Raw genomic sequence first — 57,671 nt, 5'->3', positions numbered from 1 at the left:
GTTTTTCTATGTTAAGCTAGTGACAAATCAAATAAATGGATGTCAGCAATGCTAAAATAAACATTCCAAAAGCCATAAGGTCTTTAAAATCGAAATGTTTCATAGACATCACCTCCATCCTATGTAGAATGAAGGCCAACGCCACCCTGCAACACGATTGATCCCTAATTGCTTCTTGTAAACTGGCCTAAGAAGATGTGCAAATACCATATCGGTGCGGCCTGAACAGCGATATAAGCTGATCACACGGGACAAGTTATTGTTAGAAAAAGGAATCGTTATACTTTTTTGAGAATATCGACAATTAACAAAGATTTTCTGTTTTATTCAAAGATTTATCAGAAAATTTATTCAAAATGTAGAAAATGCACAAAAAAGTGGCGGCGTATTGACATCCAGTTGTCTATTGTGATAGACTCAAAGTGTCAGAAGATGATACAACTAAATAGACGTATAAGTATTCAAAACTTATATATGCTCAAAATAGGTTGAGCGTTTCTACCAACTACCGTAATAGTTGACTATAAGTTTTCACATCTGGTACTGCCCGGGGCACTGGGGACAGACAGTTGTGAAACCTTAGGCACAGCGGTGGTTTTTTTGTATGTACAAAATCATATAAAAGCCCGGGCCTGCCGCTGGTCAGGTGGATACAAGTATGTGTGCGGACAGCAAAACCGCACGCAATCCAGAACAGGAGGAGCATATGGCAGAGAATTTTGTATTAAAAGGCAATATCTGCTACAGCCAGGATGCCCAGACCCTTAAGATAGCAGAGCAGGGGTATGCGGTATGTATGGATGGCAGGTCAGCCGGAGTGTACAGAGAACTTCCTGAGATGTATGCAGCATTACCCCTGACAGATTATGGAGACCGGCTGATCGTGCCGGGACTTGTGGACCTGCATCTCCATGCGCCACAGTATTCATTCAGGGGATTGGGCATGGATCTTGAACTGCTGGAATGGCTGAACACACGGACATTCCCGGAGGAAGCTAAGTACAAAGACAATGAATATGCAAAAAAAGCATATTCCATATTTGCGGATAACATGAAGCGCAGCGCGACAACAAGGGCATGTATATTTGCCACCCTTCACAGGGATGCCACGGAAATACTCATGGACCTGATGGAAGAAACAGGATTAAAGACCATGGTGGGAAAGGTGAATATGGACCGCAACAGCCCGGATTTCCTGGTGGAAGAAGGGCCGGAGGCATCAGCGGAAGAAACGCTCAGATGGCTGGAGGACATTGAGGGCAGGTATAAGAACACAATGCCCATCCTCACACCCCGCTTTATTCCCACCTGTTCAGATGAACTCATGGAACGCCTGAAAGAGATCCAGGCCAGGTACGACCTGCCCATGCAGTCCCATCTGTCCGAGAACCGGGGGGAGATTTCATGGGTTCAGGAACTTTGCCCATGGTCTGAGTTTTACGGTGATGCATATGACCATTTCGGACTCTTTGGAAATGGGGTAAGAACCATTATGGCCCACTGTGTGTGGCCGTCCCATGAGGAAGTGAGCCGGATGCGGGATAACGGCGTGTTTGTTGCCCATTGTCCCCAGTCCAACACCAACCTGTCATCGGGGATTGCGCCGGTCAGGACTTATCTGGATCAGGGGATCAGGGTGGGACTTGGCACGGATGTGGCCGGAGGCGTAGGGGAATCCATATTCCGGGCCATGGCAGATGCCGTCCAGGTGTCAAAACTTCGCTGGAGGCTGGTGGATGAAAGCCTGAAGCCGCTTACGGTGGAGGAGGCGTTCTACCTGGGAACCGTGGGAGGCGGAGCCTTCTTTGGAAAGGTGGGAAGCTTTGAGGAAGGATATGAGTTCGATGCAGTGGTTCTTAATGACCAGAGCCTTAAGCATCCCCAGCCATTAGGTGTTAAGGAACGGCTGGAGCGTTTTATCTATCTTTCAGATGAGCGCCATATTGACGCAAAGTATGTGTCGGGAAGCAATGTTTTCTAGGCACGATCTAACACTGTACCGTTCCATTAAAACTGAATATGTGTAAAAAGAACGAATAGGGGAAAACGTTCTTTATTTATAGAAGTGAAACTATAGGTATTCAAATCAAGGAGGTATGAAGTATGGAGAACAAGGCAGAGCAGGGTTTCTTAGAACGAGTATTTCACCTAAAAGAAAATCACACCGATGTAAAGACAGAGATTATCGCAGGAATCACCACTTTCATGACAATGGCTTACATACTGGCAGTTAATCCAAACATCTTAAGTGCGACCGGAATGGACCGGGGCGCGGTCTTTACCGCAACCGCCCTGGCGTCCCTGATTGCAACCTTGTTAATGGCAGCTTTTGCAAACTATCCATTTGTACTTGCACCAGGTATGGGACTTAACGCATACTTTGCATACACCGTAGTGCTTCAGATGGGGTATTCATGGGAAATGGCCCTGGCAGCCGTATTTGTTGAAGGCCTTATCTTTATCGCCCTGTCATTGACCAGTGTCCGTGAAGCAATCTTTAACGCAATACCAATGAACTTAAAACATGCGGTTTCCGCAGGTATCGGACTCTTTATCGCTTTCATCGGTCTGCAGAACGCAAAGATCGTAGTGGAGAGCGCAACCCTTGTTTCCGTGTTCTCCTTCAAGGGTTCCCTGGAATCCGGAACATTCAGTTCTGTGGGGATTACGGTCCTCCTGGCACTGATCGGCGTGCTGATCACAGGTATACTGGTAGTTAAGAATGTAAAGGGAAATATCCTTTGGGGAATCCTGATTACCTGGCTGTTGGGGATCATCTGTGAGGTTACGGGACTGTACCAGCCAAACGCAGATCTGGGAATGTTCAGCGTACTGCCGGACTTCTCCAGCGGATTCGGTATCCAGAGCATGGCGCCAACCTTCTTTAAGATGGATTTCTCAGGAATCCTGTCCTTTAACTTTATCACCATCATGTTCGCGTTCCTGTTTGTGGATATGTTCGATACGCTGGGAACCCTGATCGGCGTGGCTTCCAAGGCAGATATGCTGGATAAAGAGGGAAAGCTTCCGAAGATCAAAGGCGCCCTGATGGCGGATGCGGTTGGTACATCCTTAGGCGCGGTATTCGGCACATCCACCACCACCACCTTTGTGGAGAGCGCATCCGGTGTTGCTGAAGGCGGAAGGACCGGTCTTACATCCGTGGTAGCAGCCCTGTTCTTTGGACTGTCCCTGTTCCTGTCACCTATCTTCCTAGCCATTCCGTCCTTTGCAACGGCTCCGGCTCTGATCATAGTAGGTTTCCTGATGGTGTCATCCATACTGAAAATTGATTTTAATGACTTTACAGAGGCAATCCCAAGCTATATTGCAATCATCGCAATGCCGTTTATGTACAGTATTTCCGAAGGTATTGCAATGGGCGTTATCTCTTACGTAGTGATCAACCTGGCTACCGGCCATGCAAAAGAGAAGAAGATCAGCCTGCTGATGTACGTTCTGGCCGTGCTGTTTGTTCTGAAATATGTACTGATTTAATGTTACGCAAAGTATGGCGAAGTGCTTTCGCACATAAGCGCCTATAATACAGGCGCCAAGTGCAGCAAAGGAAACTTCAGCCATACTAAGCTTGAAGAGACCTCGCAAAGTATGGCGAAGTGCTTTCGCACATAAGCGCCCAAAATACAGGCGCTAAGTGCTCAATGCAAGGAGGAGGATGGAATGGGAATTGGTAATAACATGACCCGCGTTGATGCAAAGGATAAGGTTACCGGTAATGCCAGGTATACGGCTGACTTAGAGCCGAAGGGGCTTCTGGTGGCCAAGGTGGTGCACAGCACCATTGCCAACGGCGTGGTAAAAAGCTTTGACCTGAAGGAAGCGCTTGCAGTTCCGGGGGTGGTGAAGATCGTCACATGCTTTGATGTGCCGGATATCCAATTCCCGACCCCGGGCCATCCGTGGTCCGTGGAAACAGCCCATCAGGATATTGCTGACAGGAAGCTTCTGAACACCCGGGTAAGGGTGTACGGGGATGATATTGCCGCTGTCATAGCAGAGGATGAGATAGCGGCCGCCAGGGCAGCGCGCAAGGTAAAGGTGGAGTATGAGGAGTATGAGCCCCTGCTCACAGTGGAAGCAGCCATGGCAGAGGGAGCCGCCCGCCTTCATGATGAAAAGCCGGGAAATGTGATCGCCCATTCCGCGTTTAAGGTGGGAGAGGGGACCTACGAGGAGGCTGTAAAAGAGGAAGGGCTGGTGGTCATTGATAAGGACTACAGGACCCAGAGCGTGCAGCACTGCCATATTGAGACCCCGGTTTCATTTGCTTACATGGAGAATGACAGGATCATTGTCACAACCTCCACCCAGATCCCCCATATCGTGCGCCGGGTGATCAGCCAGGCGCTGGGGCTGCCCATGGGCAGGATCCGTGTTATCAAGCCGTACATCGGCGGCGGATTTGGTAATAAGCAGGATGTGCTCTATGAGCCGCTGAATGCATTTCTCACCACACAGGTGGGAGGCAGGGGCGTAAGGCTGGAACTGTCCAGGGAGGAAACCCTGGGATGTACCCGTGTGCGCCATGCCATTGAACTTAAGGTAAAGGCAGCGGCCAGAAAGGACGGGACACTGGTGGCCAGGAAACTGGAAGCTTATTCCAACCAGGGAGGATATGCATCCCACGCCCATGCGATCGTGGCCAACTCATCCAATGAATTTAAGCAGATATACAGGGATGAAAAAGTGCTGGAGTCCGATGCCTACACTGTTTACACCAACATTACCACGGGCGGCGCCATGAGAGGATACGGCATTCCCCAGGCGGCGTTTGCAGCAGAGTGCATGGCGGATGACCTGGCCCTGGCCCTGCACATGGACCCGTTGGAGTTCAGGAAAAAGAACTGCATGCAGGCGGGATACGAGGATCCCCATACCCATGTAAAATGTAATTCATACGGCCTGGAAGCTTGTATGGAAAAGGGCCGGGAGTTTATCCGCTGGGATGAGAAACGCAAAGAATATGAAAACCAGACAGGTCCTGTGAGAAAAGGAATCGGAATGGCAATCTTCTGTTATAAGACAGGAGTCTACCCCATTTCCCTGGAAACAGCGGCATGCCGTATGATACTGAATCAGGACGGTTCCATGCAGCTTCAGATGGGAGCCACGGAGATCGGCCAGGGAGCCGACACTGTGTTTACCCAGATGGCGGCGGAGGTGACCGGTATCACAGAGGATAAGGTCAATATCATGTCCACCCAGGACACGGATGTAACACCCTTTGACACAGGAGCCTATGCCTCCAGACAGACCTATGTAAGCGGCATGGCAGTGAAAAAGACCGGCGCGGTCCTGAAGGAAAAGATCCTGGACTACGGCGCCTACATGCTGGGCAGACCTCAGGACACACTGGATATAGAGGCAAACTATGTGGTGGATCAGGAGACAAGGCAGCAGCTTCTTTCCATGGAAGAACTGGCAACCACGGCGTTTTACAGCCTGGACCGTTCCGTGCACATCACGGCGGAGGCCACCAGCCACTGCAAGATCAACACCTTTGCCACAGGTGTGTGCTTTGCCGAGGTGGAGGTAGATATGCCGTTAGGCAAAGTAAAAGTGACCAACATTGTTAATGTCCACGACAGCGGGACGCTCATTAACCCCAAGCTGGCAGCTGCCCAGGTACACGGCGGCATGAGCATGGGCCTGGGATACGGGCTCAGCGAACAGCTGCTCTTTGATGCAAAGGGAAGGCCGTTAAATGACAACCTGCTGGATTATAAACTGCCCACCTCCATGGACACCCCGGATCTGAATGCCCTGTTTGTGGAGCTGGACGATCCCACAGGCCCCTTTGGCAACAAGGCGCTGGGAGAGCCGCCGGCCATTCCGGTTGCCCCGGCCGTGCGCAATGCGGTGCTTCATGCCACCGGAGTAGCAGTGGACTCTCTGCCCCTTGATCCCCAGAAAATGGTGGAGCATTTTAAGGTAGCAGGATTAATATAGAAAGGGCGGTGTAAGGCATGTATGATATTGAAAAATATTACCAGGCAAAGGATATAGATGATGCAGTGCGCGCTCTCTCTGCTGACCCGGATGCGGTTGTGATCTCAGGAGGCAGCGATGTACTGATCAAGATCAGGGAAGGAAAGCTGGCAGGCTGTTCCCTGGTGAGCATACATGGGATCAGGGAACTGGAAGGCATTTCCATGGAGGAGGACGGTACCATTGTCATCGGCCCGGCCACTACCTTTTCCCATATTACAAACAATAAGATCATCCAGGAGTATATTCCGATCCTGGGGGATGCAGTGGATATGGCAGGAGGACCCCAGCTGCGCAACATCGGAACCGTGGGCGGAAATGTGTGCAACGGAGTGACCAGCGCCGACAGCGCAAGCAGCCTTTGCTGCCTGGATGCCATTCTGGTCCTTACGGGACCGGCAGGCGTCAGGGAAGTGCCTATCAGTGAATGGTATACCGGACCCGGCAGAACGGTGAGGGCGCATGATGAGCTTCTGACCTCAATTAAAATAAAGAAGGAAAACTATGAAGGCTACGGCGGCCACTATATTAAATATGGAAAGAGGGGGGCAATGGAGATCGCTACCCTGGGCTGTGCCGTGACCGTAAAGCTGGGTGAGGACAAAAAGCACATTGAGGATCTGCGCCTGGGATATGGCGTGGCAGCTCCCACACCCATCCGGTGCCGTGAGACGGAGCAATCCGTGATCGGTATGGAGACGGGGGAGGCCCTGGCTGAGAAGGTGGGAAAAGGAGCTCTCAGTGAAGTAAGTCCGCGTTCCAGCTGGAGGGCTTCCAAGGAATTCCGCCTGCAGCTGGTGGAGGAACTGGGAAAAAGGGCTGTGAAGCAGGCCGTGATCAATGCAGGAGGTGAATGGGATGCTTAATATTGTGCAGATGACCGTCAATGGGAAAGAAGTGGAGTTGGCAGTGGATCCAAGGGAATCCCTTCTGGACACATTGAGGAACCGCCTGGGCCTGACCAGTGTAAAAAAGGGCTGCGAGGTGGGGGAGTGCGGTGCCTGTACCGTGTTGGTTGACGGTGAGGCCATAGACAGCTGCATTTACCTGACCATGTGGGCGCAGGGACGGCGCATTATGACCGTGGAGGGCCTAAAGGGGCCTAACGGGGAGCTGAGCCCCATACAGAAGGCATTTATAGAGGAAGCAGCCGTGCAGTGCGGGTTCTGTACGCCCGGGCTGATCATGTCGGCTGTGGAGATAGTAGGGACCGGAAAGCGGTATAACCGTGAGGAACTGCGAAAACTCATATCCGGGCACCTGTGCAGATGTACGGGGTATGAAAATATCCTCAATGCCATGGAGCGGATTGTTGAAGAAACCTACAAGGTAGTTGGAAAATAGAAAAGAAGATTTAATTGGATCAGATCGATGGATGCGGTTAACGGACAAAGCCCTGAGGAAGCTTGGACGGCATCTTGAGATATAAGAGTTTAGGATTCACCATAGTGAAAAAGAGGGCGCCGTGCCAAATACGGCGCCCTCTTTTTCACTATAAAATCCCAGTAAATGGAAGCTAACGGAACTTTTTGAGAAAGTACATAAAAATGTTGAAAAATTATAATTTATATGTAAAATAAGGAGGGGGAAATTTCCGGGATTTAGGGTTATATTACTGGAATTAGCTGGTCGTTTATGTTAACATATAGGTAGGGGCCAGGGAGGCCCTGCGAGGAGATAAAGGGACGCTTGGTCCCTAAGACGTGGGATAAAAGGTGAGTATGCATCATGTTTGATATTAATATGGACAAAGTATATGTAAAAACCTTTGGCGGCTTTGATCTGTATTATAGGGGAGAGCTGATATACTTTTCCAGCAGTAAGGCCAAGGAGCTACTGGCAGTGCTTGTGGACTGGAGAGGTAAAGCGGTTACGCTGGCCCATCTGGCAGGAGTTCTATCAGAAGGAGAGCGGGATGAGGCAGCGGCCAAACAGGCTGTCCATCTGGCATGGCACAGACTGAAGCAAACTCTTAAGAAGTACGGAATTGAGAAGATCGTCATAAAGGGAAGAGGTACATATGCCGTTAATAAGGAGCAGATTGTCTGCGACAGTTATGATATGGTGCGACAGGTAGAAGGCGCATCTAATTACTTTGCAGGTGAATATATGCCGGAGTACAGCTGGGCGGAGGTAACTCTGTCAAGTCTTATGAGGGATTATTTTGAGGAGGAATTTTAGGAAAATTCTGAATCAAATGTTTAGAAAGGTAAATAATAATAAAATATTAGGTTTTCCGGAAAGAAAGAAGAAGCAGTCTGAAAAGATAGCTTCTTTTTTTATATGTGTGTAATTAACAAATTATACCCAATATTTCCAGAAAACTACAAAAAATTACATGCCGCGTATAATTGAAACGGTTCTGTAACGAAACTGAAAGCAATTAGGTGGTATATCCTTACAGAGAACAGTACTATGCGGCTGGAAATAACGGGAGTAATAACGCTGATGTCGGTGGTGAAAAATGAGAGGATATTTGTCAAGACCTTTGACGGCTTTGATGTTTATGTAAATGGCAAACTGATTTATTTTCCCAGCAGCAAGGCAAAGGAGATGCTGGCGGTTTTGGTGGAAAAGCGTGGAAGCAGCGTATCCTTATCCCAGATGACGTATTTACTGTATGAAAATGTGGAAGAAAAAACAGCCAAGAATAATCTGAGGGTTATCTACCACCGTTTACGCCGGAGCTTGGAAGAGTACGGGATCGAGAAGATACTGATCAAGAAGAGGGGGAGCTATGCGGTGGACACGGAGTTATTTGTCTGTGACTTTTATGAGTTTATAGAGGGAAATCCCGATTATGGAACCCTATTTTCAGGAAGCTACATGCCTGAATATTCCTGGGCAGAGGACACATTGCCTTATCTGAAGAATCTGTACCGAAAATACAACGGAGTGTTGAAGTGACATGACAGGAATCATTGACATACACACCCATATCCTGCCGGGAATCGATGATGGATCAAGGGATTGGGACGAGAGCAGGAGGATGCTGGAGGCGGCTTATCAACAGGGAACGCGCTGTATCATAGCCACGCCCCACTATTCCAGAAGGGGGCTGCCGCCCCAGATATATGAGCTGGCTGAAAGGCTGTCAGAGGAGGCAGGCAGGATCGCGCCGGATTTTAAGACAGGTTTGGGACAGGAAACATATTTCCATGAAGGTCTGGTGGAAAACCTAAAGCAGGGAAAGGCCCTGACCTTGGAGAACACCAGGTATGTGTTGGTGGAGTTTGATCCCCAGGTGTCCTACCACAGCCTGTACCAGGCGGTCAGGAAAATGACCATGGCCAGATACATACCCGTGATCGCCCACGTGGAGCGCTATTTCTGCCTGAGGGAAGGGGACGGGGTGGAAGAGTTGATCCAATGCGGCTGCAGGCTTCAGATGAATTACAGCAGCCTGGAGGGAAACGGCATATGGAACCGGGATGTGCGGTGGTGCCGCAGACAGGTGGCGGAGGGCAGAATCCATATGCTTGGCACAGACATGCACCGAATGGATTACAGGAAGCCGGACATGGAGGAATCCCTCCGGTGGCTGGAAAAACATATGGGCGAACATGAGGTAAGAGCCCTGGTTAGCAGCAATGCGGACAAAATACTACAAAAAAGAAAAACAGGAGAATAGGGATAGGTATGGAAAAGAATTTTGATGATGACGAGATAGAGATCGACCTCTTGGAACTGCTGAGGGAGTTCCGGCGCCGGATATGGATCATATTGGGCGTTATCGTGCTGTTTGGAGGCGTTGCAGGGGCGTTCAGCAAGTTTGTCCTTACACCGCAGTTCAAATCCACAGCCATGGTCTACATCCTTTCCAAGGAGACCACGCTGACTTCACTGGCAGATCTGCAGATCGGCAGCCAGCTGACCAAGGATTATAAGATAATCGTCACCAGCCGCAGGGTGTTAAACCAGGTGATCGATGAGATGGAACTGGGCCTTACATACAAAGATTTGAAAGAAAAGGTCACCATTGACAATCCCCAGGATACGCGTATCCTTTCCATTTCCGTGGAAGACCCGGATCCCAACATGGCAAAGATGATCGCGGACAAGATCGCAACCGTGTCGTCAGACTACATTGGAGATATCATGGAAATGGTTCCGCCCAAACTCATTGAGGAGGGCGAGGTGCCTGTCCTTAAATCCAGCCCCAGCAATGCCAAGAATGCATTGATCGGCGGCTTGCTGGGTGCGGTGCTGATCTGCGGCCTGATCACGGTCCAGGTAGTGATGAACGACACCATCCGTACCGAGGAGGACGTAACCAAGTATCTGGGACTCTCCGTCCTGGCTTCCGTGCCTGAGAGAGAAGGGGAAAAGCCTGAGGACAAGGAAGCCATGATCTCGGGAAAGTCAAAGCCCAAGACGGGAACTGGAAAATCAAGGAAAAAGAAGGGCGGTAGAGCGTCATGAAACAGATCATAACATTAAACAGGGATATGAAGGACGATTATCACTACAATGAGGCGATCAAGACCCTGAGGACCAATATACAGTTTTGCGGAAACGGTATCAGGACCATTATGCTGACCAGCTCCCTTCCCGATGAGGGAAAGAGCGACATCACATTTGCAATGGCCGCCTCCCTTGCCCAGATCGGGAAAAAGGTAGTGATGATTGATGCGGATATAAGAAAATCCGTACTGGTATCCAGGTACCAGCTGGAGACGGAGGTTTATGGACTGTCCCAGTATCTAAGCGGCCAGAAAACGCTGGCGGACGTGCTCTATGATACAAATGTGGAGAACCTGAGCATGGTATTCGCGGGACCGTATTCACCTAATCCGGCGGAGCTTCTGGAGGAGGATCTGTTTGAACAGATGGTCCAGGAACTGAAAAAGACATACGATTACGTGATCATAGATACCCCGCCCATGGCAAACCTGATCGATGGGGCCATTGTGGCCAGACAGTGCGATGGTGCCGTGATGGTGGTGGAAAGCGGCTGCATCAGCTACCGTTTGGAGCAAAGGGTAAAAGGACAGCTGGAAAAGAGCGGCTGCCGTATCCTGGGAGTTGTGCTCAACAAAGTGAGCATGGAGCGGAACGGTTATTACAGCAAATACTACAGCCGTTACGGTAAATATGGAAAATACTCCAAGTACGGCAAATATGGAAAATACGGGAAATATGAAAAATACGAGAAGGCAGAGGCATGAGTTGGCTGAGAAACCATAGAACTACCGTTTACCGCATTGGAATCGGGATCGCGGCACTGGCTATTGTGGCTTTTATCTGGGCAGGCATCGGACTGTACCGGCAGAGAAAAGCCATAGAAGCAGAGATTGCGGCCAGGAACTACGCTGCCCAGTCTGCAAACCAGTCCGGGGGACAGTCAGGGGATCAGAACGACACATACCTGTTCAGCGGCGATATCGTTACATACAACGGCAGGAAATACAGGCGCAACAGCTATGTAAAAGCCATTCTGTGCATGGGTGTGGACCGGGCCGGCGAGATGACAGAAAAGACCACCACCGGATTCGGAGGACAGGCCGATGGACTGTTCCTCATTGCCCAGGACACGGTGCGCAACACACTGAAAATACTTATGATCCCCAGGGACACCATGACAGATATTACCCTGACAGATCTAAGCGGCAATGAGCTGGGCAAGGACCTGCAGCACCTGAACCTGGCCTACGCATACGGCGATGGCAGGGAAAAAAGCTGTGAATACATGGTGGAGGCGGTATCAGGGCTTCTTGGAGGCCTGAAAATAGAGTGGTACCTGGCAGCTGATACCAGCGCCATTTCAATGCTCAATGACGAGGTGGGGGGCGTTTCCGTGACCATAGAGACAGATGGGATGGAGAAACGGGATCCGGCCCTGATCAAAGGGGAAACAGTAACCCTTAAAGGAAAGCAGGCGGAGATATTTGTCCGGTTCAGGGATATCCATGTGGACCATTCGGCATTGTTCCGCATGGACCAGCAGCAGCAGTATATCAAAAGCTTTTTTGAAACCGTACAAAAGGGGGCTTCCCACGACAACGGACTGGTGGTCAGGCTGTTCGACAAGGTCCAGGACTACATGGTGACCAATATGGCCAAAGACCAGTATCTCAAGATTGCAATGGATGCAGTGGGGAATGGAAAGCTAAGTGATGAAGATTTCTACACGGTTCCGGGTGAGGGGGTAGTAACCCCAAGATATGATGAGTTCTATGCGGACAAAGATGCATTGACCCCGGTTATATTGGAACTGTTTTACCGCGAGCTTGAGTAAGTTGCGGGAAGCAAGAATCAGGCAAGTGATAAGCGGGAAACACAAAGGCGCAATATCCAGTGTGGAAACATGCTGTTTATTGAATATAAAAAACTCTTTAGGAGAGAAGAAAGGAGAGGTGAAGGATATGAAAAAGAAATACGTAGCAGCGTTGGTTCTGGCAGCAGCCCTGGCTTCACAGCCGGTATGGGCATTTGCAGCAGGAAGTTCATCCAGTGACGGCAGCATCGGACTTGATTCCGGTTCTGTTGCAACAACTACAACCAACACTACAACCAACAGTTCCAACACCACAGTAACTGTATCACCCTCTGGCGTCAAGACCACAGGAGCAACCACCAGTGCAAGCCCAGCAGGCAGCACGATCGGTGTTGCAGTAGACACTGTGACCACAACAGGCCAGCAGGTAACAACCAACTCCAAGGGACAGGCCGTAATCGGCGACACAGCAGTTGGATTTGCTGCAAGCACAGCAGCAACAGTAGGTCTTCCTGAGAATGTAGTATCTGCAATCAACAATATCAATGCAGGTAAGCCATTAACAGAAGCTGTACAGAACCTTGACCTGACCGGATACAACGCACTGACAGGCACCCATGCCATCGTTACCATGGATGCAAACACAGGCGCTGTTAAGACAGGTGCAGTAGAAGTATCCCTATATGTTCCAAACCTGGTTGATAACCTGGCTAACGTACAGGTACTGTTCTACGACAACGCTACCGGCCAGTGGCAGCTGATTCCAGCCCTTAAGGTGGACCCGGTTACCAAGACCGTAGCTGTTAATGTTCCAGGATCTGGCACATTATCCGTAGTTTACAAGAACTAAAAGCATGAAGAAATGCAGGCCGGGGTACATGACTGATAAAGCCGTGTACCCGGTTCTACAGGGATAGGACAGGGAGCAGGGGTTTGAGGAAAAGAGTGGTGGGAAAAAATGTATCGAAAAGCGGATAAGGGCTGGATGAAGCATCTGGATTTTACTTTGATAGATGCGTTGTGTCTGCAGCTTGCATATGTTGCAGCGTATTTTGTGCGTCATGGGCTTCACTGGCCATACGAAAGCCAGTTGTACCGCAACATGGTGTTTGTATTTCTGTTCATTCAGATATTTGTTACATTTTTTGGCGAGAGCTTTAAGAATGTGCTGAAACGAGGATATTTTAAGGAACTGATTTCGGCTGTCAAGCATGTATGCCTGGTGGTACTTATTGCCGCCTTTTATCTGTTTGCGACTCAGCAAGGGGAGGAATATTCCAGAATTATGTTGGTAATGACCGGCATTTTCTATGTCGTGTTATCCTACGGAGCAAGGATTCTTTGGAAGAAATACCTTTTTATAAGAGGAAATGAAGGAAAGGGAAAGCGTTCCCTTCTGATCCTTACATCCAAGGATATGGTGGAGGAAGTGGTTGAGAATATCCGCCAGAACAATTATGAGTGTTTCCGTATTGTGGGCGTCACGTTATTGGATGCGGATTGGGCCGGACAGAGGATTAATGGTGTGGAAGTTGTTGCTAACAGCGATTCCGTTGCCGAGTATGTGTGCCGGGAGTGGGTGGATGAGGTATTTGTCAATCTTCCCAAGAAGATGCCGCTGCCCCAGGAGTTGATGGACTGCTTTATAGACATGGGAGTTACCGTTCATTTGAAGCTGATCGAGATGGGAAGGCTGAAGGGCCAGATCCAGCACGTGGAGCGCTTGGGAACCTATACGGTGTTGACCAGCAACATCAACATGGCTTCATGGAGACAGGCGTTTTTCAAACGGGCCATGGATATCGCGGGAGGGATCGTGGGATGTGTATTAACAGGCATGCTGTTTGTTATAGTGGCGCCCTGCATCTACGTCCAGTCGCCGGGACCAATATTTTTTTCCCAAGTCCGGATCGGAAAGAACGGAAAAAAGTTTAAGTTATATAAATTCCGAAGCATGTATATGGATGCTGAGGAGCGCAAAAAGGAATTAATGAGTCAGAACCGCGTACAGGGCGGGATGATGTTTAAAATAGAGAACGATCCCCGGATCATCGGCGGAGCAAAGGGAATCGGGAACTTTATCAGAAAATACTCTATTGATGAGTTCCCCCAGTTCTGGAATGTGCTAAAGGGTGATATGAGCCTGGTAGGCACCAGGCCTCCCACCGTGGATGAATGGGAGAAGTACGACCTGCATCACCGAGCCAGGCTGAGTATCAAGCCAGGGATCACCGGAATGTGGCAGGTGAGCGGAAGAAGCGAGATAACGGACTTTGAGGAAGTCGTCCAGCTGGACAGGGACTATATTACGGATTGGAGTATTGGGCTGGATATAAGGACCTTGTTTAAGACGGTTTGGGTGGTTTTTGATAAGAAGGGGTCTATGTAGGAGTGGTTGGGGCAAATAAGAACAATTATTTGAGGGGGAATAGGAGCACTGTAAAATGTGGTTTAGTATTCTATGAATCTGATTGCTTATTAACGATAGCAATAAAAAATACTATGAGGACACTTAATGAGATAAAAAGTTCAAGACTTCGTTCGGGGTTATTTTGATGAACATCAATGATGTGTTCGCGATTGGAATTAGATACATAGAGTAATGCAATTTACACGATAATGGGTGCTTTAAGTACATTTGAAGAAGGCTATGATCCTTCATTCAAAAGAGAATGTAATGTCGCAGGTATGAGAAATAGAGTGTACTTATTAATCGTTGTTATACTAATGTCTACGCGATATTTTTAGTGCTTGTTTTTGGTGCATGTCGACAAAAAATATCATGCCGATAATTAGAGACAATTGTCTATTAGTATGAAATGCGTGGTAGAGATATCTTTGCGTAGCTATCATGATAGGTTTTTATAACGCGAAATTTTGTCCAGATTCTCCTTAATGATAACATCATGAGCTGTTAGGGATGCAAAATGTATTGTGCAGACTTAGGTTTTTATTGTTATCTGAAGTAATGGCGTTAGAGAGTGCAGTCATCATAAAACTCGAATGATAAGGATAAAAAACGTCTTATTTATGCGCTTTCCTGAGATTTTGCTATTGATAATATCACATAGGCTTATGAATGAGCACAGATGAGAATTATCTGACACTGAGGGAAAACGGTTAATTGACGTAGACTATGGTTAATATTGTAATTAAATTATCCTCCCCTTGTCAAGTCTATGGATGATGTGTTCGTTAAGAAGGGTCTATACGAAATTTTAAGTTTTGGCTTTTCGGATGCAGAGGATTGTTCGCAGAAAAGTTAGATTCGGTTGTCTACGCCGAATGTGAAAATATCAGAGGGAAGACAGGTCTATGCAGAATGGGAAGTTAATTGTGACAAAGGATAGATAGAACGAATATCAGAAACAGACAGAGGATTTTAAAAAATCAAGACGAACAAAAAGGCAGAGAACTGAGGATGAAATTATGCAGCACGTTTTCCTGGTAGGAGCAAAGTCGTTAGGCGCATATGGTGGATATGAGACTTTCATCAACAAGCTCACAGAATATCACCAAAATAATAAAAATATAAAATATCATGTGGCTTGTAAGGCCAATGGTGATGGCTGTATGGATGAGCGGTCTTTATCTGGTGTTACGGATAAAGTGGAATGTATGGATAAAGACGGGCAGACGACTGGTCAGGTGGTAGAGTTTACCTATAACAATGCCCATTGTTTCAAGATCAACATTCCGCAAAAGCTGGGGCCTGCACAGGCCGTTTATTATGATGTGGTGGCTCTGAAACAGTGCTGTGAGATTATAAAGGAACAGCAGATTAAGCATCCAATTGTATATATCATGGCTTGCCGCATCGGACCGTTCATGAAGCACTACTATCAGGAAATCCACAAACTTGGCGGGAAGGTATACCTAAATCCCGATGGTCATGAATGGAAGAGAGCTAAGTGGAGCGCACTGGTACGAAAATACTGGAAAGAGTCTGAGGCCATGATGGTGAAATGGTCTGATCTTGTTATCTGTGATTCTGTGACAATTGAGAAGTATATACATAAGTGTTATGACGGTAAATGCGGCAATGGAATAGAGGGAAAAGATCCCAAAACTACATTTATTGCTTACGGAGCAGAGACTCGCAAAAGTAAGCTGATGGATGACAGTGAGCAACTCTTAGACTGGTATGAGAGAACAGGCTTGACAGCTAAAGACTATTATCTTGTCGTTGGGAGGTTTGTGCCAGAAAATAACTATGAAACGATGATAGCAGAGTTTATGAAGAGTAAGAGTATGCGGAACTTTGTAATCATAACGAATATTAATCAGAAGTTCCTCAATGAATTGGAGAGTAAACTGCATTTCAGAGTCGATAAAAGAATTAAATTCGTTGGTACTGTTTATGATCAAGAACTTCTCATGAAGATTCGAGAGAATGCCTACGGATATTTACACGGACACGAGGTCGGTGGCACAAATCCATCGCTGCTCGAAGCTCTGGGAAGCACTGATTTGAACCTGCTATTGAACGTTGGTTTCAATAAAGAGGTGGCTGAAAACAGTGCGCTGTACTGGAGTAAGAGTAACGGGAACCTGGCGAATCTGATTGATAAGGCTGATGGGATGAGTAGAGAGAGTATAGAAGAGCTTGGAGCGAAAGCCAAGAAGAGGATAAGAGAAGCGTACAGCTGGGAGTATATTTGCAAACGGTACGAGGAAAAATTTTGCAAGTAGTAAAATTTGAAAAGAATAGGATTTGGATAAGGTATGAAGATACTTGCGATACATAACTATCACCGAAAAGGTTCATCAAGCGGAGATGATCAGGTGTATAAAAGTGAGACGGCATTGCTGGAACAACATGAAAATACAGTAATTCGTTATACGGTCTCTAATGATGAGTTTGATTCTGTAGGTATAATTGGAAAGATAAAATTAACCTTTGGGATGTTGTGGTCTTTCAAAAATTATAATGTTGTACAGGAGTTAATAAAAAAAGAAAAGCCTGACATTGTACATGTTCATACATTCTTCCCGTTACTTTCTCCGTCTATTCTGTATGCTGCTAAACGCTGCGGAGTACCGGTTGTTGCAACACTCCATGATACACGTTTTATATGCCCGTGTTCGACATCCTTGCGTGGAACGCAACTTTGCAATGCGTGCGGAGATGGGCATTATTTGAGAATGTGTAAATATGGCTGTTTTAAGGGAAGCCGCGTTCAGAGTTTAATTGTGGCCTGCATTTTTAAGTATCATCGTATCCGGAAAAGCTTTTATAAGCAAATTGACAGATACATTTGTCTGAATGAAAACCAGATAAGTCTGCTTGAAAAGATCGGCTTTGATGAACGGAAAATTGCTCTAAAATACAACTTTGTCCCAGATATTGAAGTGAATTCGAAAACTGTTGAGGTAGGTGGTCTGCCAGAAAGATACGCGGTTTTCTATGGTCGTATTGGAGAGGAAAAAGGCGTTCGTGTTCTGATTGAAATTTGGGAACAGTTGCCGGACATTCCGCTTGTGGTTATGGGGGGAGGCCCGCTTGAAGAAGAATTTAAGGCATTAGCAGATGAAAAGAAGAATATCTATTTCCTTGGCTATACACAGCATGATAAATGCTTAAGTATTGTTAAGGGCGGAGAATTTGTGGTTTTTCCGTCCATTTGGTATGAAGGCTGCTCAATGGTAGAAATCGAGACGGAGAGCCTTGGCAAAGCATTAATTGCTACTGATTTAGGTTTTTCTGTTGAGGCAATAAAAAATGGTGTCAATGGATTCAAGGTGGGACTTGGTGACACGCAGGGATTTGTCCAAACAATAAAAATGATGTGGGAGAATCCCGAGATGTGTAAGACAATGGGAATGAATGCAAGAGTAGATTATGAAGCGAAATATCTACCGGAAGATAACTATAAGCAACTGGTTGGGATATATGAATCCTTATTTGATGCGAGGAGATTATAAAAAGTGGTTGTTCAAATATGCATAAAGAATAAAATTAGAATTTATTGTCGTACAGCTGTAAAATCGTGTGGGGAAGGAGGCACTTCTTCAAGTGAGTAGAAGGAGTGTTTTTTATAGGAAAGGTGTACAGATTTTGCATGGTAAGATATCACTTGCAAGCAGAATATGAAAAATAAAGATTTCTTTGTGATCGGTAATTATGACAAGGCCAGCCGCTGAGTTATGATTCACTTGTCTAGCCACTATGGAAAAGGATTTGGTTAAAGAACTTCTTGGGATGGTTGAATATTCGTATATCGATCATACGGATATGTCGGATGTTCTGGAAGGATAACGATTGGCAAGAATGTTATGTTCAGCCCAAAGTGTAACTGGTTTGTAGAGAATCACAATTTCTCCGATACAGAGAGTTGCATCAAGAACCAAGGAGTCAACCAGAAAGGCATTGCTATAGAAAGCGACTGCTGAAATGGTAGTAATGTCGTAATTTTTGACGGTGTTACCATTGGTGAATGTTCAGTCAGAAGAGCTAGAACACTGGTGACGAAAGATGTTCCAGTGGGGAGGAGTGTGATGGACAAAAGAGTTATAAATATAAAAGTGCGGTGATTAGAAATGACTATTTTTTGGCAGGGTAGAAGATAATGTAAGTTGAAGATTCTTATTGAAATTGAGTTTGAACGTGAATGGCATATTTGATGACAAGTGCGGAGGAAGAATGAAGAACAAGTTAATTCAATTTATAAAAAATAATAGGGAAGAGGATGGAATGCTTTGGAGATTTGCATGCTTTATTACAAAAACCTTTTGTTCTCGTGTCTCTAAGGATTCAAGGTGTCCGTCAAGTATTATATCAAAATCAGTTATTAAATCTGGGTCTATATCTAATACAATATCCATTGGGAAAAAAAGTGTTATTCGGAATTGTCATATAATAGTGATTGGAAATAATAGCCATATCAAAATAGGGGAAAAGTGCATTTTGACTTGTGCTCACATCATCATAATTGGAGATAATGCAAATTGCTATATAGGTGATAAAGTGACGATTAATGCAAATAAAGTGAACATGACAGGGATAAATGTTGGTGACAATACAACATTTATTATTGGAGATGAGTCGTTACTTTCGAAGGGGATAGGTATATATACGACAGATTTTCATAGAATTTATGACTGTAATGAAAAACTTATTAATAAAAATCAAAATGTGACAATAGGAGGACATGTTTGGATAGGTATGCACACGGTTGTTTTGAAGGGGGCAATAATTCCTGATGGATGTGTTATAGGTGCTGGTTCACTTGTCTCAACACCAATTAGAGAAAAGAATTCCGTGTCTGTTGGAAGGCCTGCTAAAGTGATAAAAAAAGATATCCAGTGGGTAAAATAAGCGATAGCAGTAGCCGACAGTCGTTGATTATAAATTAATTTAACGATGCTTCTAAGTGACGACATAGATAAACGATGCTAGGAGGATCATATATGAAAAAAGTTTTAGTGTTAGATAGATTGGATTATAAAAACAAAGAAGATGAATTTTTAAAAATAGTCCATGCCAAATCTGATGATGATTTTTCTTTTGTTTATACCACATATGAAGATGAATTAATACGGAAAGTAAGAAATATACGTATTGTTGGATCTTTGCTTCAGCATTTTTTATATTGGATGAAATCATTTAATTACACTATAAGTATACTAAAATCTGATGCAGATGAAATATATTGCCTTAATCCAATTGTTTCCATTTTCTTGGGGGTGTTTAACAAAAAAAGGAAAATAGTTATGGGTGGGTTTCTTTTTGAAAAGAAAAAAAACAAAGTATACTATTGGCTACGAAAAGTTTTTACTAAGTTGTCTTTAAAAGGAATATCATCTGTAGCCGTATATGGATCCCATGAAGTAAACTATTATGAATCAATTTTTCAGTGTAATAAATTTGTTTATGTTCCATATGGAATTGATTATGATAATGATTCAGTATATGGTGGAAATCTTCCGGAAAAGTTTTTTTTTTCAGGGGGAGGGAGCAATCGAGATTATAAGACTTTAACGGAAGCTTATAACAAAATGAAAAGGAATAGATATCCGCTTGTTATTGCAACACAATCCTGGAGGTTGAGCGATTGTGAAGTATCTGAAATTAGTGTTTTGGCTGATGTTGTAGTAGAAAATTTTGGCGATGTCCTAAAGCATTCAAGTCTGCTTGTTTTATCGCTTAAGCAAACGGATATTTCAGTGGGACATATGGTGATGTTTCAGGCTATGTCGCTTGGTGTACCTTTACTTGTAAACGACATTCCTGCAATAAGGGATTATGTAGATGACCAAATGGTAACTTTCTATCAAAGTGGAAATATTGATGACCTTCGTGTAAAACTAGAAACATTTGCAGAAAATAAATCAGAATATATGCTTAAAAGTAATGTGGCTAAAAGAAAGTATCACAAAGAATTGTGCTTGGAGGCATTTATCAAAAGATTTTTAAACTTGTAAGGAGCGGGTGACTAAGTGAAAATAGGAGTTTTAACACACCACTATGTAGGAAATTTTGGCGCAGTAATGCAAGCAGATGCTTTGGTAAACATTATTCGTGACTTTATTCCTGATGCACAGATAGAAATTGTAAATTTTCGAGTTTTGAAGCACCATGTAATGTCCAACTCAAGATTCTTTCACTATAAGAATACCGATTCAATAAGATCCTTTTTAGAGAAAGTGGCGTTGTATTTTGAATTTAATACTTTTAGAAAGAAGCTGCCTATAGGTAAGAGAGTAAAAAATGCATGTGAAATAAATGATTGTGGCTATGATTTAATTATTGTTGGTAGCGATGAGGTATGGAATTATGAGGATATGGCGTATTCATTGATTAAGTTTGGTGTTGGATTAGAATGTATGCATATTACATATTCAGCTAGTATAGGAGATAGTTCAATCGAATTGAATAAAATACCAGAGGAAATTAAGGCTGGCATAAAGAGTTTTCAAGAAATAGCTGTTAGAGATACGAAAACAGAACGGCTAGCAAAAATGCTGACTAATGTTCCAGTTATAAGAACACTGGATCCTGTATATTTATACAGTTATCCATTGGAAGCAAGGAAAAAGATAAAAAATATAGTGTTACGAAAGCCATACATATTAGTATATGAGTGCAATTTGGCTTCAGAACAGATTGATTTAGTTGTTTCTTACGCAAAAGAAAATGGTTATGAAATTTACGGAGCGGGTGAATATAAAAAATGGTATACGATGGTTGATACAGTAAGAATTTCCCCCTATGAATGGGCATATTTATTTAAAAATGCTCAAGCAGTAATAACGGGTACATTTCATGGAACTTCATTTGCTATTAAGTATAATCATCGATTCGCAGCATACTTAACAGAACAGAACAGAATCAATAAGGTTAGCTCCCTTCTTGAAGAATTTGGTTTGACAAAACAGATTGTAGGAGATCATGGAGATATAATAAAGACTATGACGCAATGGATTGATTATGAAATAGTCAACAAGATTATATCAGAGCGGAAAACAGAATCTCTTGACTATCTTTTTAGAAATATTAAAAAGGTAGATTTAAAAGTTAACCAGGATTAATATACTATAAAATCGGGAAAATGTTATGGAAAATGTATGTAAAGAAAGCCAATGTACTGGCTGCATGGCCTGCTTAGAGGTTTGTACGAAAAACGCAATAGAAATCAGAGATACCTTAAGAAATTATAATGCGGTGATTGATCCAGCAAAATGTATAAAATGTGGGGCTTGTCAACGCATTTGTCAAAATAACAATATAATTAATGCAGAAAAGCCAATTGCATGGTTCCAGGGCTGGGCGAAATCTGCCAAACAAAGAGCAGTCTCCTCATCAGGCGGTTTTGCAGTAACATTAGCTAAACATTTTGTGAACCGAGGTGGCCTGGTATGTAGTTGTGTCTTCTCTGAAGGAAGCTTCCACTTTGAATTTGCAGAAAATGAAAATGAAGTTGAACGTTTTACGGGGTCAAAATATGTAAAGAGTAATCCGCAGGGGATTTACAAAAAAATAAAGTGGTGTCTTCAGGAAGACAGAGAGGTTCTGTTTATTGGTCTGCCGTGCCAGGTAGCGGCAGTTAAAATATTTGCAGGCGAGAGATTGTTAAAAAAGCTGTACCTTGTAGATCTGATATGTCATGGTAGCCCCTCACCAAAAAATATTGAGCAGTTTTTGTCTGAAGCTGGATATCATCTGGCAGAACTGATACAGGTCGGTTTCCGGAAGAAGGATGTGTTTCGGGTAACAGGAAATGAACATTATGTGGATTCACCTGGAGTATATGATTGTTATTCACTGGCCTTTTTGAATTGTATCAATTATACAGAAAACTGTTATAGTTGCTGCTTTGCAAAATCTGAACGCGTAAGCGATATAACAATTGGCGATTCTTGGGGAAGCAATCTCTCACAGGAAGAACAAGACAAAGGGATTTCGCTAGCCTTGTGCCAGACCGACAAAGGGAAACGTCTATTGCAGGATGCGGAAGTTGAATTATTCCCGGTCGATCTTGAAAATGCAATAGAATATAATCACCAGTTGGAAAGACCGTCTGTTAAGCCTGATTCATATGATGAATTCTTTGATGCACTTCAAACTGGCACGAGTTATTGCAAAGCAGTTAAGAAAGGGCTTCCCCGTACATACAGGAATCAGCAAATCAAGAAAATTTTGCTAAAGCTGAGATTTATACGTGGGGGGGGGGGTGGGTATATCGTAACAGTTACGAAGTGAGAGTAAAAACGCAGACAGAACGAATAAGGAGAATTCGATGATCTCTTTTTCAATAATTACAGCTTTTTATAAGGGAAATCAATATATACCGTCATTAGTAAAGATCGCGGAAAGAAACGCGGAGACTCTGAAGAATGCAGCTATAGATGCGGCTGTTGAATTAGTAATCGTAAATGATAGCCCAGAGATAACTGCGAATATACCAGAGGTTAAATCTTCAGTTTCATATAAAGTGGTCAATCATAAAGAAAATGCAGGAATACATCAAGCCCGAGTAACAGGTTTGAAAAATTGTTCCGGGAACTATGTTGTGTTTTTGGATCAAGATGATGAGTTGAAAGATGATTGTCTCCTTGAAGAATATAAAATAATTGGAGATGCGGATGTTGTTGTAGCAAACGCTTATATAGAGAACGCAGAGGGCACATTTAGGAAGCATTTCAAGAGCAAAGGGCAATACATTAATGCCTTTGACGTTAATACATACATAAAAGGGCATAATCAGATTGTATCGCCAGGGCATTGTCTGATTAGAAAATCGGCAATTCCGCGTGAATGGCTTGTGTATATTATGAAAACAAACGGATCAGACGATTTATTTTTGTGGATATTAATGCTTTATAGCAAATGTAAGTTTGCGATGTGTGAAAAGGTTGTTTATACGCACAAACACACTGGAAATAATTTGTCTGCAGACGAGACAAAAATGGCAGCTTCAAGCATTGAAATTGTAGATTTTTTAAAACAAATTGATTATATTCCTAATGATCATATTGATGTATTTCTAAGAAATAGAAAAGAAAAGATTGAATTGGCGAACGCTAATGGGTTGTGTCGCAGTATGATTTATTTGCGTAATCTTGATATTTTCTGGCCAAGAATATGGTGGAAAATTAGATATTGGATTTATAAGTAGTTTTATTGATGATTCGATAGAGAGTAATATTGCTTAGTGTCCTTCAAATTTAATGTTGGACAGCATATTACACAGGGCGATAATATAAGAATAACATTTCAGATACTTCGAGGAAATCTAGAATGAAAATAAAAATATTGTGGGTTTCTACAACCCCTCCATTGAAAAAAATAGCTCATGCAGGGGCACAAACTTTTAGATATTATTTCGAACATTTTAAAGCAAATGATAGATTCGAAGTAAAATTGGTGTCTTTGCCAGATGGCATGTCATCCGATGATTTGGAGCTATATTTGAAAAATGTTGATCATCGAATTGCATACGAAGAACAATTTGCTAAGGATAAATTGGATAAGGTGTTAAGTATTCCTTCACGCATTAATCCATGGACAAAATATTCAGGATTAATCTATAGAGACTATGCTAAGAGAGTCCTGCGGAAGATATGGGGATATAGGGAGAATGGTTTTTGTCCGGATTTCGTCATATTGGAATGGACATCAATGCTGATGTTAATTGATGACATTAAATTGATTTTTCCGACAAGTCAATTCGTTGCATCTGAACATGATGTTACATTTATTGGCTGGGCTAGAAAAAGAGAGAACTACTCAGGCCTAAAAAGATTGTATTGGAATGTAAAGACGAGGCATGAAAAGCTAAATGAAATAAAAGCATTGCAACAATGCTCATTAGTGTTGCCACATAATCCTGACAATTGTAAAGTATTGATTGAAAATGGGGTTAATAGTACTTCGGTTCAGTGGTTGGTTCCTTATTTTAACAATATGTCTGAGGTAGAAAGAAAATCAAATCGAAGAGACATTTTGTTTTTTGGCGCAATGGCACGACCAGAGAATTATCTAAGTGCTATTTGGTTTATAAAGAATGTCATGCCGTTGTTGAAGGATATGAGTGTTTGTTTTTTGGTTTTAGGAAGCAATCCTCCAGCTGAATTGAAGAAATATGAAAATTCTGATATTTGTATTACTGGGTTCGTGGAATCCATAACACCGTATTTTGAGAAATCAATGTGCCTTGTTGCTCCGCTTGTTTTGGGGGCGGGTATTAAAGTGAAAATTCTAGAAGCCTTATCCTCGGGAATTCCTGTAATCACTAACGATATTGGTATTGAGGGAATTCCGGCTCAATCAGGTTGTGAATACATTCATTGCATAAAGCCGGAGGAGTATGCGAAAGCTATTAGGGAAATTTATACTGGCGCAATTGATATTAATTTAATGGCGTTTAATGCTAAGAAATTTATGCAGAGATATTCGTTAGAGAAATCTCTATCATTATATCAGAATAAATTAGAAGAACTTGGGAGTAAATTTGAATGATTATTACAAAAACGCCTTTCCGTATGTCGTTTTTGGGTGGTGGCACAGATATAGAAAACTATATTAAGGAAAAATGGCGGATCAGTGCTTTCCGCAACGTTTGACAAGTACTGTTATGTGAATTTCCGCCATCTTCCGCCTTTATTTGATTATACTATTCGTAATGTTATGAACTGCTGGATATGTATGAGATTCGCTACACATATGAGACTGATCTTCCGGCGCGTTCTGGTTTTGAAATAGGCAGTTCTTTTGCTATCGGTAGGCTGAATTCTTTTTATGTCCTGAAAGGGGAACCGCGGTTCTGATTCCGAACACATTGATGACGAACTAATGAAGAGGTTCAAGGTTCTCCATCCCATGCGTGCTAATATGCTACAAAACTAAAAGAGGTTGACCTTGTTCGCGGTGCTGAGCTTTCCAAGAGTCTGAAGTGCTCTTTGATGTCTATACCACTGGTAGTTCATGAGGCATTAACTATTGCTTACTTTAATGATGTGGACGGCCTTGGTGTATTCGAGCGGCAACTTTTCAAACATGGGAGCAAGGGGAGATATATTTCTTGATATTTCGACATCGGGCAACAGGAAGAACATAATAAACACCGCGGTTGTAGCCATCGCATCGGGTATCAAAGTTACTGGCCTTACTGGCACGAAAGGCAGATGACTTGTAAAAGTCATAGATACGGTGATAAAGGTTCTAACATTCGAGACTTATAAGATACAAGAATTACACTTGTCGATTTTTCGCTGCTAGTGCTTAATGTTGGAAGAGCAGTTTTAGGGGGAGGTAAGATGTTGTGATTTCACTGGAGGAAGATATGTTAATCAGTAAAAAAAAGTTATGCAGTTGCTCCTTTTTCAGTATTTTAATTTTATATGGACTATCTAGAGGTAGCTGGGGAAATGTAATTCCTTATACAATTTGGCAGAGTCTTGTTCTACTAGCAGGAGTTTATTTTGGTGTCTGCACCTTAGGGGTACTAAAAGGTAGTGGCAACTATTATATGCTTTTGTGCATAACGCTTGTATTCATTGTTTTAATGTTTAATAATTATAATCTAAAAAATAGGGACATCTACTATGAAAGTACGTTTATTACGCTGATGTTGCTGTCTGTGTCGATGATAAACAGGCCAGAATGGATAAAATGGTCTTATAAGCTTATGTGCATTATGGGCTTTTTCTACGCACTTATGACGCTTGTAAGTTTTTTAAGCAAAAGCTTTTATGATACAATTATATTTCCTTTTATTTCGAACTATTCAACAACGACAAAGTATTTGTCTTTAAGCGATTATTACGCTGGGGGCTTCACGACTCATTATAGTACTAATGGAATGTTTGTTACTTTAGGCGTATGCATGACTTGTGGACGGCTAATTGATTTAAAGGAGTTTTCCGCAAGAAAGAAATTTGGTAGAGTGTGTATTGTACTTCTCATGTTGGTTGCGCTTCTGCTTACAAATAAGAGAGCCCATATCCTGTTCACATGCGCAGGAATGCTGGTTTGCTATTATTTATATAATAGTAATCGACCAGTAGGCCGAATTGGAAAAATTATGGGACTTTTGTTTGGAGTTGTAATTTTTGCTTATATACTTTATTCGATTGCTCCAGATACATTAAGATTCCTGGACAGATTTGCTGAGGAAAAGGCAAAGGGAGATGTTTCCAGTAATAGATTTATGCTATGGGGTCTTGCAAGCGTGATGTTAAAGGGAAATTATATTTTAGGAAACGGATGGTTTTCTTTTTATTATAAGTATTCTTACCATGTTCATAATGTTTATTTGCAGTTGTTGACCGAAGTAGGGGTAGTGGGATCGGTTTTCTTTTACATATTTATGGCGTTGAATTATTATAGAGTGGCCCATCGATTCATCCAATCGAGAAGGAATCAAATTGAATTAGGAGATGATGGCGAAAGAAGACTGGCCATATCAATCATATACCAGACATTTTTTCTCCTTTATGGCATCACTGGGACTTGTCTCTATGAACTGCAAACATTGATACCATATATTATTATGTGTGCTGTGGGAGAATACTATTGGTATAATGGAAAATGACAATGTTGGGAGTATATGAGTAATGTTAAAAGTTGGAATACTTACATGGTATTATGGCGCAAATTACGGAGCCAAGGCGCAAGCATACGCTTTGCAGCAAATAGTGAATGGATTGGGTTACGAGGCTATAATGATTAATTATAGAACACCTAAATATAATAAAACAAATATTCTGACAAATCTTAATTTCAAAAACAAAAAAAGGCATCCGCTATTAGTATTAAAGGGGCTTATCCGGACGCTGAAATTTAGTTATGCGAATTCTCTTTTCAAAGAGAGTAAAAGGGTCAGAAATGCTTTTGAAATTGATTCCCTTGGACTTGATTGCATTATATTTGGCAGTGATGCTATTTTTAATATAAAGCATTGGCTGTTTTCAGATATGTATTATGGCGTAGGAATATGCGATACCAGTAAAATAACATACTCCCCAAGTTGTGAATATCTTGATCCGAATACAGAACTTAGCTCTGAGTGCATCCAATCTCTAAAAGCCATGAAAGCGTTATCGGTAAGAGATGAGAACACACAACGGCTTATAAAGAATAATATTGGAAAGGAAGCGATTATAACTTCTGATCCGACTATTATGTATGATTTCGAGGATGTTGATTGTGAATGTGTTCTTCCAGAGAACTTCATTTTAATATATACATTTTCGGATTGGAGAGTGTATGAAAAGAGTTTAAAAATGTTTGCTGAAGAAAAGAGTTGCAAAATTGTTGCAGTAGGAAGAACTTGTGGCTGGGCAGATTTTTCAATTGATGGGGCTTCCTTTCGATTATGGGTTACATTATTTAGAAAAGCTCAATTTATATTTACCGATTCATTTCATGGAACTGTCTTTGCACTCAAAAATTGTAAGGAAATTATTCTATGCGCTCGTCCTGATAAACAGGATAAGATAAGAAGTCTTTTAAAGGATGCAGGTGTATCGAGAACTTTTTATGATGGTTCAATTGATATCTCCAAATACATGAATGAACCCATTGATTATGAGGTTGTTGGAGAAAAAATGGGAAAATTAAAACAGGACTCCTTAAATTACTTAAAGGAATCCTTGACGTTAATGGAAGGTCATAAAATATGAGTAAAAAAGGTGAAGATGAAATTGAGAACAATTTTAGAATGGAAAATGCCTTTAAGGCAGGATTATGGTATACGATTTCAACCTTACTTGTAAAATCCATATCGATAATATCGACACCATTTTATACACGAATGATGTCAACTGCAGACTATGGCATTTCCGCAACCTTTAACACTTGGTATTCTTTGCTTTCAATAATATGTTCGTTAAATGTATCATATAGTATAGGTCGAGCAAAGATAGACTTTGGGCCAAAGTTTGAGAAATTTATTTCGGCTTTACAGATTATTTGTAGTGTGGCCACAGGCGTTATATTTTCTGTAATATTTATATTGTATGATTCTTGTAAAGATATAATCGGTCTGAATAAAAAAGCAGTATTTGTTTTATTTGTTTATCTGCTTTTTGGAACTGTTGTAACTTTATATCAGTGTCTATATCGCTTTCGATATCAATATAAGCAGAATATTTATATTTCAATTTTTATTACAGTATCTACAGTTGTTGTGTCACTAGTACTAATATCATGTTTTTCTGAAAAGTATATGGGGAAAATTCTTGGAACAACGGTTCCTGTTGTGATATTAGGTTTATATTTTTGGACTAAGATATTCTGTTGCAAAACTGTTCCAAATAGGGATGAATTTAAAACTTTTAGTAAATATGCACTAGCTTATTCTGCACCATTAATTGTCCATTCACTTTCCATTTATGTACTGGGACAGTCTGACCGTTTGATGGTCAAGTACTACTGCGGAGATTCGGTCGCAGGTATTTATAGTTTGGCTTATCAGTACGCTTTGCTTATATCTTTGGTTATTAATGCAGTTAATTCTGCATGGAATCCATGGTTTCATGATAATTATGCTTTGAAGAACTTTTCATCGATTAGAGAAAAAATTGTGCCATTTCTTATATTAGGGTGTTTCCTTGGCGTAGGATGTGTTGCTGTGGCACCCGAAGCAATTAACATTCTTGGTGGTAAAGAATACATTGAAGGGGTACATGCCGTTTTTCCAATCTGTATGGGCGTAATTACTGAATTCGTATATAGTCAATATGTTATTATAGAAATGCATTTAAAAAAGACAAGGTATACATCGCTTGGGACATTTATTGCCTCATTACTTAACTTGTTATTGAATTGGATTTTCATTCCAAAGTATGGCTTTGTAGCAGCGGCATATACTACATTCATAAGCTATATGGTACTATTATTTATGCATTATTATATTATAAGAGTTGTACTGAAGGTTCATTTATATCAGGATAGGATAATTTATTCCATTTTGATTGGTCTAATAGGGATATCGTGGTGTTTTACTAAATTCTATTCTTTTATATTGTTTAGATATTTAGCAGTTATAGTTTTAATTGTTTTATTTATACTATACAATAAGAAATTTATTCTTGAGAAACTTTTAACGTTTAGGGAAAGATAGTTTGTTGTTGTACATGTTATATAAGTGGTTATATGATATTGATAGGACATATTTGCGAGAGGAAGGTATAAGAAATGCATATTTCTTTCAAAACATTATGGAATTATATATTGTAAATCTGTTTTAATGCGATATTTTGCAGTATTTATGAATTTATTGGCTATGAGAAATTAAAAAAAGAAAGTAGCACTATTTTGAAATCTGCATCGGGGAGGCTGTCCGAAAGCTAAGGTAGTCCTAAATTGTTCCATTAGGATTAGATTACCCATAAGGGCGTTTAACATATATAATCTTTGCACCCAGAAAACTGAATAAAGCACATGATAATTGATGAATTTCTGCCGAAAATGTTGAATAATAGTTGTATCAAAAAGCATTCATAATATGGTATGTTTGGAATTATTTTGTGGAGGCGGATAATATAGCCAGGCTTTTTGATGAATTTTTTGGTACTTTTAAGTGAAAGAGAATGCCATTAAAGGCTTCCCCTCTATATGAACCCAAAGGAATGCTTAAACTTTATTTTTGTGAAAATTGTAAAGAAATTCGTTCATCCCTTAGGTTAGCAAAAATCTGACGGTTAGATGTTGAAGTGGGATGGATACTTGGTGGGACGGAACCAGATTTTCATGCAATATCTTACTTCAGGAAAATTAAATGAGAAGCGCAGGGTCAGCGGGGTAGCATGGAATCCCATCGGAATTGATGGTATAGTCCACCTGTTCCAAGTGGGAGCGGGAGTTTAAAGGAATAAAGGCCCTGGAGAAATGAATCCCGTTTCCGTGAGAGTCAGTGCCAAAGGTGTCACCGGAAGGAAGTTCCTTATAAAGCCTTACAGAATCAAAAGCCGCATCCCCAAGAAATGTTTTTGGGCAGATGAGGGGGTGAGCAGAGAAAAAATTCTGCAGAGTGGGGATGAGGAGCCTGGAATCATGGACGGACTTATCTTCATCAGGGGAATCCGATTTTTTATCAATCAGGATATCGGGATGCTGATCAAAGAAGTCTTTATTATAAAAGTCAATATGGCAGAAGATGCCCAGGCCGTTGGTGACGAGGGAAAATTTATAGGCATAACAGAAATACCCGTCAATGAAAAGCTGTTCGATCAGAGGATTGGAGGCAGCATGAGAGGGCATGGAAGCATAGGCGGCTTTGTAAGAATTATAAGAGTCATCAAAGCCCATGGATTTGGCATAAGATTTCAGTTGCCTGATGATGCGGTTAGCAAATTTGGGGTTGTTTTCCTTGAACCATGCCTCAATGCCGGAACAATCAAAGATGGCCATATTTGCTTTGGAAGGATCAATGGTCTGGCAGACAGGTTCAGAAAGGTCAACGAGATGACCAAAAGGGTATGAAGTTCAAGGAGGAGGCTGTTTAAACCGAGTGATCTTAGAAGCATCGGGAACCTTATTAAAGCCACAGAACTCCCTTAGATGCCTGGAGTAATGAAGAAAGACAAGGAGTATCAGTGGGAAGGACCTGCTCGTTGAAGTATAGAACCATTTCCGGAAGGAAGCAGGGACAAATTCATTAAGGTCAATGTGCTGTTGTAAGAGAGAGGAACAGAGGCTTGTCAGAATTATAAATTTTCTGCCAATCTGAAAAAACATCTGCCAAAGAAAGCTGATTGTATGGTATCATGTAAGTACAACTCTTTTCAGGTGGATATGGTTGATTATTACTGGACATCTCAATTTTAACATAAACCTGTGAGGAGTTGTTCTATTTTAGTAAAGAAAAAAGCCCGAATTTATGCGGGCTGTGAAGTTTCGCAAACGCCTAAAATAGAAAGAAGAAAGTGAAGAGAAATATATGTCTAGAACGAAGAGTATGTTCTTAGATAAAGCATATTGGTGCTTGCATTAAAGCAGGTAGATAAGGATTCGACATCATAGTGGGGATAAAAGGAGAGGAACATGATACCGGCAATTAATAAATTAAATTCCAGATGTTGTGGCTGTATGGCATGTGTAAATGTTTGTCCAGTTCATGCGTTGGATATAAAGGTAAACAAGGGGTATTTGGTGCCAGTTGTGGATCAAGAAGCTTGTACAAAGTGTGGCTTATGTTCAGACTGTTGTCCGGTTATCAATGCATATATTTTAAAATCTGATAGTAGGCCGCTCACTGTTATACTGGCAAAGAATAAGAATATCGAGGAACGGAAGCGCAGTACATCGGGGGGCATATTCTATCCCATTGCGGCCTCGATTATAAATGGGGGGAGGGGAACGGTATATGGCGCGGCATTCTCGCAAACTTGGAAAGTTGTTCACAGTGCGGCAGCAGATATTAATGAGTGTTTTAAATTCCAAGGCTCAAAGTATGTACAGAGTGACATAGGCCAATGTTTTAATGACATAAGGGATAGACTTAAGCAAGGGAACAATGTTCTTTTTACTGGAACACCATGCCAGGTTGCTGCTATAAATAGTTTTTGTAAACTCGAAAGGGTTGACATTGCGAAATTGATAACAGTTGAAATTCTTTGTTATGGTGTACCAAGTCCGCAGATATGGAAGGATTATATATCGTATCTTGAAAAGAAATATGGAACGCTATTAAAATACTGTTTCCGTGATGAGAGAAATGGCTGGTCTACTTCTTATAACCATAGTGCTACATTTGAAGTAGGAACAGAATTATATCAAACGGTAGAGCTTCAGGCTTTCGGTTTTCTGTTTTCATCGCACGTCAATATAAGGGAAAGTTGCTTTAACTGTGAATTCTCATCGATGCACAGATGTGCTGATATAACCATTGGGGACTGTTGGGGTATCGAATACATTAACAGAGATTTTGCTGATACAAATGGCGTATCTCAGGTTATGATTAACACAGAAACGGGTATGACAATCTGGAACAAGGTAAGCGAGCATTTTGATGTAGTGGATGCGGATATTGACAAAATCGCAAAGTATAATTCTGTGTTGTTACATCCTGCTGAGAAGCCCGCGGAGTATAATGCTTTCTGGAATGATTATCTGAGGTTTGGATTTGATAAAGTGATAAAAAAGTATACAAGACTTGGAAAGATGTTTCGGGTTCGGAGGAAAATTAAAAGAGCGGTGGGGAGGATTATGAAGAGAGAGCGATAAATCCTCCTCGGGTACTACTGGGGACCTGCTAGTCTGCCCAGTTAAGAAACTACTATTATGTAGGTGAAAGTCCCGTCTGGTAAAGGTAGCATGTGGCCGTTCAATATGCATAAGTGAAACCCTTATGTTTTTTACGAGTGGGAGGGGACTATTGAATAGAAACAGGTTGTACGATTATATTGACGACTATGCCCATGATACTTCCAATCTCTATGATTAAGTAAAATCTGATTTGGATAAGCTGTCAGTATGGTTCTATAATTTTATTATGGTCTATATAAGGTAATACCAATCTTCAAGATAAGAAAGCAGTATTGTCTTATAATACTTGGAATGGCCGCTGCAATGACCGTTGTCCTTCTGATTTTTTGGGAAGACTGGAATATTTTTAATAAATTGATTAATATCCCCCTTTTTGTTAATGATTATTATAGGAACATTGGAGGGGAGAGCAGCTATGCGAACTATTGAGGATATCTGATTCTATGTGAAAGCGTGTGTGCTTTGGTGCTAAGCAGCTTGCAGCTTTTCGTTATTGATAAGTCTGTAGGGAAGAAAAACTTGTTTAACTGTAAGGATTCTGCTTCTGACTGTTAAGTACCTATCTTGCAGTGTCATTTGGACGGCTGATGATCCTTTTGATGGTCTAGTATATTCAGAATTGGATGGTGATGGCTGAAGTTACCCTGTTTTTCATCACAAATCTTTTATTCTGTCTTAATCGCAGGTGCTTTTCTATTCTACGTCATTAGGGATAAAAGCAATTTTTGCGATATACCCCAGTATCCTGATATTCTATGTTTACATGGGGCTTATGTTGAAGTATTATTTGTTGCTTTCGTTTGAGTGGATAAACCGGGTGACGGGTCTTGGCATCTTTACAAACAATGATGGTGATATCATTCAGGGAATCGGATTGACGGTGTTCTCACAACTTATATTGGACTTTCATGAGTGGCTGCTGTTTTGGGCTGTTAATTATGTTTCTTAAAAAGAAGTTTACAATGCCTGTAGCATTTCCTTCCTGATCCTGTGCGCCATTGTCAACGGCATTGGGCTGGAGGCGTCCTCCGGTTATGGGATCGCGCAAAAGGTGATCTCCTTTATCATGCTGATCCCGTCAGCCCTTATGCAGTCCATGTCCGCGTTCGTGGCCCAGAATGTGGGCGCAGGAAAGGAGGAGAGGGCCAGGAAGGCAATGCTTACCGGCATGGGATTAGGAGCGTCTGTGGGGGTGATCATATTCCTGATCTCATTTTTCCGCGGTGATATCCCCGCCTCGGTCTTCACCACGAATGAAGCTTATATCATAAGGGCCGCGGAATATTTGAAAGGATTCAGCTTTGAGGCCATCCTCACATGCCTGGTTTTCAGTTATATTGGTTATTTTAACGGACACGGCATGTCGCTTCCGGTTATGATTCAGGGGATCACGGCGTCCTTCCTGGTACGTGTGCCTCTTTCCTATTTGTTCAGCTTAAAGGAAGGCGCCAGCCTGTTTGATATTGGATTGGCAGTTCCCGCCGCCTCCCTGTACGGCATCCTCTTTTTCACCATATGCTACATATGGTACGTGCGGAAAAAAGGGTAGTCTTTTCCTATTTGTCTTTATGATGTTCCTTACACTGTTCTTTATACTGGCGCAGGTATTCCATCTGCTGTTCATCATCCACTTCACGGTCATAGGGCGTGGTGTTGCACACACAGCAGTATAATATAAACGCGATCAGTATAAGAAGCAGGATAACCAGAATGATCCAGAGCATAGTTCCTCCAATCACGGAAATAATAACAACTTACATCTAACCGATCAAAAAGGGTACCAGGCCGTCAAATATCCACTGACCTGATACCCTTACTATCAATCTATCCACATTTATCCGGCCTATGCACATGGGCGCGGCATTTCTTACTTTTCATCGCAGACCTGGAAAATATAGAACTTCAGATAGTAGCTTTCATCCGCGGCCCACAGGATGGGATGGTCACTGGCCTGGGTACGGTACTCTACCTGGCGCAGCCGCTTGTGCACATTCCCGGCCGCTTCCCGGATCGTCTTTGTGAAAAGTTCCGGGTCCATAAAGTGGGAACAGGAGCAGGTGGCCAGATACCCCCCGTCCTTTACCAGCTTCATGCCTCTCAGATTGATTTCCCTGTACCCCTTAACTGCATTTTTTATGGAATTCCTGGATTTGGTAAATGCCGGCGGATCCAGAATGACCACATCAAATTTCTGCCCATCCTGTTCCAGCTTGGGAAGCAGGTCAAATACATCTGCACATTCAAAATGCACCCTGTCCTGGATTCCGTTGAGCGCTGCATTTTCACTGGCCTGATCCACCGCCAGACGGGATGCGTCCACGCCCAGCACGTCCTTGGAGCCGGCCAGCCCGGCATTCAGGGCAAATGAACCGGTGTGCGTAAAGCAGTCCAGCACCTTGTCCGGCTGGATCCTCCTGCACAGGTTCTGCACAGCCAGGCGGTTATATTTCTGGTCAAGGAAAAATCCGGTCTTTTGGCCGTCCTCCACATCCACCAGGTAGCGGACCCCATTTTCCAGAATCTCCACCTTGGTATCAAACGGCTCTCCTATAAACCCTTTATACCGCTCCATGCCTTCCTGGAGGCGGACCTTTGCATCGCTGCGCTCGTAAACGCCCCGGATGGTGATCCCGTCCTCTGCCAGAACCTTTTTAAGCATTTCCACGATCACAGGTTTCAGCCGGTCGATCCCCAGTGCCAGAGATTCCACCACCAGCACATCGGAAAATTTGTCGATCACAATACCCGGAAGAAAGTCGGCCTCTCCGAACAGGATCCTGCAGCTGGAAGTGTCCACGGTTGCTTTTCTGTACTCCCACGCATTCCTGACCCGCATCTCAATAAAGTCCTGGTCAATAACGGTATCCTTTTTGCGGGATAACATGCGCACGGTCAGCTTGGAGTTGGTATTGATAAATCCATGCCCCAGCCCATAACCGTCAAAATCCTCCACGGCGGCCAGGTCCCCGTTCTCATATTCCCCGGTGACGGTGTCGATCTCATTGTCGTAAATCCAGGCTCCGCCGGCTTTCAGGGTGCGTCCCTGGCCTTTTTTTAGGCGGACAGTGGCTGTAACTGTGTATAAGTTCTTAGATTCCATGAAGTGCTCCTGTCTTTGGTTGTTTTATCTGATACCATGAATTTTGCATGTCTACCATCATATCATAATATAAATGAAAATTCAAACCCCGGCCTCCCCTACGCGTAAGGATCCATCTCCAGCACCTCGATCCCCTGGGTGATGATCTGCTCGGTCAGCTTTGCCATCTGCTGTGGCGTTTCCTTCAGTCCGGTCTGGAGCCAGTACTGTACCAGCCCCACGCAGCCCGATGCAATATAGGAAAAGAAAGCGTCAAAGACAGCCGGATTGCCGGTGCGGAATACCTCCATCCAGTCCTTGAGACATTTTTCGCGTATAAGCTTTTTCAGGCGGTTGACAAAATTCAGATCCCCGTTTTCACCCAGCAGGATTTCAATGAGATCTGCATTTTCATAAACCAGGGAATAGATCTCATTAAAGATCACAGCCGGTCTTTGCTTTAGGTCCACGGCGTCATGCTTGAGCACCAGCTGGTTAAACTCGTCCTGCAGCTCAGCCTCAGTCTTTTCCAGCAGGTCGAACACGTCCTTATAATGAAGGTAAAAGGTTCCCCTGTTCAGATCGGCCATGTCTGTCAGCTCGCGGACCGTGATGTCCTGGACTTTTTTCTCCTTTAATAAGGAAATAAGACATTCCCGAAGCTGCCTCCGTGTTTTTCTAACCCTGCGGTCTATGGAATCAGTACTCATGATTCAATCCTCCTTTGATATATAATGTACCTTCGGAGCCTTCCAGGCACCCATTCTTGCGGCTGATCCTTCCGCCGGCCCCACGCAAACTGATCAACGTACACACCATGTACGCCTCATACATTTGTGGCTAACTGACAAAAACCATCCCGCAAATCTGAGTACCAGGAGATTCGGAGAGTGCACTACAGATATGGGGAACGCAGCCCCATTAGACTTTACAAATATTTAACATATTTTTCCTGGACAAATGATGCAATAGTGTTGATTATTAGGCGAATCCATCAAAATTAATCATTGTATTTTTGCCATTTCTTAGTATAATCCATTATAGTCAATAAATAAACAAATGTCAATTAATAAAATAGAAGTTGCTTAACAGAATAAAAGACGTATAATAGATATATAGGCATAACTAGACAGCTGTATGAAGGGGATGATCAGGTGAAACACAGAAAATATAGACTTTTTTTAATGGCAGTCTTGGTTGTGGGAGCATTTCCGGGAACCGGCCTGGGAACGGCAGCGGCCCAGGAGACACAGCAAACCCAGGAGACACAGCAAACCCAGGAGACACAGCAAACCCAGGAGACACAGCCGGCACAGCAAACCGAAAGCAACACCACGGCACACCCGGGCTGGAACCGGTCAGGGGAGAACTGGTACTGGATGGATGAGAACAACAGTTTACATAAGGGATGGCTTCAGACAGATGGCCGAACCTATTATCTGGATAAAGATGGGATCATGGCCAGGGGATGGAAGGAAGTGGACGGAGAGTGGTACTATTTCCACGAAGACGGCGGCATGAACCTGGGGGAGCTGATCCTTGACAATGGAATGTATGAGTTTTCAAGGAACGGCGCCCTTGTTTCGGCCCAGTGGGTGGAGAATACCGGGGGCGGGGCGTACAGCGCTGGCTGTTATGATGAGGAGACTCAAGCGCTGTTTGATGAACTGAATGAGGAAAAGAAGCAGAGATATTTTGACCAGCATCCTGACCGGGAAGATGATTATGATGGGGATATGCACAGGGTGTATGACCGGAACGCTGGATTTAAAATGGATATGGCCCTGAATAAGGCCGCGGCCCACCGGCTGGAGGCAGCCATGGCAGGCGGATACATGGATGAGCGGATTCCCGGCGAGGGAACGGTGAATGACTACCTGGCTTCCATTCCTTACCGGAAAAATGCCACCTGCCTGGAACTGTACATCCGCAGCTGTGAGGATGAATCCGAGGCATTTTCCAAAGTCATGGAGCGGACCGGGGACAGGTATGATTCCAAGGGGGACAGAACCTATTCCCTGGAATATTACCGCAGCCTGGGTATGGCCCGCGGTGAAAAGGATGGGAAACAATATTTCTTGATAATTATGATGCGGTAGTGTAAGGGAGTATGGAACATGGGACAGAGACTGCTTGACAGATTGAAGAGAAAGACACACAGGGTAAAAGGGCAGGAGCAGGCAGATGGATTGTCGGTTTCCGCCCGTCTGGCCGGTTTTATCATACATAAGAAGGGCTGGATCGAGAGCGTATTTGTGGCAGGGTGTATCTTTTCCCTGATTGCAATGCTTTTTGTGAATGTGAATTACGACCTGACCGAATATCTGCCGGACACGGCCCAGTCCTGTATCGGACTGGATCTAATGGAAAATGAATTCGGATACCCGGGTACAGCCAGGCTGATGATCAAGGACGTTAGCCTGTATGAGGCAAAGCAGTACAAGGATAAGCTGGAGGCAGTGGATGGCGTGGACCAGATCCTGTGGTGCGACAGTACGGTGAATATTTATTCCGGAGAGGATTTTATTAACCAGAAGGATATTGAGGATTATTATAAGGATGGCTGCGCCGTGATGGATATCACCTTTGACGAGGGGGACACCACTAAGAAGACCTCCCAGGCCATTGATGAGATGAAGGCCATCACCGGGGATAAGGGGTATTATGTGGGCATGGCTGTCCAGAACAAGTCCCTGACGGAAAATGTGGAAAGTGAGATGAACCTTATCCTCACCGTGGCGGTGATCATGATCTTTGCGGTACTGTGCATCACCACCACGGCGTGGTCCGAGCCCTTTTTGTTTTTGCTGGTCATGGGCGTGGCCATTCTGCTGAACCGGGGAACCAATATATTTATCGGGACCGTGTCCTTTCTGACCAACAATGTGGCCATGGTGCTGCAGCTGGCCACCTCCATGGACTATTCTATTTTCCTGCTGGATGCGTTTTCCAGGGAGCGGCAGAAGGGAAAGACGGAAGAGGAGGCCATGGTGGGAGCCATTGAGGAGGCCATTAACTCTATTTTCGCCAGCAGCCTGACCACCGTGGTGGGCTTCCTGGCCCTGGTGTCCATGAATTTTACCATTGGTTTTGATATGGGCCTGGTTCTGGCAAAGGGAATTGTGTTCAGCCTGATCACCGTGGTATTCTTTATGCCCGCCATGATCCTGAAGTTTACAAAGTGGAATGACAAGACCAGGCACCGTCCCTTCCTGCCCAGCTTCCGCAAATTCAGCGAATGGGTATACAAGGTGCGTTATGCTTCCCTGATCATTATGGTCCTACTCACCCCGCCCGCCTATGTGGCCCAGGGGATGAATGATTTCCTTTACGGCAACAGTGCGGTGGGAGCCAGCGAGGGGACCCAGGTCTATGCGGACGACCAGGAGATATCCCAGAAGTTCGGGCGCAGCAACATGCTGTTGGCCCTGTATCCAAATACTTCGCCGGTGCTGGAAAAGGAAATGTCCGATGAGATCGAGGACCTGCCCTATGTTAAAAGCGTAATGTCCCTGGCCAACACCCTGCCTGTGGGGATTCCGGAGGATTTCCTTCCCTATTCCCTTACCAGCGAGCTTCATACCAAGGATTCCTGCAGAATGCTGATATACATAAGGACTAAGACGGAAAGCGACCAGGCATTTAAGTGCACGGATGAAATACAAAGCATTGTGGACCGGTATTATCCGGACGGGGCATATCTGGTGGGGGAGACCCCATCCACCCAGGACATTAAGACCACGATTACCTCGGATAACGCACGGGTAAACACCCTGTCCCTGTTGGGGGTATTCCTGGTCGTCATGTTCAGCTTCCGGTCGTTTATCATACCGGTTGTGGTAATGATCCCTATCCAGGTGGCTATTTTCCTCAACATGGCAATGCCCTATCTCCAGGGCGACACCATGGTGTTTATGGGTTACATTATTGTCAGCAGTATCCAGCTGGGAGCAACCGTGGATTATTCCATACTTATGACCAATAACTACGTATCCTGCAGGAAGACGCTGCCCAAGAAGGAAGCCTGTATACAGGCGCTGATGCTGTCCTGCCCGTCCATCTTCACATCGGGGACCATCATCATACTGGCAGGATATATCATACACTTTATATCCACCACAGCGGCCATTGGGGATTTGGGCCATCTGATCGGAAGAGGCGGATTGTTCAGCGTAATCCTGGTGCTGACCGTACTGCCCGCCCTGCTGGCCCTGTTTGACCGGATCATAACAAGCAATGAATGGGACCGCTTGCAAAAGCACCTGAGAAAACGCCATGAAAAGCGCAAGGCGATTATCAAAGCTGGGCTTGGGACCATTGTAAATAAAATAACCATCGGAAATAAAAGAAACAATGAACCATCGGAGGTGGAAAGCAATGAAGTATAAGTATAAAAGAGTCATGACAGCCGGCCTGGCCGCGGCTATGCTTTGCACCAATGCTGGCGGGGGCCTGCCGGTATATGGGGCGGAAGCGGCCGTGGATGTGGATGAGACCATGTACGTAAACCTGGATTATTACGGCAGGCTTGATAAGATCAACGTGGTTAAGGGATGCAGCCTTAACGGCCTTACGGATTTTACGGATTACGGCACGTATCTGGATGTGACCAATATGTCCAATCAGGCGGTGCCGGTGCTGGGAGACGGTTCGGTCACCTGGAATTTTCCCCAGGCCCAGAAGGAGCGGTTCTATTACAAATGCGCCCTGGATAAAGACCAGATTACACTGCCCTGGGAATTTGACGTTTCCTACAAACTGAACGGCGTGCCATCCAACGGTGATCAGCTGGCCGGCGCGTCCGGGCTGGTGGAGATCCATATAAAGGCGGACCCCAATGACGATGCCCGGGAATATTACCGCAATAACATGATGCTCATGGTGGCGGTTCCTGTTGACATGGGGAAATGCTACAGCGTGGAGGCGGAAGGTTCACAAACCCAGAATCTGGGGGAAACAACAGCGGTAGTGTTCACAGCCCTGCCCGGGGAGGAGGGGGATTACACTGTGCGCATCGGCACGGACAGCTTTGAGACCACCGGAGTCATCATGGCCATGATGCCGGGAACCGTGGAGGATCTGGAGCACATCAAGGATCTGAAGGAAGCCAAGGATACATGGCAGGACGCAGGGGATGAGCTGTATGACAGCCTGGAACAGATGGCAAAATCCGTGGAAGATATGCGTGAGGGTGTGAACCAGGTGCGTGGAGGACTGGATTCAGCGGAGAGTGCAAGGCAGAAGTGGAGCAATTCCAAGGACAGCATCCTGGCCGGAAACGACCAGACCCTGGCGTCCCTGACCTCTGTTTCACAGCAGCTGGAAACCATGATACCCCATCTCCAGACCGCCAAGGATTCAGCGGAAGTGGTCCACAAGAGTATGGGAGATATTGTAAATACACTTGGGGATATGCAGGATCCCTTAAGAAAGCTGCACACCAGACTGAATAACATCAAGAGCAGTTCAGCGGGGATCTCCGAGAATATCCCTGAGCTGATGGAGATCATGCAGCAGCTGATTGCCCTGGATGCCCAGCTTCAGGCCAGCGAACAGGTATATGTGACCGGTCTGGCCAGTGCCGGCGCAGGGATCGGTTTCCTGGATGAAGATTATTACATGGATGAAGAGGATTTTGGCCACTCACGTGGAAATGGCGGCGGCGGGAGTGGAAGCAGCTCCGGCCACACCGATTCCCAGGGAACGGATACGGACAACACAGGAGATACAACGGACACTGATAAGAAAAACGACCAAAGTGCAGATGGTTCAACAAGTACGGACGGTTCTGCCGGTACAGGCGGCTCCGCCGGCACGGATAACACCCCGGGAACGGATGACAAGAACAGCCAGGGTACGGGCGGTTCCACCGGCGCGGACGGATCCGCAAGTACGGACGGTTCTGCCGGTACGGACGGCTCCGCCGGCGCGGACAATGCCTCAGGAACAGATGACAAGAACAGCCAGGGTACGGGCGGTTCCACCGGCACGGACGGTTCTGCCGGTACGGGCGGATCCACCGGTACGGACGGTTCCACGAACGCAGGTTCCGCCTCCGGCACTCCCGACCAGAATGATCAGGGCAGCGGCTCCGCCGGTTCCCAGGATAATGCCGACAATGGTTCCGGGGGAGCAGGTACGGGAACGGACGCATCAGCAGGAGGGACCGGATCGGGCACTGCAGCCGGAACAGGCGCCGCATCAGGATCGGGCGCCGCATCCGGGGCAGGCTCCACATCAGGATCGGGCGCTGCATCGGGCGCAGACTCCACATCAGGAACCGGCGCCGCTTCAGACACAGACGCCGCATCCGGCGCAGGAGAAACACTGTCCCTTGCGCCGGGTTCAACAATAATGGCGGTCATTGAAAAGCACAATGTACCGCTGGTGGGTACTCCCGAGGTTCCGGTGGACATGGGGACCCTGATGGAGCTTTTGTCCGGCAGACAGTCCATGCTGACGGATATATCCAAAAAGAGCAGCGAGCTTTCCCTTCTGATGTCCAACCTGATGGATGACACTTCGGACTCGGCAAAATACAGTGCGGAGATCGTGGATAACCTGGACTATCTCATTGAGGACCTGACCGCACTCCACGATTCACTGGACACCTATTATCCGGATCTCCAGGCTGCCCTGGATGATTCCCAGGAGCTTGTCCGCCGCACCACAGATGCCCTGAATAACGGCGTCAGCACCATGACCATTGTACAGAATACCTTAAAGGACAGCAGTGATGATTTTGACGCTGCTGCACGGGACAGCTTAAGAGGCAGCATGGAACTTCTGGACAGAAGCCTGAGCATACTGGACAGCACCACGGCCATGCGCCGGGCGGGCCGCACCATGAAGGACACCATTGACAATGAGCTGGATAAGTTTGACACAGACAACCGTTTCCTGTTCATGGACCCGTCCTCTGAAAAGGTTTCATTTACCTCTGATAAGAACAGGGCTCCAAAGACATTGCAGATCGTGCTCCGCACCGATGAGATCAGCGTGGATGAGGATGATGCCAAGACAGCGGATGCAGAGGTGGCAAAGATTAAGGAAAGCCCGCTTCGCAGGATGTGGAATGTGCTGGTCCAGATGTGGAAGGCTATGGTCAGCATTTTCAAAAACAGGTAGCAGGCCGGGGGAATTTTTAGTATAATGGTATCTGACACAGGAGTTTGAGGTATATTGCCGTGGACGGCTGTACTGGGGAGGGATGGATACCGTGGCTGAGATAAGCAGGCAGGAGAAAACCAAATACAAGCTGGCGGCTTCCGTGAAGGAATGCATGAAGACCCAGCCTGTGGATAAGATTACGGTGAAGAATATCGTGGAGGGATGCGGCGTTACCCGCCAGACCTTTTACCGCAGTTTCCTGGATAAATATGACCTGATCAACTGGTATTTTGACAAGCTGGTGCTCCAGTCCTTTGAGCAGATCGGCATGGGGCATACGGTGGGGGAAAGCCTGACCCGCAAATTTGAATTTATCCTCAATGAAAAGGTGTTTTTTACAGAAGCCTTCCGCTCAGATGACAAAAATTCCCTGAAGGAGCATGATTTTGAGCTGATCCTCAAGTTTTACACAGACCTGCTTGCCAGAAAGGACAGCAAGGCCCTGAATCAGGAACTGCAGTTCCTTTTGGAGATGTACTGCCAGGGCTCCGTGTATATGACAGTCAAGTGGGTTCTGGGAGGCATGAAGGATTCGCCCCGGGACATGTCCGGCAAGCTGGTGGAAGCCATGCCGCCAAAGCTGGCCGAGGTATTTGAACGCCTGAAGCTGCTATAGGTAATAGTAGACAATGAAAATAGTTAACTTGCACAAAGATTGAGAAAAAGTGACAGACAGAGATGTTTGTCACTTTTATTTTTAACATCCCGTTGTTATAATATTAACAAATAGAACAAGCCAAAGCGCCGGAATTTTCCGGACGCATGTGATAAAAGAAAAGGAGAGGTAAATCATGGCAAACAGAATCGTATTAAACGAAACATCCTATCATGGCGCAGGGGCGATCCGGGAGATTGCAAATGAGGCAAAGGCAAGGGGATTTAAGAAGGCATTTGTCTGCTCAGACCCGGATCTGATCAAGTTCAATGTGACCACCAAGGTGACCAAGGTATTGGAGGATGCCGGACTTGCATACGAGATCTACTCCAACATCAAGCCGAATCCCACCATTGAGAATGTCCAGACCGGCGTTGCCGCATTCAGGGCATCCGGCGCTGATTATATCATTGCCATTGGCGGCGGTTCCTCCATGGACACTTCCAAGGCCATTGGCATCATCATCACCAACCCTGAGTTTGAGGATGTGAGAAGCCTGGAAGGTGTTGCCCCCACCAAGAATCCCTGCGTTCCGATCATTGCGGTTCCCACAACAGCAGGCACGGCTGCAGAGGTTACCATCAACTATGTGATCACGGATGTTGAGAAAAAGCGCAAATTCGTATGTGTGGATACCCATGATATTCCCGTAGTGGCAGTGGTTGACCCGGAAATGATGGCCTCCATGCCGAAGGGACTGACAGCGGCAACCGGCATGGATGCCCTGACCCATGCAATTGAGGGATATACCACAAAGGGCGCATGGGAGATGACCGATATGTTTAACTTAAAGGCCATTGAAGTTATTGCCCGCAGCCTTAGGGACGCGGTGGAGAATAAGCCGGAGGGCAGGGAAGGCATGGCCCTGGGACAGTATCTCACAGGGATGGGCTTTTCCAACTGCGGACTGGGGATCGTCCACTCCATGGCCCATGGCCTGGGTGCCCTGTATGATACCCCCCACGGTGTTGCAAATGCCATCATTCTTCCAACGGTTATGGAGTACAATGCTCCCTGCACAGGAACCAAGTTTAAGGACATTGCCGTTGCCATGGGCGTGGAAGGCGTGGAGGACATGAGCCAGGAGGAATACCGCAAGGCTGCTGTGGACGCTGTGAAAAAGCTGTCCCAGGATGTGGGGATCCCTGCTGACCTAAAGGAGATCGTAAAACCTGAGGATGTGGATTTCTTATCCCAGTCCGCCATGGATGACGCCTGCCGTCCGGGAAATCCAAAGGATCCATCTTTAGAGGATATCAAGAACCTGTACCTGTCACTGATGTGACCATGATCATGCGGACGTATTGCCAAAGCGGCATACGTCCGCATCGCCGTTTTAGGGGTATGGATCCATAAAACGGCCAATATGATAGTTTCTCATGAAAAATGTACATGGTAACTTCCTATGCCCTGTGGTACAATTTTATCAAACAATTTAAATATCTGGAGGCATATATGGAATTTAAGATAACGGTTTTAAACAGGGATAACGAGATAAAAGCATCCATGGAAGGTCCCTCACAGGCAGTTCTGGCCTGGAAGGGGGAGTACCGGGAAGGGGACCGGATCGTGTTTGGTCTGCCGGAGAAGAACCGCTTCTATGTGGTCCGCGTGGATGACACCATGGACGAGTCTTACATTTTTGCGGTTCAGACGGAACTTGCATATATCGTTCCTTTTGAGGAAAAGAAGACATCCTATAACCCCAAAGCTTTTACAGGGGAGCGCCATTACCTGACCGTACGGTATGCCATGGAGCATGAGATTGAGGTCTATAAGAATCTGGCTGAGAATGTGATGGACCAGCATGTATTCCGCGGATATTACCCCCATGCCAGCGCCAATGTGGAGACAAGAGGGGAAGCCGTGTTTGCGGCGCGCAATGCCATAGATGGGGTCACAGCCAACCGTTCCCATGGAAAATGGCCCTATGAATCATGGGGGATCAATCAGCAGGACGATGCGCAGATGACCCTGGAATTTGGCCGCGCAGTGGATTTTGACAAGATCGTACTCTATACCAGGGCGGACTTCCCTCATGACAACTGGTGGGAACAGGTCACCTTTACCTTTTCTGACGGCTCCGCGGAGACGGTGCGGCTGGCAAAGAGCGCGGAACCCCATGTGATCCCCATCAAAAAGAGTGGAATTACATGGCTTACCTTTGGTCAGCTGATCAAAGCGGATGACCCGTCCCCGTTCCCTGCGCTGACGCAGATTGAAGTGTATGGCTATGAACATAGATAAGTACTTCCTATGACATGAATCTTATTGCCACAAGAGTTTTCCTGTGGAGCCGGACATTAAAATGGGCGCCAGCGGTTTTGTTTCAGCCGCTGCCGCCCTGTTTTGGCTTTCTTATCCTGCCGGTTCCTCCAGCCAGGCCTGTCCCGGGGGCATCTCCTCTGTGAAGATCCTGCCGTAATCTTTTGCATACTTGGCCTGATGGTATTTAAACAGCATTTCATTTTGGGACACAGGTCCCAGTATCTCAATCTTACCGGTAACATGGGACATGGCATAGCGGATGCATTTCCCCTGTCCGTTCTGCATATTCTTTGCGCCCTCCACAATCTCGTAACCCTGCATCAGGGGGACCTGGAACTGGCTCTTTACCCCTGATACGGGGCGGCACTGGAAAATGTAATAGGGAACCGCACCGCATTTGGTCAGATCCTTTAACAGTGCGCCCAGTACATGGCTGCTGTCATTGATCCCCTTTAACAGCACGGTCTGGTTTTTGACAATGACGCCTGCATCCAGCAGGGTTTTCACAGCCTTCCTGGCATGATCGGTCAATTCCTTTGGATGGTTAAACTGGGTAACCACATAGATTTGTTTTTTCTGCGTGTATGTCTTGAGAATATCCAGAAGTTCGTGGTCGTCATAGATTCTTTCCGGAAGAACAACAGGGGTGCGGGTGCCAAAGCGTATCAGGTCCAGATGGGGGATCGGGGTGAAATGCTCCAGATACTGCGCTATGACCTGATTGCTGTTTACAAATGCATCTCCGCCGGATATGAGTATATTGCTGATCTCACTGTGGGCATTTACATAGGCAGCCATCTCAGCCACATTGTCGGCCGTCTCATCATCAGAGATACCCACCAGGCGTTTGCGGAAGCAGTGCCTGCAGTACATGGCACAGCGGTGGGTGGACAGGATCAGGGCTGTCTGCGGGTATTTATGCTGTAAACCCGATATTACTGTGTTGTCCGCTTCTCCGCTGGTATCAAAATCCCCGGACAAGTCAGTTTCACTGATGGATGGGATACACATCCTAAACACCGGATCACGGGCCGGATCATTCCAGTCGATCAGTGACAGGTAATAACGAGTGACGGTCATGGGGAACTGATGGAGGATCCTGTTAAGATGCTCGATCTGGGAATCTGTCAGATCCATGTATTCCCTCAGCTCGCCCGCTTTTGTGACATTGGTTCTCAGTGCTTCTTTCCAATTCATAGTATCATCCCCTTCATTATGTAGTTCACATAAAATTATAACAGGTGAAAGAAAGGTGTCCTATGAAAAAATTATAAATAAATTATAAACTTTAGAAAAAAAGTATAAACCGGGAAAGGATGACAGCCTCTAGAAAATGCAAAGGGACAAAAAGAAAAACACGGTATACAGAGCCATAACGGCCCGGCATACCGTGTTTAAATGGATGGATCTTACGCTTACAGAAGGACAATCCCGTTGCCGGCTCCGATGCGGTCAGCTCCGGCCTCTACTAGCTCACGGGCAAACTCAGGGGTGCGGATACCGCCGCTGGCCTTTACCTGAAGCCTGTCCCCTACTGTTTTACGCATAAGCCTGATGTCTTCAACCGTGGCTCCTCCGGTGGAAAAACCGGTGGAGGTCTTCACAAAAGCAGCGCCGGCTTCCTCAGACAGTTCACAAGCCTTTACTTTCTCTTCATCGGTCAAAAGACATGTCTCAATGATCACCTTTACAATGGCCGGTTTGGAAGCTTCAACCACTGCCTTGATATCATCTCTTACAAAATCCCAGTTCCTGTCCTTGACAGCGCCGATATTAATGACCATATCCACTTCCTCAGCGCCGGCTTTCACTGATTCGGAAGCCTCGAACGCCTTGGCGGAGGTGAGCATGGCTCCCAGGGGGAATCCCACCACACAGCAGGTCATGACACCGGAGCCTTTTAGCTGGGATGAAACCAGCGGAACATGGCAGCTGTTTACGCATACGGAAGCAAACTTATGCTCAACGGCTTCCTTGCAGTAGCGCTTGATGGTGTCGGCGGAGGCGTCAGCCTTCAACATGGTGTGGTCGATTTTCTTTGCAATATCCATTGTTTTCTCTCCTTTATTTTTACAGCAGAGCCGAATTATGATAATAAAATAATAGCATAAATGTCTGTATTTATCAAGTGAAATCGGTTACAGGATTTATGACATAAAAAATAAGTATTTCCATGTGATAAATGTGTAATAAAGTTCAAATAATTTAAAATAATAGTACAATTTGCACAATAAAATTGTAAAAAAATATTGACAAGGGGGAGGAAATGTGATATTTTTAAAATGTAATTATGAAAGCGGTTTCAAGAGTTATATCACGAGGTATAGTGGGAGCCGGCACCAATCCTCCAAGGCGGATTGAAAAAGATGAAACGGGAAAACGAATATGAATATATATGATATAGCCAAAGAGGCGGGCGTGTCTCCCGCCACGGTCTCCAGGGTTTTAAACAATCACAAGAATGTAAAAGAGGAGACAAGGAATAAGATCCAGGAAGTAATCAAGGGCAAAAATTATTCGCCTAACACCATAGCGCGCAATCTCAGCGTGGGCACTTCCAGGAACATTGCATTTATGGTACCTGACATTGAGAATCCTTTTTTCAGCAAGATCCTTCACGGGATTTCGGACCGGGCCATGGATAATGACTACAATGTCTTCATGTTTGGCACAGCTGAGAACACGGCCAGAGAGCACAAGATCCTGGACTCGCTTAAGATCGAGATGATGAAGGGACTGATCATCATTCCTGTGTCGGAAGCGGACAGGGAGACGGCTGAGCGGCTTAAGGAATTTGAGGAACAGGGAGTGCCTGTGGTGCTCATTGACCGTGATGTAAGGAACGCCAGGTTTGACGCGGTGTTTTCCGAGGACATGGAGGGAGCCTGTGAAGCGGTGGAGTGCCTGATTGAAGAGGGGCATAAGAAGATAGGGATCATAACAGGACCCGATACGTCAAGACCGGGCCATGAGCGTTTGAAAGGATATAAAAGGGCCTTGGCCAATAATGGCATTTCCCTGAACAAGGATTACATCATATGCGGCAATTTTATGGAAGATGAATCATATGAGGCCATGAAACAGCTGCTGGATCTGGAGGATCCTCCCACGGCTGTGTTTACATCCAACAACATGACCACCTTGGGAGCGCTGCGGTGCCTGAAGGAACGCCAGATGAAATTGGGAGCGGATATATCGGTCGTAGGGTTTGACGATATCAAGGAACTTGCGTATACGGACATTCATCTGACTGCTGTGACCAGACCTGTTTATGAGATGGGATGCGAGGCAATGCGGATATTGGAGAGAAGGTTCCGGAAGGCTGAGGGGGTGGAGGAGGAAAAATTGATCATCCAGAGAAATCTGGTCAAGACATGGCTGATAAAAAGAGGCTCGGAAAAACATAAGGATTTATCAGGTGGGAGTGACACCTATCACACATAAGCGCCTTGAAGACAAGTGTTCATAAGGAGGAAAATAAAATGAGTAAGGTTGCTGTATTTGGCAGTTTTGTAGTTGATCTGATGGCCAGGAGTCCCCATCTTCCGGTACCGGGGGAGACGGTAAAAGGTTCCATGTTCAAGATGGGACCGGGAGGAAAGGGATTTAACCAGTGTGTGGCCGCCCACAAGGCGGGGGCGGAAGTGGTCATGATAACCAAGGTGGGAAGGGACAGCTTTGCCAATGTTGCGCTGGATACCATGACGGATTTGGGGATGGATAAAGAACATATCTTTGTCTCAGATGACAGGGAGACGGGAATTGCCCTGATCCTGGTGGATGAGAATACCAGCCAGAATGAGATCATCATAGTACCGGGAGCATGCAACACCATAACAGACGAAGAGATCAAAAGCATTGAGAATGTTATAAAGGAATCCGAATACGTGCTTCTACAGCTGGAAGTAAACCAGGACGCCAATGAGATGGTGGTGGATATGGCCAACCGGTATGGGTGCAAGGTGATCGTGAACACGGCTCCCTACTCGCCGGTGACAGATGATTTCCTGTCCAAGGCATATATGGTCACCCCCAATGAGGTGGAGGCGGAGGAGCTGACAGGCATCCCGGTATCGGATCTCCAGTCTGCCAAAAAGGCGGCAGCGTATTTTTATGACAAGGGTGTGCAAAAGGTGCTCATAACCCTTGGCTCAAGGGGAGTATTTGTTTCTTCGGACGGCAGGGAGGAGATCGTGCCCGCGTTTAAGGTGGATGCGGTTGACACCACAGGGGCCGGGGATGCCTTTAACGGAGGCCTGCTGGCAGCGCTGGCCGAGGGAAAGGATATCTGGGAGGCGGTGCGCTTTGCCAATGGTTTGGCGGCACTGTCCGTGCAGAAGCTGGGGACCACCCCATCCATGCCTTCCCGGGAAGAGATAGATGCATTTTTACAGAGTACACAATAGCAGAAGGAGGAAATGTGTTATGTTGAAAGGAATACCTACAAGAATTGGATCGGATCTGTTAAAAGCATTGGCTGATATGGGGCATGGGGATCTGATCATCATTGCGGACGACTTCTATCCACCCATCACCAAAACGCCGGGAGGCGTCAGCATCCAGGCCAAGGGCAACACCGCCGCTGAGATGATCGAGGATATTCTCAAGCTGATGCCTTTGGATGTGGATTACTGTGAGCATCCGGTGGAGTATATGGTGCCGGATCAGGACGCCGGTGTTTCCATGGACCGGCCCAAGGTGTGGGATGATGCCGTGGAAGCAGTGGTGAGGAACGGATATGCGCCCAAGATCGTGGGAGAGATCGAGCGCACTAAGTTCTATGAAAAAGCCGGGAAGGCTTATGTGACTGTGTGTACCAGCGAGCGTCAGCCTTACGGATGCTTTATTTTACAAAAGGGAGTTTTATAGGTGCTTTGACAATGCCGGGCCGGAATGATCCGGCCGGTCAGGGCAAAGTATCCATGCGCCAAGCGTCTGCAGGGAAGAGGCTTGGCGCCGGGTGCAACCGGGGGACTATTGTTTATAAGAGAAGGAGGATCTAAGTTATGAAGAAAGGTTTAGCAAAGAAATTGACAGCGGCCCTGTTGGCGGGAACCATGGTATGTTCCCTTGCTGCCTGCGCAAAAAAGGAAGCGGCGCCCACCACGGCAGTACCGGCAGCGGCGAAAGCAGAGGAAGCCAAGCCGGAGGGTACGCAGGCTCCTGAGACGGCGGAAGGAAAGACGTACAGTATTGTTTATCTGACTCCCTCCACTGCATCCCAGTTCTGGACCTATGTTGGGATCGGCATTGAGAATGCCATGAAGGATATGGAGGAAAAGGAAGGGGTAAAGATCGACTTCTCCACCGTAGGACCGGCAGAGGAGAGCCAGACAGAGGATTATGTAACAGCATTTGAACAGTGTATTGCAAAGAAACCAGATGCCATTGTCACGGCTACATTGGCAATTGATGCAACTGTTCCAAAGGCAAAGGAAGCAACCCAGAACGGCATAGTCCTGAACTTTGTAAACTGCGGACTGGGCGTTGGGGATGATGGGGCTCATGAAGAAGACTACAACCAGTTCTATTATTGCTCCAACGATACCATTGGCGAGATGGCGGCCCAGGCATTTTTGGAGGCCATGGATGCAAAAAGCATGGATAAGACAAAAGGGACCATCGGTATCAACATGAATGTTGAGAACGAAGCGCTGAACCACAGGATCCAGAGTTTCCGTGACTATATGGCCGCCAATGCGCCCGACCTGACCCTGACTGATACATATTATAACGGCAATGTGGTAGAGACATCCCAGGCCAATGCGGAGAACATTATCTCCACCTTTGGATCTGACCTGATCGGTATGTATTCCGGCAACAACATCACAGGTGACGGCGTGTGTCTGGCAGTACAGGCAGCCGGCATCGGAGACAGGATCGTTTCCGTGGCAGTTGACTCTGATGACACGGAGATCAATGCTCTTAAGAACGGCTCCCTGGATGCCATCATTGTACAGGATGCTTATGCACAGGGCTATAAGTGTATGGAAAATGCCATTCAGACGTTAATTAATGGATCAAATCCTGAGTCCGTCAAGCAGGTGAATTGTCCTCCTGTTATCATTACCAGCAGCAATATGAATGATAAGGAAATGCAGGATCTCCTCGATCCCACACGTCTCAAAAAGTAATTGATAAACGTTCGTTACTGGTAAAAGGAGGCCGTTGTCCAACTGCCTCCTTTTTATAAAAGGGGATAAGTCGATGCAGGAAACGATTTTAAAGATTGAACACATCAGTAAGTTCTACCCCGGCGTTACGGCATTAAATGATGTCAGCTTTGAGATTAAAAAAGGCGAGGTCCGTGCACTGGTAGGTGAGAACGGAGCCGGGAAATCCACCCTGATCAAATGTATCATGGGAGTTGAAAAGCCGGACAAAGGCCGCATTTCCATGAATTATAACGGTCAGTGGGTGGTGAATACAAGCGCGCTGGAGGCACAAAGCCATGGCGTATACGCCAATTACCAGCATGTCAATATTGCTCCTGACCTGAGCATTGCGGAAAATTATTATCTTGGAAGGCAGCCGAAGACAAAGCTGGGAGCAGTTGACTGGAAACAGATGGCGGAAAACAGCAAAAAGATCATTGACAAGTTTGAAATGAATGTGGATCCAAAGGATAAGATCAGGAACCTTCCCATCGCCATGCAGGCCATGGTGACCATCAGTAAGATCTCGGTAAACAATGATATCCGGGTGGTGATCTTTGATGAGCCCACCGCCTTACTGGAGAATGAAAAGGTGGAAGTCCTGTTCCGCTTTATCAAAGAATTAAAGGAAAATGGTGTCAGCATCATTTATATTTCCCATCGTCTGGAAGAGATCATGGATATCTGTGACAGCGTGACCGTGCTGAAGGACGGCACGTATGTGGATACAAAACCGGTCGGCGAGGTGACCAAGGATTCATTGATCACCATGATGGTAGGCCGCGAAATGTCTGATATATACAATATAAAGCGCCAGGAACCGGGGGAGGAAGTCCTGCGGGTAGAAAATTTCAGCGACAGTTCTCATTTTGAACATATTAATTTCACTGTACATAAAGGGGAGATCCTGGGATTTGTGGGCCTGGTGGGAGCCGGGCGCAGCGAGATCATGCGGGCCCTGTGCGGCGTGGAGCGGCGCCTGACAGGAGATGTATATGTCAAAGGAAAGAAAGTCAATATCAAGAACCCCAGCGATGCCATGCATCATGGGATCTGCTTCCTCACAGAGGACAGGCGCACGGACGGGCTGGCGCTCCAGCTGTCCATAAAGACCAATATCAATATGAACTCTTATGATATGATCAGCAAAAAGGGAATCATTTCCCTGAAAAAGGAAAGTGAAAGGGCGGAGGACTATTCCAAACGTGTGAATGTAAAAACACCTAATATTTTGCAGCTGGTAGGCAATCTGTCCGGCGGAAACCAGCAAAAGGTGGTTATTGCAAAGCTGTTGTGCCGTGACCCTGACCTTCTTATCTTTGACGAACCCACTGTGGGTGTGGATGTGGGAGCAAAGGAAGAGATCTATAAGCTGATGGAAAAACTGACGGAGCAGGGCCGGAGCATCATTCTCATATCTTCTTATCTGCCTGAGGTCATGGGCCTGGCGGACCGTTTGATCGTAATGGCTCAGGGAAAGATTACAGGAGAGTTTGATAAAGAAGAATTAAAGACCTTGAGGGAAGAAGATGTCCTGCGCAGGGCGTCCATTGAAGGCTAGACATAGGAGGGGTTTTATGGATAAGGCAAAGGTTGGAAAGGGCAGTTCACTTACCAGCGTATTCCAGCAGACGGAATTCACGCTGGGAGTCATTATAGTGGCTTTATTTGTGATAACGTCCGTGTGTACAGATAATTTCTTTAGTGTTTACAACATTACAAACCTGATGAAGCAGTGTGCCATCATTGGCGTTCTGGCAGTGGCCCAGACCATGATCATCACCACAGGAGGCATTGATATCAGCGGCGGCGCCATCACCGGCCTTTCCTGTATGGTATTGGCATTGCTTCAGCGCGATACGGGGATGAACTTCTATCTGACGCTGATCATAGCGGTCATGTTTTCCATCGGAGCCGGACTGGCAAACGGTATTATTGTCTATGACTTTAAAGTGCCTCCCATGATCGCTACCCTGGGCATGTCCACCATTATCAGGGGTATTGTAAAGATCATAAGCAAAGCGCTGACAGTCAGCGGGCTGGACGAGAGAATCCTGAACATGGGCAATAACAGCTTTTTTGGCTTGCTGCCCGCATTGGCCATTATATGGGCGGTAGTGGCTTTGGTTGTATTCCTGATCCTGCGATACACGGTATTTGGACGAAACCTGTATGTGATCGGAAGCGGCGTTGAGGTTGCCAAGTTAAGCGGTATAAAGGTCAGGAAAATGTTTTACTCCGTGTATGCATTTGCAGGACTGCTCTATGGAATCGCAGGCATCATGCTGGCAGCGCGTGTGCAGAGCGCGCTTCCCACCGGAGGCGAAGGCTATGATATGAACGCCATTGCGGCAGCTGTAATCGGCGGCGCGTCACTGTCAGGCGGCCGGGGTGCTGTCAGCGGTACGCTGCTGGGCACTATCCTTATGGTATTGATCAATAACGCAGGCGTACAGTTTGGATTAAATACGCATGTGCTGGAAATCACCAGCGGTGTGCTGATCGTGTTTGCTGTTACAATGGATATGGTAAAGAACAGGAAAAAAGCTTAGAGGGCAGGAGACTTTCCGGGAGATCTTCCGGGAGACTGCACAGGACGGCTGTATAAGAAGGCTGCAGACCTAGTTTGCAGCCTCCTTTTTTTATACGTTTTTCAGACACAAGGCAGTCATACGAATTTTGAAAAGGACAGATTGCACCCGTCAGCCTTCTGGCTGAAGATATTCACGGCCCGGGACATCACATGATAGTATTCCTGGTCCTTTGTTTCCACGTTCAGATAGTCCAGTTCCTTGGTGAACTGGGCTTGTTTTAGGTCGGGGATGTGGCACAGTTCCTGGAGAATCTCCGTTGCCTGCTCCGGCTTGAGCTCTTTGGATAAATGATAGCTTCGTCCCATATTATTTTCATCATCCTTTCATGAAAAAATTGAGGTTTTCTGTTTCATTTCCTTATATATAAATGATAAACAGGAATTGGGATGATTAAACAGCATGGGATGAAATATTTTCCATATTTTATGCGGTCCCTGTGCCGGCAGGGACCATTCACTGCCGGGTCAGCTTATAAAGCTCCTTTAAATATCGCTGTGCAAATCCGCTGAGATGGAGTTTGGGGTTGGATATCCACCCTATTTCCATGGATTCCTCTGTCTCCGGGGGAACGGCGATGATGGAGTCCCCGTTTAAGTTGCGGTTCAGGATGCCGCTGCAGATGGTGTAGCCGTTGAGCCCGATCAAAAGGTTAAAAAGCGTGGCACACATCCTATATTGCCAATAAGATATATGAGGCCGTATTCCGTCTCATGGCATCCTGAATCCTGGCTTTAGGGCTGCTGGTCCAGCTGGGAAAGGGGCTTCTGGCTGAAACGCACCGTAAGGGCATAGACATGCTCATATCCCTTTGAATCATACTGTTCAGGCGTAAAATAGTGATCCACATCATAGGATAAGACAGTGCTCTGTGAGGTTATGATCTGAACTGCAAGGGGGATCTCCTCCTCATAGTCCACCTGGGTCAGTCCGTTCAGAAAGGATGTGGCGGCGCTCATGCCATCGGACTTCTCGGCGGGAACTGAGCTGTGAGCCGTGGCTCCGCTGCCGCCCTTGCTCTGGAACGCGGTCCTAAGTCCCTCTGACAGGTCCTGAAAATCAAAGGCCAGACGCCCGGTGTCATCGGAGAATTGATGGCCTCCCCCTCCGGACATCAGCCGCCACTGGCCCTGGTCCAGCTCATATGTGTTAAACTGGATGGTCTGCACCGTATCGTCCAGCTTAAAATCGTATATGGCGGGAGAGTCCCCGGCGCCCAGTAATTTTGCCATATTCAGCTCCTGCGTGGTCAGGGCTGCCTTTTCTATGTACATATCAGGCTTTTTGCCGGAAGGGCTGCAGGCCCAAAGGGATAAGGATAGGACGAAAAGGCCAATGGCTGTCTTTATTTTTTTCACTTAATTGCTCCTCCTGAATAAAAAATGGTTCATTGGTAAAAGTAGTAGTATACTCAGGATTTTATCACAGGGACTGAAGGAATTCCACCATAATTGGAAGTCTTAAGAATGGTTTGGAAAATGTAAGAAACACAATATTATCAATAAACGGATATTATAAAAATCAAGGAGTATTGCATAATTGTAAATATCTGTATGGGCGAATAAAATTTTACACATAATTTACATAGACTTTACATTCGGGGCGGGAATCTATATTGACGATATATGAAATATCCCGTATAATGAGTATGTGTAAAAGAAATGTTAAGATGAAGTAAATAATAGGAAAAGAGGCTACAGATTATCATGGAGTTCGCCCGATTTGAAGGATGCCGCAAGCATGTAAAAAAACTGGCATAACCTGCGATCTTGTACGTAAGATGGCGGGCTATGCCATATTTTTGCGCATTTTTAGGGAATAAGGACAGATAATATCCAAAAAATGATAATATAGGGAAACCTTGAATCCCTTAAGACAAAAGGAGAAAACACATGGGAGTAGAATTGGTTTTAAGCCTGCTTGGCGGCCTTGCGCTGTTTATGTATGGTATGCAGATGATGAGTACCAATCTGGAAGCAGTGGCAGGAAACCGGATGAAGCAGATTTTGGAACGGCTTACAGCCAACCGTTTTTTGGGAGTGCTGGTAGGCGCGGGAATCACGGCCCTGATCCAGTCATCCTCAGCCACCACGGTCATGACAGTGGGTTTTGTTAACTCTGGGCTTATGACCCTGAAACAGGCTGTATGGATCATCATGGGCGCCAATGTGGGAACCACCATCACCGGACAGCTGATCGCCCTGGACATAGGCGCCCTGGCCCCCTTGATCGCCTTTGTGGGCGTTATGCTTTTGATCTTTGTAAAGAATAAGAAGGTACAGCATGTGGGCGGGATCGTGGCCGGTATCGGTGTGCTGTTCATCGGAATGGGAATGATGAGCGATGCAATGGTTCCTCTGCGTGATTCCCAGACCTTTATCCATATGGTGACTAAATTCTCCAACCCGCTTCTGGGGATCCTTGTGGGCGCTGTATTCACAGCCATCATACAGTCCTCATCCGCATCCGTTGGTATCCTCCAGGCATTGGCCATGGGCGGCGTGATCAACCTGCACAGTGCCGTGTTCGTGCTCTTTGGCCAGAACATCGGTACCTGTATCACGGCGCTGCTGGCTTCAGTGGGAACAAGCAGGAATGCGAAGCGGACCACCCTGATCCACCTGATGTTTAATGTGATCGGAACCGCACTCTTTGTGACGCTCTGTATCCTCACTCCGTTTACAGACTTTGTGGCAGGCCTGACCCCGGATAATCCTGTGGCCCAGATCGCCAATGTCCATACCATATTCAATATAAGCACCACCCTGATCCTTCTTCCCTTCGGCTCTATGCTTGAGAAGATCGCCATCGCCC

46 protein-coding genes, 3 pseudogenes and 1 riboswitch (1 of these 50 only partly in view) are annotated in these 57,671 nt (G+C 45.5%); of the genes and pseudogenes, 40 read left to right on the top strand and 9 right to left on the bottom strand.

Features of this window, described 5'->3' with window-relative positions:
- The first annotated feature begins 448 nt into the window (after positions 1-448).
- A riboswitch (purine riboswitch) is annotated at positions 449-544 on the top strand.
- Positions 545-706: 162 nt separating this feature from the next.
- The 25 genes and pseudogenes from HMPREF9469_RS07800 to HMPREF9469_RS07685 all read left to right on the top strand — a co-directional run bounded on the left by HMPREF9469_RS07800 (position 707) and on the right by HMPREF9469_RS07685 (position 29,793).
- Positions 707-1,981, top strand: a complete 1,275-nt coding sequence (locus tag HMPREF9469_RS07800) for an amidohydrolase family protein (protein ID WP_007860748.1) — start codon at positions 707-709, stop codon at positions 1,979-1,981.
- 122 nt (positions 1,982-2,103) lie between these two features.
- Positions 2,104-3,498 (top strand): NCS2 family permease, encoded by a 1,395-nt coding sequence (locus HMPREF9469_RS07795; RefSeq protein WP_007860747.1) that lies wholly within the window; start codon positions 2,104-2,106, stop codon positions 3,496-3,498.
- Between the two features lie 183 nt (positions 3,499-3,681).
- A complete protein-coding gene (gene xdhA, locus HMPREF9469_RS07790; protein ID WP_007860740.1) occupies positions 3,682-5,970 on the top strand; it encodes a xanthine dehydrogenase subunit XdhA in 2,289 nt (762 codons plus the stop codon).
- A 17-nt stretch (positions 5,971-5,987) separates the two neighbouring features.
- Positions 5,988-6,875: a xanthine dehydrogenase subunit XdhB gene (gene xdhB / locus HMPREF9469_RS07785; protein ID WP_007860739.1), complete on the top strand. Its 888-nt coding sequence runs from the start codon at positions 5,988-5,990 to the stop codon at positions 6,873-6,875.
- Positions 6,868-7,353 carry a xanthine dehydrogenase subunit XdhC gene (xdhC, locus tag HMPREF9469_RS07780; protein ID WP_040415158.1) on the top strand — a complete coding sequence of 162 codons (486 nt, stop codon included), beginning with the start codon at positions 6,868-6,870 and terminating at the stop codon, positions 7,351-7,353. The genes xdhB and xdhC overlap by 8 nt, the downstream gene beginning before the upstream one ends.
- Positions 7,354-7,737: 384 nt before the next feature.
- Complete coding sequence (locus HMPREF9469_RS07775) at positions 7,738-8,190, top strand: hypothetical protein (RefSeq protein WP_007860737.1); 453 nt, start codon at positions 7,738-7,740, stop codon at positions 8,188-8,190.
- Positions 8,191-8,424: 234 nt separating this feature from the next.
- On the top strand, positions 8,425-8,916 hold the full coding sequence (locus tag HMPREF9469_RS07770) for an AfsR/SARP family transcriptional regulator (RefSeq protein WP_007860736.1): 492 nt from the start codon (positions 8,425-8,427) through the stop codon (positions 8,914-8,916).
- 1 nt (position 8,917) lies between these two features.
- Positions 8,918-9,640, top strand: coding sequence for a CpsB/CapC family capsule biosynthesis tyrosine phosphatase (locus HMPREF9469_RS07765; RefSeq protein WP_007860735.1), 723 nt, complete (start codon positions 8,918-8,920; stop codon positions 9,638-9,640).
- Between the two features lie 8 nt (positions 9,641-9,648).
- Complete coding sequence (locus tag HMPREF9469_RS07760; RefSeq protein WP_007860734.1) at positions 9,649-10,431, top strand: YveK family protein; 783 nt, start codon at positions 9,649-9,651, stop codon at positions 10,429-10,431.
- Complete coding sequence (locus HMPREF9469_RS07755; RefSeq protein WP_007860733.1) at positions 10,428-11,177, top strand: CpsD/CapB family tyrosine-protein kinase; 750 nt, start codon at positions 10,428-10,430, stop codon at positions 11,175-11,177. The genes HMPREF9469_RS07760 and HMPREF9469_RS07755 overlap by 4 nt, the downstream gene beginning before the upstream one ends.
- A complete protein-coding gene (locus HMPREF9469_RS07750; RefSeq protein ID WP_007860731.1) occupies positions 11,174-12,247 on the top strand; it encodes an LCP family protein in 1,074 nt (357 codons plus the stop codon). Before HMPREF9469_RS07755 ends, HMPREF9469_RS07750 begins: the two co-directional genes overlap by 4 nt.
- A gap of 127 nt (positions 12,248-12,374) precedes the next feature.
- Positions 12,375-13,076, top strand: a complete 702-nt coding sequence (locus HMPREF9469_RS07745; RefSeq protein WP_007860730.1) for a hypothetical protein — start codon at positions 12,375-12,377, stop codon at positions 13,074-13,076.
- 108 nt (positions 13,077-13,184) lie between these two features.
- Positions 13,185-14,615 carry a sugar transferase gene (locus HMPREF9469_RS07740; protein ID WP_007860728.1) on the top strand — a complete coding sequence of 477 codons (1,431 nt, stop codon included), beginning with the start codon at positions 13,185-13,187 and terminating at the stop codon, positions 14,613-14,615.
- 1,040 nt (positions 14,616-15,655) lie between these two features.
- On the top strand, positions 15,656-16,918 hold the full coding sequence (gene cps2T, locus HMPREF9469_RS07735; RefSeq protein ID WP_007860726.1) for a beta 1-4 rhamnosyltransferase Cps2T: 1,263 nt from the start codon (positions 15,656-15,658) through the stop codon (positions 16,916-16,918).
- Positions 16,919-16,951: 33 nt separating this feature from the next.
- On the top strand, positions 16,952-18,151 hold the full coding sequence (locus tag HMPREF9469_RS07730; protein ID WP_007860724.1) for a glycosyltransferase family 4 protein: 1,200 nt from the start codon (positions 16,952-16,954) through the stop codon (positions 18,149-18,151).
- Between the two features lie 718 nt (positions 18,152-18,869).
- Positions 18,870-19,544, top strand: a complete 675-nt coding sequence (locus HMPREF9469_RS07725; RefSeq protein WP_040415156.1) for an acyltransferase — start codon at positions 18,870-18,872, stop codon at positions 19,542-19,544.
- 92 nt (positions 19,545-19,636) lie between these two features.
- Positions 19,637-20,650, top strand: coding sequence for a glycosyltransferase (locus tag HMPREF9469_RS07720; protein WP_007860720.1), 1,014 nt, complete (start codon positions 19,637-19,639; stop codon positions 20,648-20,650).
- Positions 20,651-20,665: 15 nt separating this feature from the next.
- Positions 20,666-21,757, top strand: a complete 1,092-nt coding sequence (locus HMPREF9469_RS07715; RefSeq protein ID WP_007860719.1) for a polysaccharide pyruvyl transferase family protein — start codon at positions 20,666-20,668, stop codon at positions 21,755-21,757.
- A gap of 25 nt (positions 21,758-21,782) precedes the next feature.
- Positions 21,783-22,928, top strand: a complete 1,146-nt coding sequence (locus HMPREF9469_RS07710) for a Coenzyme F420 hydrogenase/dehydrogenase, beta subunit C-terminal domain (RefSeq protein WP_007860718.1) — start codon at positions 21,783-21,785, stop codon at positions 22,926-22,928.
- 37 nt (positions 22,929-22,965) lie between these two features.
- On the top strand, positions 22,966-23,844 hold the full coding sequence (locus tag HMPREF9469_RS07705; RefSeq protein ID WP_007860717.1) for a glycosyltransferase family 2 protein: 879 nt from the start codon (positions 22,966-22,968) through the stop codon (positions 23,842-23,844).
- Between the two features lie 122 nt (positions 23,845-23,966).
- Positions 23,967-25,187 (top strand): glycosyltransferase, encoded by a 1,221-nt coding sequence (locus tag HMPREF9469_RS07700; RefSeq protein WP_007860716.1) that lies wholly within the window; start codon positions 23,967-23,969, stop codon positions 25,185-25,187.
- Positions 25,184-25,483, top strand: a pseudogene (locus HMPREF9469_RS33760) (kinase); the annotation flags it as partial. The gene HMPREF9469_RS07700 and the pseudogene HMPREF9469_RS33760, both read left to right, overlap by 4 nt.
- Before the next feature lie 506 nt (positions 25,484-25,989).
- A complete protein-coding gene (locus tag HMPREF9469_RS07695; protein WP_157140263.1) occupies positions 25,990-27,261 on the top strand; it encodes an O-antigen ligase family protein in 1,272 nt (423 codons plus the stop codon).
- A 22-nt stretch (positions 27,262-27,283) separates the two neighbouring features.
- A complete protein-coding gene (locus tag HMPREF9469_RS07690; RefSeq protein ID WP_007860712.1) occupies positions 27,284-28,351 on the top strand; it encodes a polysaccharide pyruvyl transferase family protein in 1,068 nt (355 codons plus the stop codon).
- Positions 28,348-29,793, top strand: a complete 1,446-nt coding sequence (locus tag HMPREF9469_RS07685) for an oligosaccharide flippase family protein (RefSeq protein ID WP_007860704.1) — start codon at positions 28,348-28,350, stop codon at positions 29,791-29,793. The genes HMPREF9469_RS07690 and HMPREF9469_RS07685 overlap by 4 nt, the downstream gene beginning before the upstream one ends.
- Positions 29,794-30,455: 662 nt before the next feature.
- Here HMPREF9469_RS07685 and HMPREF9469_RS34055 read toward each other — a convergent pair.
- A pseudogene (locus tag HMPREF9469_RS34055) lies at positions 30,456-31,440 on the bottom strand (ISNCY family transposase); the annotation flags it as partial.
- A 275-nt stretch (positions 31,441-31,715) separates the two neighbouring features.
- Here HMPREF9469_RS34055 and HMPREF9469_RS07675 point away from each other — a divergent pair.
- Complete coding sequence (locus tag HMPREF9469_RS07675; protein WP_007860701.1) at positions 31,716-32,897, top strand: Coenzyme F420 hydrogenase/dehydrogenase, beta subunit C-terminal domain; 1,182 nt, start codon at positions 31,716-31,718, stop codon at positions 32,895-32,897.
- A 1,015-nt stretch (positions 32,898-33,912) separates the two neighbouring features.
- Positions 33,913-34,488, top strand: a complete 576-nt coding sequence (locus HMPREF9469_RS07670) for an MATE family efflux transporter (protein ID WP_227884142.1) — start codon at positions 33,913-33,915, stop codon at positions 34,486-34,488.
- Between the two features lie 7 nt (positions 34,489-34,495).
- Here HMPREF9469_RS07670 and HMPREF9469_RS32375 read toward each other — a convergent pair whose 3' ends face one another.
- From HMPREF9469_RS32375 to HMPREF9469_RS07660, 3 genes are all read right to left on the bottom strand, one after another.
- Positions 34,496-34,663, bottom strand: coding sequence for a hypothetical protein (locus HMPREF9469_RS32375; protein WP_007860697.1), 168 nt, complete (start codon positions 34,661-34,663; stop codon positions 34,496-34,498).
- A 143-nt stretch (positions 34,664-34,806) separates the two neighbouring features.
- Positions 34,807-36,039, bottom strand: a complete 1,233-nt coding sequence (locus HMPREF9469_RS07665; protein WP_007860696.1) for a class I SAM-dependent rRNA methyltransferase — start codon at positions 36,037-36,039, stop codon at positions 34,807-34,809.
- Between the two features lie 98 nt (positions 36,040-36,137).
- Complete coding sequence (locus HMPREF9469_RS07660; protein WP_007860695.1) at positions 36,138-36,728, bottom strand: TetR/AcrR family transcriptional regulator; 591 nt, start codon at positions 36,726-36,728, stop codon at positions 36,138-36,140.
- Between the two features lie 444 nt (positions 36,729-37,172).
- On the opposite strand from HMPREF9469_RS07660, the gene HMPREF9469_RS07655 reads away from it, so the two are divergent.
- From HMPREF9469_RS07655 to HMPREF9469_RS07630, 6 genes are all read left to right on the top strand, one after another.
- The gene (locus HMPREF9469_RS07655) at positions 37,173-38,117 is read left to right on the top strand and encodes a hypothetical protein (RefSeq protein WP_040415154.1); all 945 of its coding nucleotides are present in this window, start codon (positions 37,173-37,175) and stop codon (positions 38,115-38,117) included.
- 18 nt (positions 38,118-38,135) lie between these two features.
- Positions 38,136-40,406 (top strand): efflux RND transporter permease subunit, encoded by a 2,271-nt coding sequence (locus HMPREF9469_RS07650; RefSeq protein WP_007860693.1) that lies wholly within the window; start codon positions 38,136-38,138, stop codon positions 40,404-40,406.
- Positions 40,396-43,146 (top strand): hypothetical protein, encoded by a 2,751-nt coding sequence (locus HMPREF9469_RS33350; RefSeq protein ID WP_007860691.1) that lies wholly within the window; start codon positions 40,396-40,398, stop codon positions 43,144-43,146. Before HMPREF9469_RS07650 ends, HMPREF9469_RS33350 begins: the two co-directional genes overlap by 11 nt.
- An 82-nt stretch (positions 43,147-43,228) precedes the next feature.
- Positions 43,229-43,804 (top strand): TetR/AcrR family transcriptional regulator C-terminal domain-containing protein, encoded by a 576-nt coding sequence (locus tag HMPREF9469_RS07640; RefSeq protein ID WP_207740153.1) that lies wholly within the window; start codon positions 43,229-43,231, stop codon positions 43,802-43,804.
- A 175-nt stretch (positions 43,805-43,979) separates the two neighbouring features.
- Positions 43,980-45,128, top strand: a complete 1,149-nt coding sequence (gene fucO / locus HMPREF9469_RS07635) for a lactaldehyde reductase (RefSeq protein WP_007860686.1) — start codon at positions 43,980-43,982, stop codon at positions 45,126-45,128.
- A gap of 170 nt (positions 45,129-45,298) precedes the next feature.
- Positions 45,299-46,090: a hypothetical protein gene (locus HMPREF9469_RS07630; RefSeq protein ID WP_007860684.1), complete on the top strand. Its 792-nt coding sequence runs from the start codon at positions 45,299-45,301 to the stop codon at positions 46,088-46,090.
- A 111-nt stretch (positions 46,091-46,201) separates the two neighbouring features.
- Here the strand turns inward: HMPREF9469_RS07630 and HMPREF9469_RS07625 are convergent, their stop codons facing one another.
- Together HMPREF9469_RS07625 and deoC are read right to left on the bottom strand one after the other, a co-directional pair.
- Positions 46,202-47,308, bottom strand: coding sequence for a KamA family radical SAM protein (locus HMPREF9469_RS07625; RefSeq protein ID WP_007860682.1), 1,107 nt, complete (start codon positions 47,306-47,308; stop codon positions 46,202-46,204).
- Between the two features lie 218 nt (positions 47,309-47,526).
- Positions 47,527-48,162 (bottom strand): deoxyribose-phosphate aldolase, encoded by a 636-nt coding sequence (deoC, locus tag HMPREF9469_RS07620; RefSeq protein ID WP_007860681.1) that lies wholly within the window; start codon positions 48,160-48,162, stop codon positions 47,527-47,529.
- A gap of 334 nt (positions 48,163-48,496) precedes the next feature.
- Here deoC and HMPREF9469_RS07615 point away from each other — a divergent pair, with 334 nt between their 5' ends.
- From HMPREF9469_RS07615 to HMPREF9469_RS07590, 6 genes are all read left to right on the top strand, one after another.
- Complete coding sequence (locus tag HMPREF9469_RS07615; RefSeq protein ID WP_007860680.1) at positions 48,497-49,555, top strand: LacI family DNA-binding transcriptional regulator; 1,059 nt, start codon at positions 48,497-48,499, stop codon at positions 49,553-49,555.
- A gap of 38 nt (positions 49,556-49,593) precedes the next feature.
- Positions 49,594-50,517 carry a ribokinase gene (gene rbsK, locus HMPREF9469_RS07610; protein WP_007860679.1) on the top strand — a complete coding sequence of 308 codons (924 nt, stop codon included), beginning with the start codon at positions 49,594-49,596 and terminating at the stop codon, positions 50,515-50,517.
- Positions 50,518-50,536: 19 nt separating this feature from the next.
- Positions 50,537-50,980 (top strand): RbsD/FucU family protein, encoded by a 444-nt coding sequence (locus tag HMPREF9469_RS07605; RefSeq protein ID WP_007860678.1) that lies wholly within the window; start codon positions 50,537-50,539, stop codon positions 50,978-50,980.
- 137 nt (positions 50,981-51,117) lie between these two features.
- The gene (locus tag HMPREF9469_RS07600) at positions 51,118-52,245 is read left to right on the top strand and encodes a substrate-binding domain-containing protein (RefSeq protein ID WP_007860677.1); all 1,128 of its coding nucleotides are present in this window, start codon (positions 51,118-51,120) and stop codon (positions 52,243-52,245) included.
- Positions 52,246-52,318: 73 nt separating this feature from the next.
- Positions 52,319-53,827 (top strand): sugar ABC transporter ATP-binding protein, encoded by a 1,509-nt coding sequence (locus tag HMPREF9469_RS07595; protein ID WP_040415151.1) that lies wholly within the window; start codon positions 52,319-52,321, stop codon positions 53,825-53,827.
- A 16-nt stretch (positions 53,828-53,843) separates the two neighbouring features.
- Positions 53,844-54,818: an ABC transporter permease gene (locus HMPREF9469_RS07590; protein ID WP_007860673.1), complete on the top strand. Its 975-nt coding sequence runs from the start codon at positions 53,844-53,846 to the stop codon at positions 54,816-54,818.
- A 116-nt stretch (positions 54,819-54,934) separates the two neighbouring features.
- On the opposite strand, the gene HMPREF9469_RS07585 is transcribed toward HMPREF9469_RS07590, so the two are convergent.
- The 3 genes and pseudogenes from HMPREF9469_RS07585 to HMPREF9469_RS07575 form a co-directional block, all read right to left on the bottom strand.
- Positions 54,935-55,165 carry a hypothetical protein gene (locus tag HMPREF9469_RS07585; protein ID WP_007860669.1) on the bottom strand — a complete coding sequence of 77 codons (231 nt, stop codon included), beginning with the start codon at positions 55,163-55,165 and terminating at the stop codon, positions 54,935-54,937.
- A gap of 148 nt (positions 55,166-55,313) precedes the next feature.
- Positions 55,314-55,523, bottom strand: a pseudogene (locus HMPREF9469_RS07580) (LysR family transcriptional regulator); the annotation flags it as partial.
- Positions 55,524-55,591: 68 nt separating this feature from the next.
- Complete coding sequence (locus HMPREF9469_RS07575; RefSeq protein ID WP_007860668.1) at positions 55,592-56,215, bottom strand: hypothetical protein; 624 nt, start codon at positions 56,213-56,215, stop codon at positions 55,592-55,594.
- 534 nt (positions 56,216-56,749) lie between these two features.
- Between HMPREF9469_RS07575 and HMPREF9469_RS07570 the strand changes: the two genes are divergently transcribed.
- On the top strand, positions 56,750-57,671 hold the 5' portion of the coding sequence (locus HMPREF9469_RS07570) for a Na/Pi cotransporter family protein (RefSeq protein ID WP_007860666.1). 752 nt of this gene lie beyond the right edge of the window; only the first 922 of its 1,674 coding nucleotides appear in the window; it begins with the start codon at positions 56,750-56,752; the stop codon falls past the right edge of the window.

It is taken from the genome of [Clostridium] citroniae WAL-17108, from assembly GCF_000233455.1.
GTDB lineage: Bacteria > Bacillota > Clostridia > Lachnospirales > Lachnospiraceae > Enterocloster > Enterocloster citroniae.
Note: the sequence above shows the minus strand (reverse complement) of the source record. Positions and strands in the feature narration are given on the sequence as shown.

What these genes read in the sequence shown, in the direction of transcription:
- HMPREF9469_RS07800 (WP_007860748.1), top strand. Translation starts at nt 707, where the DNA reads ATGGCAGAGAATTTTGTATTAAAAGGCAATATCTGCTACAGCCAGGAT.
- HMPREF9469_RS07795 (WP_007860747.1), top strand. Translation starts at nt 2,104, where the DNA reads ATGGAGAACAAGGCAGAGCAGGGTTTCTTAGAACGAGTATTTCACCTA.
- xdhA (WP_007860740.1), top strand. Translation starts at nt 3,682, where the DNA reads ATGGGAATTGGTAATAACATGACCCGCGTTGATGCAAAGGATAAGGTT.
- xdhB (WP_007860739.1), top strand. Translation starts at nt 5,988, where the DNA reads ATGTATGATATTGAAAAATATTACCAGGCAAAGGATATAGATGATGCA.
- xdhC (WP_040415158.1), top strand. Translation starts at nt 6,868, where the DNA reads ATGCTTAATATTGTGCAGATGACCGTCAATGGGAAAGAAGTGGAGTTG.
- HMPREF9469_RS07775 (WP_007860737.1), top strand. Translation starts at nt 7,738, where the DNA reads ATGTTTGATATTAATATGGACAAAGTATATGTAAAAACCTTTGGCGGC.
- HMPREF9469_RS07770 (WP_007860736.1), top strand. Translation starts at nt 8,425, where the DNA reads ATGCGGCTGGAAATAACGGGAGTAATAACGCTGATGTCGGTGGTGAAA.
- HMPREF9469_RS07765 (WP_007860735.1), top strand. Translation starts at nt 8,918, where the DNA reads ATGACAGGAATCATTGACATACACACCCATATCCTGCCGGGAATCGAT.
- HMPREF9469_RS07760 (WP_007860734.1), top strand. Translation starts at nt 9,649, where the DNA reads ATGGAAAAGAATTTTGATGATGACGAGATAGAGATCGACCTCTTGGAA.
- HMPREF9469_RS07755 (WP_007860733.1), top strand. Translation starts at nt 10,428, where the DNA reads ATGAAACAGATCATAACATTAAACAGGGATATGAAGGACGATTATCAC.
- HMPREF9469_RS07750 (WP_007860731.1), top strand. Translation starts at nt 11,174, where the DNA reads ATGAGTTGGCTGAGAAACCATAGAACTACCGTTTACCGCATTGGAATC.
- HMPREF9469_RS07745 (WP_007860730.1), top strand. Translation starts at nt 12,375, where the DNA reads ATGAAAAAGAAATACGTAGCAGCGTTGGTTCTGGCAGCAGCCCTGGCT.
- HMPREF9469_RS07740 (WP_007860728.1), top strand. Translation starts at nt 13,185, where the DNA reads ATGTATCGAAAAGCGGATAAGGGCTGGATGAAGCATCTGGATTTTACT.
- cps2T (WP_007860726.1), top strand. Translation starts at nt 15,656, where the DNA reads ATGCAGCACGTTTTCCTGGTAGGAGCAAAGTCGTTAGGCGCATATGGT.
- HMPREF9469_RS07730 (WP_007860724.1), top strand. Translation starts at nt 16,952, where the DNA reads ATGAAGATACTTGCGATACATAACTATCACCGAAAAGGTTCATCAAGC.
- HMPREF9469_RS07725 (WP_040415156.1), top strand. Translation starts at nt 18,870, where the DNA reads ATGAAGAACAAGTTAATTCAATTTATAAAAAATAATAGGGAAGAGGAT.
- HMPREF9469_RS07720 (WP_007860720.1), top strand. Translation starts at nt 19,637, where the DNA reads ATGAAAAAAGTTTTAGTGTTAGATAGATTGGATTATAAAAACAAAGAA.
- HMPREF9469_RS07710 (WP_007860718.1), top strand. Translation starts at nt 21,783, where the DNA reads ATGGAAAATGTATGTAAAGAAAGCCAATGTACTGGCTGCATGGCCTGC.
- HMPREF9469_RS07705 (WP_007860717.1), top strand. Translation starts at nt 22,966, where the DNA reads ATGATCTCTTTTTCAATAATTACAGCTTTTTATAAGGGAAATCAATAT.
- HMPREF9469_RS07700 (WP_007860716.1), top strand. Translation starts at nt 23,967, where the DNA reads ATGAAAATAAAAATATTGTGGGTTTCTACAACCCCTCCATTGAAAAAA.
- HMPREF9469_RS07690 (WP_007860712.1), top strand. Translation starts at nt 27,284, where the DNA reads ATGTTAAAAGTTGGAATACTTACATGGTATTATGGCGCAAATTACGGA.
- HMPREF9469_RS07685 (WP_007860704.1), top strand. Translation starts at nt 28,348, where the DNA reads ATGAGTAAAAAAGGTGAAGATGAAATTGAGAACAATTTTAGAATGGAA.
- HMPREF9469_RS07675 (WP_007860701.1), top strand. Translation starts at nt 31,716, where the DNA reads ATGATACCGGCAATTAATAAATTAAATTCCAGATGTTGTGGCTGTATG.
- HMPREF9469_RS32375 (WP_007860697.1), bottom strand. Translation starts at nt 34,663, where the DNA reads ATGCTCTGGATCATTCTGGTTATCCTGCTTCTTATACTGATCGCGTTT.
- HMPREF9469_RS07665 (WP_007860696.1), bottom strand. Translation starts at nt 36,039, where the DNA reads ATGGAATCTAAGAACTTATACACAGTTACAGCCACTGTCCGCCTAAAA.
- HMPREF9469_RS07660 (WP_007860695.1), bottom strand. Translation starts at nt 36,728, where the DNA reads ATGAGTACTGATTCCATAGACCGCAGGGTTAGAAAAACACGGAGGCAG.
- HMPREF9469_RS07650 (WP_007860693.1), top strand. Translation starts at nt 38,136, where the DNA reads ATGGGACAGAGACTGCTTGACAGATTGAAGAGAAAGACACACAGGGTA.
- HMPREF9469_RS33350 (WP_007860691.1), top strand. Translation starts at nt 40,396, where the DNA reads ATGAAGTATAAGTATAAAAGAGTCATGACAGCCGGCCTGGCCGCGGCT.
- HMPREF9469_RS07640 (WP_207740153.1), top strand. Translation starts at nt 43,229, where the DNA reads ATGGATACCGTGGCTGAGATAAGCAGGCAGGAGAAAACCAAATACAAG.
- fucO (WP_007860686.1), top strand. Translation starts at nt 43,980, where the DNA reads ATGGCAAACAGAATCGTATTAAACGAAACATCCTATCATGGCGCAGGG.
- HMPREF9469_RS07630 (WP_007860684.1), top strand. Translation starts at nt 45,299, where the DNA reads ATGGAATTTAAGATAACGGTTTTAAACAGGGATAACGAGATAAAAGCA.
- HMPREF9469_RS07625 (WP_007860682.1), bottom strand. Translation starts at nt 47,308, where the DNA reads ATGAATTGGAAAGAAGCACTGAGAACCAATGTCACAAAAGCGGGCGAG.
- deoC (WP_007860681.1), bottom strand. Translation starts at nt 48,162, where the DNA reads ATGGATATTGCAAAGAAAATCGACCACACCATGTTGAAGGCTGACGCC.
- HMPREF9469_RS07615 (WP_007860680.1), top strand. Translation starts at nt 48,497, where the DNA reads ATGAATATATATGATATAGCCAAAGAGGCGGGCGTGTCTCCCGCCACG.
- rbsK (WP_007860679.1), top strand. Translation starts at nt 49,594, where the DNA reads ATGAGTAAGGTTGCTGTATTTGGCAGTTTTGTAGTTGATCTGATGGCC.
- HMPREF9469_RS07605 (WP_007860678.1), top strand. Translation starts at nt 50,537, where the DNA reads ATGTTGAAAGGAATACCTACAAGAATTGGATCGGATCTGTTAAAAGCA.
- HMPREF9469_RS07600 (WP_007860677.1), top strand. Translation starts at nt 51,118, where the DNA reads ATGAAGAAAGGTTTAGCAAAGAAATTGACAGCGGCCCTGTTGGCGGGA.
- HMPREF9469_RS07595 (WP_040415151.1), top strand. Translation starts at nt 52,319, where the DNA reads ATGCAGGAAACGATTTTAAAGATTGAACACATCAGTAAGTTCTACCCC.
- HMPREF9469_RS07590 (WP_007860673.1), top strand. Translation starts at nt 53,844, where the DNA reads ATGGATAAGGCAAAGGTTGGAAAGGGCAGTTCACTTACCAGCGTATTC.
- HMPREF9469_RS07585 (WP_007860669.1), bottom strand. Translation starts at nt 55,165, where the DNA reads ATGGGACGAAGCTATCATTTATCCAAAGAGCTCAAGCCGGAGCAGGCA.